Consider the following 57,671-nt stretch of genomic DNA (forward strand, 5'->3'; position numbering starts at 1 on the left):
AGTAGTGCCTGAGTATTGTAGAGCTACTTATGATAGAAGACTTTTAGTTGGAGAAACAATGGAAAGTGTAATAAAACCATTGCAAGAATTAGCACAAAAACTTATGGAAAATGATCCGCAAATGAAGATAAAAGTATCTTATTCAGTTGGAAAAGAGAAGTGTTATACAGGGAATACAATAGAGGGAGAAAGATTTTTCCCAGGATGGTTATATGAGAAGGATGATGAATTTACAAAAATAGCTTATGAAGGATTAAAATCAGTAGGATTAAACCCTGAAATAACGCAATATTCATTCTGTACGAATGGGTCTCACTATGCAGGAGAAGCAAAAATACCAACAATTGGATTTGGTCCATCAAGAGAAAACTTAGCTCACACAATAGATGAACATATAGAGATAGAGCAACTACTAAAAGGAACAGAAGGTTATTATGGAATTTTAAAGTCTCTTTACAAAAAATAGAGAAAAGGAGAGATCATGAAAATATTAATAAAAAATGGATTAATCGTAAATGGGAACAATACAGTGCCATTTTTAGGTGATTTATTAATTGAAAATAACCTAATAAAATCAATAGGAAAAATAGATGAAGTAGCTGATAAAATTATTGATGCAAAAGGAAAAATAGTTTGTCCAGGATTTATAGATACTCATAGCCATTCAGATTTGATGATTTTAGTAAATCCATATAATGAAATAAAAATAAGACAAGGAATAACAACAGAGGTCTTGGGTCAAGATGGGATTTCAATGGCTCCATTGCCTAAAAAATATGTAAGTTCTTGGAGAAAAAATATTGCAGGTTTAGATGGAGAATCAGACGAAATTAATTGGGAATATGAAACTACTGATAACTATTTAAAAATGATGGAAGAAAATGGTGTTGGATTAAATGAGGCATATTTAGTTCCTCATGGGAATATAAGAATGGAAGCTATGGGGTTAGAAGGGCGCCCAGCCACAGATGAAGAGATTAAAAAAATGTGTGAAATAACAAGAAGAGAGATGGAAGTTGGAGCATTTGGACTATCGACAGGACTTATATATATACCATGTGCTTATTCAGAAACAAAAGAAATTATTGAAATGTGTAAGGTAGTTGCTGAATTTGATGGAGTGTTTGTAATTCATCAAAGAAGCGAAGCAGATACAATAGTTAATTCAATGAGAGAAGTTATAGAGATAGGAAAAAAATCTGGAGTAAAGATACACTTTTCCCATTTTAAAGTTTGTGGAAAAAGTAACTGGAAATACTTAGATGAGATGTTAAATCTATTAGAAGAGGCTAGAAAAGAGGGGATAGAGGTTTCGTTTGACCAATATCCTTATGCAGCAGGAAGTACTATGTTAGGAGTAATATTACCTCCTTGGGCTCATGCTGGAGGAACAGATGAATTAATGAAAAGACTTGAAAATAGTGACTGTAGAAATAAAATGATTTATGACATGGAGAATGGGATTCCTGGATGGGATAATTTTGTAGAATTTGCTGGATTAGATCAGATATTTGTGACATCAGTAAAAACTGAAAAAAATAGTGATTTAATAGGAAAAAATCTTTTGGAAATTGGAAAAATTAGAGGAAAAGATCCTTATAATGCGACTTTTGATCTTTTATTAGAAGAAGAAAATGCCGTAGGAATGGTTGATTTCTATGGATTAGAAGAGCACGTTATTAAAATTTTAAAAAGACCAGAGCAAAATGTTTGTACAGATGGACTTTTAACTGGAAAGCCTCATCCAAGAGCTTATGGTTCGTTTCCAAGAGTTTTAGGAAGATATGTTAGAGAACAAAAAATTTTAACAATAGAGGAAGCTATTTTTAAAATGACTAAAAAAGCGGCAACTTCTTTTGGAATAAAAAATAGAGGTGTTATAGAAGAAGAATATTTTGCAGATATTTTAGTTATAGACTTAGAAGAGATAATTGATAAAGGTACATATGTAGATCCAATACAATATCCTAAAGGAATAAATTATGTTTTAATAAATGGAAATATTGTATTAGAGAATGGAAATTATCATAAAGTCCTTGCAGGAGAGGTTATTAGAAAAAAATAGAGGAGGTTTTATGTTAATTGGAAATGGAAGAGTAATTACTCATGATAAAGAATGTCCATATTTTGAAAATGGTGGAGTTTTAATAAAAGATGGGAAAATACTAGAAATTGGAAAAAGTGATATTTTAAAAAATAAATATCCTAATGAAGAGTTTATTGATGCTGAAAATAATCTTATTATGCCAGGATTTATTAATACACATCATCATATTTATAGTGCTTTTGCTAGAGGAATGAAATCCTCTGGCAAAGCTCCTAAAGATTTCCAAGAGATTTTAGAAAACCTTTGGTGGAAAGTCGATAAAAAATTAAATCATGAAGATATTAAGTATAGTGCACTAACAACATATATAGATTCTATAAAAAATGGTGTAACAACTGTATTTGATCATCATGCTGGTCCTAACTCTGTAAGTGGAAGTTTAGACATTATAGGAGAAGCTGCAAAAAAAGTGGGAATTAGAAGCTGTTTATGTTATGAGGTTTCAGATAGAGATGGTTTAGATATTGCTGAAGAGGGAATCAATGAAAATATAAGATTTATAAAAAAATGTCAAAATGAGCATGAAAACATGTTAAAAGGAATGTTTGGACTTCATGCTTCATTTACATTAAGTGATGAAACTTTAAAAAAATGTCAAAAAGCTATATGCGGATTAGACGTTGGGTATCATGTTCATATTGCTGAGGGTATAGGCGATTTGAATAACTCACTAGAAAAATATGGGAAAAGAGTTGTTGAAAGACTTTTGGAATTTGAAATTTTGGGAGAAAAAACAATAGGAGTTCATTGTATCTATATTAATGAGAAAGAGATGGAGATTTTAAAAAGCACAAAAACCAATGTGGTTCACAATCCAGAATCAAATATGGGTAACGCTGTAGGCTGCTCTCCAATACTAGAGATGTATTCGAAAGGAATACGTTTAGGATTAGGAACTGATGGATACACAAGTGATATGTTAGAGTCTTTAAAAGTTGGAAATATAATTCATAAACATGAAAAAAGAGATCCTTCGGTTGCTTGGATAGAATTACCAACTATGCTTTTTGAAAATAATAGAAAAATAGCAGAACAATACTTTGAAGGTTCAATGGGAATTTTAAAAAAGGGAGCATTAGCAGATGTCATCATTGTAAACTATAATCCTTTAACAGAGATAAATGAAGAAAATTATAACAGCCATCTTCTATTTGGAATAATGGGTAGAGATGTCATAACAACGATTATAAACGGAAAGATAGTTATGAAGAATAGAAAAATATTAACACTAGATGAAAAAGAGGTTTTTAAAAATTCAAGAATAGTTTCAAAAAAAATGTGGTTAAGAGACTAAAAATTTAAAAGCGGAGGAAAAATGGGTGTTAAAACTATGGAATTAGAAAAAGGTATTGTAGAAGAAGTTCATCAAAAGTTAGAGATAAAAAATATGTTTTTATTAGGAATTCAGCATGTTGCAGCAATGTGTGCAGGTGCAATAGCCGTTCCAATGATTTTAGGAGAAAGTTTAGGATTGGGACAAGAGGAGATTAATACGTTAGTAAGTGCAACACTTATGATGGCAGGACTAGGAACATTTATTCAAACTTTAGATATTCATGGAAAAATAGGAGCAAAATTGCCGATAGTTGAGGGTGTAAGTTTTGCTGGTGTTTCAGCTTTAGTTGCTGTAGGGCTAAGTTATAAAGGGAGCGATCCAATTTTTGGTTTACAAGTTATGTTTGGAGCAACAATAGTATCTGGAATTTTTGCATTTTTAGTGGCACCAATGTTTGGAAAACTTTTAAAATATTTTCCGCCACTAGTATCTGGAGTTGTTGTTACTTCTATGGGATTATCATTAATTCCAGTAGCTTTGAGATGGGTAGCAGGAAGTCCAAAAAGTTCAAGCTTTTTAAGCATTAAAAATATAATTTTAGCATTGGTAACAATAGGAATAATACTAGCTATTCAAAAATTATCTAAAGGATTTTTGGGAAATATTGCTATTCTATTAGGTATTTTTTTAGGAACTTTAGTAGCAATTCCTATGGGATTAACTGATTTTTCAACTCTAAATGAAGCTACAGCTTTTACAATAAATACACCACTACAATTTGGATTTCCAAAATTTGAGTTAACAGCAATCTTATCGTTATTTTTAGTTCAATTGGTAATAATGACAGATGCTACAGGAAATCAAATAAATTTATCTGATATTTGTTCTGTAGAACCTAATCAAGAAAAGATTGTAGCAGGACTAAGAGGACATGGTTTAACAAGTATTATCGCTGGATTTTTTAATAGCTTTCCTCACTCTTTATTTGGTCAAAATGTAGGTATTGCTGCAATAACGGGGGTAAAAAGTAGATTTGTAGGAACTGCAGCAGGAATAATACTATTAGTTGTTAGTTTTTTTCCTAAATTAGTAGCAATTTTAACATCAATTCCGTCTCCTGTATTAGGTGGAGCAGGAATAATAATGTTTGGAATAGTTGCAGCTAATGGAATAAAAAGATTAGGAACAATAAGTTATGATGGAAATAAAAATCTTGTAATAGTGGCTACAAGTTTAGGAATGGCATTAGCTCCAATAGCAGCACCACAACTATTTACTAATTTTCCTCAATGGGGAAAAATTTTATTTCAAAGTCCAGTAACTTTAGGAGCATTAACGGTTTTAATTTTAAATATTGTATTTAATGAGTTCAATAAAAAATAAATTTTTGGAGGAATATAAAATGGCTAATATAAAAGTAAATTTTGCAGGATTAGAGTATGATAACCCAGTAATAGTGGCGGCGGGACCACCATCAAAAGACGCTCAGGCTATAAAAGAAGCGATGGAAGGAGGAGCAGCAGGTGTAGTTGCAAAAACAATTTCTAGTGAAGCAGCAGAAATTCCAAAACCTTGCATGTATGATTTTAAAGGAAATCATTTTTTAAATACAGAATTATGGTCAGAGTTATCTCCAGAGCATTGGGTAGAACAAGAGTATGAAAAGTGTAAAATTAAAGGTGAGCCATTAATAATAGGTCTTGGCTATGTAAAAGAGGATATAAAAAAATTAATACCAATGGTTGACAAATTTGCAGATGCTTATGAAATATCAAGTCATTATGTAGGAAGGGATTTAACACCAATGTTAAATACTTTAAAAATGGCAAAGATGCTAACAAAAAAACCAGTATTTATGAAAGTATCACCAGGAGTTGAGAATTTAGGAGACGTAGCTAGAGCATTAGAAACTGCAGGTGCTGATGGATTAGTTGCTATAAACTCTGTGGGACCTTGTTTGTCAATTGATTTAGAAACTGGAAAGCCACATATGGGAAGCAAAAGTGGATATGGATGGATGTCTGGAGCAGCTATAAAACCAATAGCTATGAGAGTAGTATATGAACTTGCACAAGCGGTAAAAATTCCAATTTTTGCAGTAGGGGGAGTTACAAAAGGAGAGGATGTAATAGAGTATGTAATGGCTGGAGCAACTGCTGTTCAGGTTTGTACTCAAGGCATAGTAGAGGGACCTAAGGCTTTTGGTAGAATTGCTAAGGAAACGAATAATTGGTTAGATGCCCATGGGTATAGTTCATTGGATGAAATAAGAGGAATAACAATAAAGCATATGGAAAGTATTAAAGAAAATAATTATATGACTATTCCTCCTAAAGTAGAGTTAGATAAATGTGTAGGATGTGGAATTTGTAAAATAGTTTGTGGTTATAAAGCTATTGAGATAGAAAATAAAAAGGCAGTTATAGATATAGATAGATGTTTTGGATGTGGAGTTTGTACATCAAAATGTCCTACAAAAGCATTATCAATACCAAGATAAAATAGGGGGACTCTATGCTTAAAATAACTATAAATGGAAAACTTATAGAGACAAAAGAAAAGAAAAATCTATTGGATTTTTTAAGAGATGATATGGATTTTATTGCAGTAAAAAATGGATGTGGTGAAGGAGCATGTGGTGCTTGTATGGTTCTTGTTGATGGCAAACCGTTTAGAGCTTGCTTACTAACAACAGAAAAAGTAGCAGAAAAGAATGTCCTTACAGTAGAGGGCTTAACAGAGTATGAAAGAGACGTATTTGCATATGCTTTTTCAAAAGAAGGAGCAGTTCAATGTGGATTTTGTATTCCAGGAATGGTGGTCAGTGCAAAAGGATTATTTTTAAAAACTTTAGAGCCAACTAAAGATGAAATAAAATTAGCATTAAGAGGAAATATCTGTAGATGTACAGGATATGTAAAAATAGTAAAAGCTATAAAAGAAGCAGCACGAATTTTTAGAAATGGAGAGATTGTTCCTAAAGTAGAGTGTAAGGGATTAATTGGAGAAAATACTTTTAGAGTTGATGCTAAAGAAAAAACACTGGGTAAAGGAAAATATGCGGAAGATATAAAAATTCCTGAAATGATATTTGGAGGAGCTGTAAGAACAGCTCATCCAAGAGCTTTAGTAAAAAAAATAGATACAAGTGAAGTTGAAAGATTAGAGGGTATTGTGGGAATTGTAACAGCAAAAGATGTTCCAGGACATAGAAATATAGGACATTTATCTTTTATATCTGATTGGGATGCCTTGATAGCTGAAGGTGAAGTAACAAGATATATGGGGGATGCTTTAGTATTAATAGGCGCAAAATCTAAAGAAATTTTGAAAAAAGCTAAAGAGCTAGTAAAAGTTGAGTATGAAGTTTTAGAGCCAATAATTAATCCAGAAGAAGCATTAAAAGAGAATGCACCAAAAATTCATGAAAAAGGTAACCTATTATTTAAGCAAGTTTTAAAAAGAGGAGACGTAGAAAAAGTCTTAAAAGATGCTAAATATATTGTAACAAATATTTACCATACTCCTTATACAGAGCATGCCTATTTAGAGCCAGAAAGTGCTACAGCTATACCAAAAGAAAATGGTATAAAAATAATGACAAGTTCTCAAAGTGTTTATGATGAACAAAGAGAGATTGCTAGACTTTTAGGAATGGATCTATCACAAGTTGAAGTAGAGAGTACTTATGTAGGTGGTGGTTTTGGTGGAAAAGAGGATATGTCTGTTCAGCATCATGCAGCTCTCCTAGCTTGGAAGTTAAAAGTTCCAGTTCAATTTACATTGACTAGACAAGAGAGCTTGGTGGTTAGTACTAAACGACATCCAATGAAAATAGAGATGACAACTGCGTGTGATGAAAATGGAAAACTTTTAGGAATGAAAGCTAAAATCTTAGCAGATACAGGAGCCTATGCTTCTTTAGGAGGACCTGTGCTTCAAAGAGCGTGTACTCATGCAGCAGGACCTTATAATTATCATAATATAGATATAGAAGGAATAGCAGTATACACTAATAATCCTATTGGCGGTGCATTTAGAGGATTTGGAGTTACACAATCAGCATTTGCTACTGAAAGCAATTTAAATAAATTAGCAGAAATGGTTGGAATATCACCTTTCGAAATACGTTATAGAAATGCTATAGAGCCAGGTATGATTTTACCAAATGGACAAATAGCAGATTCTGGAACGGCATTAAAAGAAACTTTACTAGCAGTTAAAGATGTTTATGAAAATAATAAATTAGCAGGGATAGCTTGTGCATTTAAAAATGCAGGAATAGGAGTGGGATTGCCTGATGTTGGTAGATGTTTAATTTCAATAGAAAAAGGAAAAGTTCATATAAGAACAAGTGCAGCTTGTATAGGCCAAGGAGTAGGGACAGTTGCTCTACAAATGGTTTGTGAGACTACAGGATTATTACCAAAGAATATAGTCGTAGAAATGCCAAGTACAAGTAGAACACCAAACTCTGGAACTACAACAGCATCAAGACAAACAGTATTTACAGGAGAAGCAACGAAAAGAGCCGCATTGAAATTAAAAGAAGCATTGAAAGATAGATCTTTAGAACAATTGGAAGGCCAAGAATTTTTAGGTGAATATTCTGGAATAACAGATTCGATGAATTCTGAAAAAGAATATCCAGAAAGTCATGTAGCTTACGGATATGCGACTCAAGTGGTTATTTTAGGTGAGGATGGAAAAGTTAAAAAGGTTGTTGCAGCACATGATGTAGGAAGAGCAGTAAACCCTAAAAATGTAGAAGGACAGATTGAAGGTGGCGTAGTAATGGGATTAGGTTACGCCCTAACTGAAGATTTGAAGGTAGAAAAGGGAGTAATAAAATCAAAATTTGGGACAATAGGGTTACTAAGATCAACAGATGTACCAGAGATTGAATCCATAATTATAGAGAAAAATAAAGAGAATTTAGCTTACGGTGCTAAGGGTGTTGGAGAAATTGTTGTTGTTCCAACAGCACCTGCAGTTCAAGGAGCATATTACAAATATGATGGTAAGTTTAGAACATCATTACCACTAAAAGAAACAACTTATAAAAAATAAGAAAAGGAGAGAAAATTTTATTTCTCTCCTTTTCCTATTTTCTTTTTAGAAAAATTCCTTTAAAAGTTTTATTTTTTAAGTTTCCATTTTCAAGTATTAAGTTTCCTCTAATAAAGGTAGAGTGAACTTTTACTAGGGAGTTATAACTTTCAAATGCGCTATAACTAGCTTTTGAAATGGGAGAGGTAAACTTAAAGTTTTCTAAAGAAAGCACAACTAGATCAGCATCACTTCCAATTTCAATAGTTCCTTTTTGAGGATATAGACCGAAAATTTTGGCAGGATTTAATGAGCAAGTATTTAAAAAGTTTTTAGCAGAGATATTTCCTTTTAAGAATTCGGAAAACATGATTGGAACTCTTTCTTGTACTCCTGGAATTCCATTTGGACAGATTAAGAAATTTTCTTTTCCTAAAGCTTTATCTTTAAGTGAAAAAGTACAATGATCCGTAGCAACGACATCAATATAACCTAAGTTTATATAGTTTTGAATAGCAATATTATCCTCTTTATTTCTAAGAGGAGGACTTAAAATATAGTTTTCACCGTTATTTTTAAGATAATAATCTTCAGTAAGAATAAGATATTGAGGACATGTTTCAACAAAAAAATTCATTCCGTTATCTTTAAAATCTTTCAAAATATCTAAAGATTTTTTACAGGATATATGAACAAAATATAATTTTTCAAAAGAGGTTATTTTTGCTAAAGTTAAAAGTCTATAAACTGCTTCACTTTCACTATAATCAGGTCTCGATTTACTATGATAAATTGGACTTGTTAATCCTTGTTTTTTATATTTTTCTTTTAGAAATTCAATTATTCCATGATTTTCAGCATGAACGCAGATAATAATATTTAATTTTTTGGCTATTTCAAATATTTTTAAAATTTCATAATCATCCATCAAGTATGTATATGTCATATAAAGTTTAAAGCTCGTAATTCCTTTATTTTTTAAATTTAACATCTGCTCCTCTATATCATTAGGAACATGTTGAAGAACCCCATGAAAAGAGTAATCAACTGGACAAATTTTAGCAAACTCCATATAATTTTTTATTTGAAAATCTAATGGACATTTATTAGGGCCAAAACCAGGATGATCAACAATAGTTGTAGTTCCGCCATAAATAGCAGCAAGACCTCCAGAATAAAAATCATCAACAGAATTTACACCAACATCAATATTAAAATGAGTATGTACATCAATTCCACCGGGAATAATAAATTTATTAGAATAATCATAAATTAATCCATTAAAATTTTCTAAAGAAATATTACCAATATCTTTAATTTTTTCATTTTCAACAAGGATATCAGATTTACTTAATCCGTTTTCAGTTAGAATAAAACCATTTTTTAATAAAATTTGCATACTTAAAACCTCCAATAAAAAAATTGCTTACTATAATTAATAAGCAATTTTTATTCCAAACTATGTAACTGGTTTTGTTGATTTGGCGAGAAAAAGAAATGGTATCAATAAAAGAGATATAACTCCACTTCCAATTAAAACATCATTAATCCCCATAATCGAAGATTGAACAACAACTTGCTGATTTATTAATGCTAGTGATTGAGCAGAAGTACTTATAGCACTATTAATATTAGGGTTTGCTGTTGTTATACCAGAAGCCATCATGGTATGGTGAAAAGCCATTGTATGATTCCATGCAGGAATAACTAATGAGGTCCCTAAACTACTTCCAATATTTCTCATAAAATTATAAATTCCAGATGCGCTAGCTAAATTTTCATTACTAATGTTTGAAAGCGTTAGTGTATTTAAAGCTATGAAGAAAATTCCTACACCAAAACCATTGAAAAATCTAGTTAGTCCAACATAAGCTGGAGTTATTTGAGGAGAATAATTAGATGTTAAAAATGTTGAAATACCTAATAGAAAAAATCCAAGAGCAGCAACCTTTCTAGAATCTAGATGGTCTATTTTTTTACCTAATATTGGAGCTACCATTAAAATAGCTATACCTAAAGTACAAGTGGACTTTCCGCTAATAAAAGCTGTATATCCCATATAGTTTTGTAACCAAAGAGGTATGGCAACAACACCACTGAAGTAAGCTAGGACAGAAAACATCAAAGAGAAAGATCCAACACAGAAGTTTCTATTTAAAAATAATCTTACGTTAACCACAGGAGATTCATGATGCCATTCCCAAATGACTAAGAGGACTAAAAAAACAAAAGCTGATATACTAAGACCAATAATAGTATTATTAGAAAACCAATCTAAATCGTTTCCTTTATCTAACATAAGTTGTAAAGATCCAACACCAATGGCCAAAAATATAAATCCAATGATATCAACAGGTTCTTTAACAGTTTTTTCTTTAGCAATATCTTTTTTAAAGATATAATAAACAATTAAACTAGATATAATACCAAAAGGAAGATTTATATAAAAACACCATCTCCAAGAAGCAGTATCAGTAACCCATCCTCCAAGAACAGGACCAACAACAGGAGCTATAACGATGGTCATAGACCAAATTCCTAAAGCTATTCCCTTTTTTTCTTTAGGATATAGTTGTAACATAAGTGTTTGAGACAATGGAATCATACTAGCTCCAACAACACCTTGTAAAATTCTCATAGTTAAAAGAAAACTATAGGAAGGACTAATACCACAAAGCATACTAGCTAAAGTAAAAAGTAGTGTTGCACCTAAATATTGTTTAATAATTCCTAAACGTTTAGTTAACCACCCGATAAGAGGTAAAAATATAGCTTCAGCTACAGCGTAAGAAGTTATAACCCATGTACCTTGATCAGGAGCTACAGCAAAATCTCCTGCAATATGACTTAGAGAAACATTAACAATAGTCATATCGAGGACATTCATAAAAGAACCAATAGCTAGAGCAATTGTAGCAAAAATAATTGATGAGTTCATAATACAGAACCTCCTTAAAAGCTATTATCTTTAACTATTTTTTCAATTAATACACTTAATTTATTTTCATCAATTTTGTAAAGTTCTGATTTTTGTTCTTTAAATTGATTTGGAATATCAATATTTTTATTTGTATTAACTGTGACAGTTAAGCTTGTTCCAATTGGTAAAATTCCATTCTTTTCTAAACTTTCGTGATCAAAATCAATTCTAACGGGAACTCTCTGAACAATTTTAATCCAGTTTCCAGTGGCATTTTGTGTTGGAATTAAAGCAAAAGCACTACCAGATCCAGCAGATATTCCAGAAACAACTCCTTTGTAAGTTTTACCATTTAAATCACTAACAATTTCAACATAATTTCCAGGTTTTATATCTCCAAGTTGAGTTTCTTTAAAATTTGCATTAACCCAAGTTTTGTTTAAGTCAACAACAGTAAAAAGTGTTTGTCCAGCTTTTACTTGTTGTCCTAATTCAACTTGCTTTTGAGCAATAACTCCAGAAATTGGAGAGAAAATTTTAGTTTTTTCTAAGTTGTAATAAGCATTTTTAAGATTTTCAATAGCAGCAGCAACAAGAGGATGAGAATATATATCGTTGCTAAAAGCTTGAATTTTACTATTTTCTAAATTAGTTAAACTTTGTTCGTAACTATTTTTACTATCTATATATTTGAAATTAGTTGTATCAAAGTTCTCTTTGCTTGTTATACCAGTGCTACTAGATATAGTTTGTCTTTTTAAAGTTTTATCAGCAAGAGTTAAGTTAGCTTTAGCAATTGCAACACTATCTTCATTAAGCTTTACACTATTTTGTAATGTATAGTATTTTCTAACAGCATCTGCTAATTTTGTTTCAGCGTTTTTTAGAGCAATTTCATAATCAATAGTATCTAATTTTATAACAGGGGTACCAACATCTATAGATTGAGTATCCTCTACGTTAATTTCATTGATAACACCACTAACTTGCGTTGTTATAGAAACTTGATTTCCATGAATATAAGCATTTTCAGTTTCTTCATATCCTTTTAAGAAAAAGAAATAATAAAGTAGATATAAAACTCCAATAATGAGTATAATTAAAAGAAAAATACCCATCTTTTTTTTAGCATCTTTTCTATTTTTATTTTTAGTTTCATCCGTCACGATATTTTGGTTTGTAGTTTGATTATCCAATTTATTTCACCTCATTTTTATAGTAACCACCAAGGGATCCGATTAAGTTAATTTGATTTGTGTATAGTGTAAAATTATTTTCAATATAGCTTAATTCAGTATCAAGCAAATTATTCTTTTGATTCAACAGTTCAAGTTTTGATATACTACCAATTTGATATAAGGTATTATTATCGTTATAAGTAGATTTTACATTGCTATAATTTTTTTCTTCTAATTCATTATTTCTTTTTGATGTTTTTAAAGCATTGAGATTATTATTGATATCTTGGTAGGCTTTAATTAAGTTGTTGTTATAATTTTCTATAAAAATATTTAAATCAACTCCACCGATATTATAATTTTGAGTAAGTAAATTCCTATTAAATAGAGGTAGATATAAACTTGGTCCAAACTCCCATAATGTACTATGAGCTTTTAATAAATCTTGAATATTCAAATTTTGATACTCATATTTTCCAGTAATAGAAAATCTAGGATAGAAATCAGCTTTTAAAGACTTTAAATTTTCTTTCTGTGAGTTAATTAAAGCCAAATAATATTTTACATCAGGTCTATTAATAACTATATCCGAATCAATATATTCAGGAATATTTAAAAAATAATCAAACTGAGGAGTATTATAATCTATATTTGATAAAATTTTATCTATGTTTTTAGATTTTATATTTCCAACAAGAGAGTAAAAACTATTTTTTAAAGTAGTTTTTTGAACAGTAATTTCGGCAATTTTTTGATTTAAAGAGTTAACATTATTGTCAGCGTTTAAAATGCTTTCTTTATTTCCAAGTCCAGTTTGATAAAGAATATTTTGATAGTTTAAGACCTCTTTTGCAATATTAAATTTTTTCTTTAGTATATTCTCTTCTTTTGTAAGTAAAATATATTTTCCATAAAGATTTGCAACTGTTGTTGAAAGAGTTAGAGTACTCCATTCACTCTGAAGTTCTGTAGCTAATTTTGAATATTGAGCTTGATTTTGTAGAGCATCAAATTTTCCCCAAATATCAAAGATATATTGTCCTTGAATAGCCAAAGAGCCCATATCAATAGTATCGCTATTTTTGATATCTTTTATAGGAAGGTCTGTTTTTACATGAGATGTTAAAACATGATTTCTATTCCAACTTCCTCCTAAATCTATGCTAGAAAGATTAGAGTTTTTTGTAGAATTTAAGGTATACATTGCTTTTTCAATGTTTAGTTTAGCTATTTTAATTTCACTATTTGTTTTTAAAACCTCATCAATTAGAGAAATCAATTGCTGATTATTTGTGCTAAGCCACCATTGTTGTGACTTAAAAAAAATGTTGCTATTTTGTGGTTTGTTTTCTGTAATTAATGTTTTAATAGGAGTTTCCGTAACCTTAGGAGTACCAAAACAACCTGTTAATAAAAAAGGCAAAATAACAAAAAAAATATAAGATTTCATAATCCCTCACTCCTGATAAAAATCTACTAAATTAAAAAATAAAAATTAATTTAGTAGGATTTTATAGATTTATATTGTATTTATATTAATACTACTTTATAATTGTTCTTAAAATATCTAAAACTTCCTACAAAAATTTATTAGAAAATGAAAAACAGGTAATTTTTTACCTGTTTTTTTGATTACATTTTGACTTCTTTTAAAATTTCATTAAAAATATGTTTTGCAATTTCAGATTTTGGTTGTTCTTTATAAATAATATTTTCGCCAGATTTTTTTATAATTTGTATGCTGTTAGTTGATTTTTGCATGTTTTCAGCATTATTAGCAACAATAAAATCTAAATTTTTCTTGATTAATTTTTTCTTTGCGTTCTCGATAATGTCTTCAGTTTCTGCAGCAAATCCAACTAAAATTTGGTTTTTCTTTTTTTCTCCCATATTGAATAAAATATCAGGATTTCGTTCTAACACTATTGTTAATTCACCGTCAGATTTTTTAATTTTTTCAGTGGAGTAGTTTTTAGGTCTATAATCTGCAACAGCAGCGCAAGCTATACCGATATCTTGAGAATCAAATCTTTCCATGACAGCATCAAACATATCAATAGCACTTCTTATTCTAATAAACTCTTTTAGACCATGTGGAATTTCAAGATTTGTAGGACCAGAAACTAAAGTTACATCAGCTCCTAAATCTACAGCGACTTTAGCTAAAGAATATCCCATTTGTCCACTAGACCTATTTGAAAAATATCTTATAGGATCTAAAGGTTCTTCAGTTCTACCTGCTGTAATAATAACTTTCTTTCCTTTTAATAGTTTAGGAATAGGAGTTGTTAAATCTTTCTCTATAATTTCAACTATTTCATTTTCATTTTTTAATCTTCCTTTAGCATTAACATTACAAGCTAAAAATCCTTCGTCAGATTCTATAAACTTATAACCTAATTTTTCCAATTTTTGTATATTTTCTTTTAAAATTGGATTCTCATACATATTCACATTCATTGCTAAAGCAAAGTATGTAGGTTTTTTACATGCTGAAATAACAGTAGATAGCATATCGTCAGCAATTCCGTTAGCTACTTTTCCTACAATATTATAAGTTGCTGGAGCAATTAAAAAAGCATCAGCCCATTCTGCTAATGATATATGTTCAACTTCAATTTGATGATTTCTTTCCCACATATCTGTTACAACTCTATTTCTAGAAAGAGTTTCTAAAGTTTGAGGAGTAATTATTTTAGTGGCACTTTCAGTCATTATAACTTTAACGTTATATCCTTTTTTTCTTAATATTGAGATTATATTAGCAGACTTATAAGCGGCAATCCCACCAGTAACTCCAATTAAAATATTTTTCATATTTATCCTCCTAAGTAAAGAAAATTAGAATCTTTTTTATATATTATACTATTTTAAGCTGAAAAAAAATAGAATTTGTTATATAATTAAAATTATAATTAAATTAAAGGAGGTTTTTATGAAGGTTGTTGCATTTAATGGAAGCCCAAGAGAAAAAGGTAATACATATTTTGCATTGAAGATGGTAGGAGAAGAGCTAGAAAAAGAAGGTATAGAACTAGAGATAGTTCATGTGGGAAATAAGGCTATTAGAGGTTGCATAGGTTGTAATGGGTGTGCTAAAAATAGAGATGAAAAGTGTGTTATGAGTGAAGAGAATTTTGTAAATGAATGGATACAAAAAATTAAAGAAGCAGATGGTGTTTTATTGGGATCGCCAGTTCATTTTGCTTCTTTAGGAGCAACTATGAAAGCTTTTTTAGATAGAGCATTTTATGTAGCATCAGTTAATGGAGGACTTTTTAGACATAAAGTTGGTGCATCAGTTGTTGCAGTAAGAAGATCAGGAGGAGTTCCAACATTTGATCAGTTAAATAATTATTTAAATTATTCAGAAATGTTGATGCCTTCAACAAATTATTGGAGTGTAATACATGGATTAAGACCTGGAGAGGTTGAGCAAGATGAAGAAGGAAAACAAATAATGAGAATTTTGGGAAAAAATATGGCTTGGCTTTTAAAGATGGTTGATTATACAAAAGATACAATTATTCCACCAGAAAAAGAAAATAAAAAATACACTCACTTTATAAGATAAAATAAAAAACTCAGAGGATATTCTCTGAGTTTTTCTATATACTTGAGGCTTTTAAATTTTTATTAATACCTAGAACTTTAAAGATTATAAGAGTTAAAATAAATGTTAATACATCTGCAAATGGAAGTGTTAACCAGATTCCATCAACTCCAAGAAGTTTTGGTAAAATAACAATTCCGATTCCCATAAATACCACACCTCTACAAACTGATATTATATTAGCTAAAAAAGCTTTATCCATAGCTTGTAAGTAAGAGATATTCATAAAGTTAGCTCCTACAAAAATAATGGCACTAGAGTATAAAAATAAACCTTTAGCTGTATACTCAAATAGATGAGATTCGTGTGTAAAAACTTTAACAACATCTAAAGCAAAGAATTTTATTAAAATTAAAGCTATTGTAGTAGCAATAAAACAGAATTTATGAGCATATCTAAAAATTTCTAGAACTCTTCTATAATTTCGACGTCCATAGTTAAAGCTAACTAATGGTTGGATTCCTTGGGCTAAACCTGTAAATAACATTCTATAGATAACAAATGAATAAGAGATTATTCCGTAAGCAGCAACTCCTATTTGTCCTTCTGTTCTAGAAAGAGTTATATTTAAAAGAATTGTTATTACCATAACTGCAAACTCTAAAATGAAAGATGAGAAGCCTAAAGAACAAATTTTTCCCATTAAATTCCATTGGATATCTTTTATATCAAAGGATAATCTAAAAGTTGATTTAGGAAAGTGCATACATAGGTATACTGCTGATAAAACTTGTCCAATAGCTGTAGCATAAGCTCCACCCTCAATCCCCATTTTTAACTTAAATATGAAGATATAATCTAGAACAATATTTGTAATAGCTCCAATAAAAAGTGAATTCATGGCTTTTCTAGGAGCATTATCATTTCTAACAATAGCATTTAATGATATTGATAGCATCAAAAAGAAAGTAGCTACAATACATGGATACATATAATCTTTAACCATGGGAAGTAAAAGTTCTGTTGCTCCTAGAGATTTCATTATTTTATTGGGAAACATGAAAACAACAGAAGCTATTAAAATATAAAAAATAAGATTTAAAATAATTGTATATGTAAAACTTTTATTTTTAAAATCTTGGTCATCACTTTTTAAAGATATTAAAGTAGCTCCTCCAGCTCCAAACATAAGACTTAGAGCAGCTGTTAAGTTAATTATAGGATATCCAATATTAACAGCGGCAATTCCAATACTTCCGATACCTCTTGATATAAAAACTCCGTCAGCAACTACATAAAGGGAGTTAACAAGCATTCCAATTGAAGCTGGGATAGCAAATTTATAAAATAGTTTATTAATTGGTTGATTCTCTAGTTGATTGATTTTCGTTGACATTTTTTCTCAAGTCCTCTTCATTTTCTAAAAGTTTAAGATTTTTCATCTCTTTTTTTGTCATAATAAAAGTAACAATAACAGATAATATATCTGCAGATGGCACAGCCATCCATACACCACGAACTCCCCAGATTCTAGAAAAAATTAAAACAATAGGGATTAAAAATAAAACTTGTCTTGATAAGCTTAAAAACATAGTAGTTTTTGGTTTTCCAATAGCCTGAAAATAAACTGCTGCTATAATTTGGAAACCTATAAAAGGAAACATTAAAGTAAAAACTTTAAGACCTTTTGATGCAGCATCTAGAAGTTCAGGATTGCTAGTAAAGATAACTATAAAATATTTAGATAAAAATTGAATAGCTAAAAATCCAATAGTAGAAATAGTAACAGCACCTTTCACAGCTAGTATAAAAGCTTGTCTAACTCTGTGAAAAAATCTTGCTCCATAGTTAAATCCAAGAATAGGTTGAACTCCTTGATTTATACCAAAGATAGGCATAAGAATGAAAGTGTTTACTGCATTAACAATGGTCATTGCTCCAACAGCAGTATCTCCACCATACTTCATAAGACTACTATTTAATATAAAGTTTACAGCACTAGAACCTAATTGTAAAACAAATGGTCCAGCTCCAATAATAAAAATTTCTTTAACTTTCTCCCATTCAAGAAGTAAGTTTTTTAAATGGAGTTTAATTCCGCTAAATTTTGATGTGAAGTAACCAACAGTCCAAATTGCAGAAACAATTTGAGAAATAATAGTTGCAAGTGCAGCACCTTTAACTCCTAAATTTAATCCAAAGATAAAGATAGGATCTAAAATGATATTTGTGATTGCTCCAAGTAAAAGAGTAATCATAGAAATTTTAGGATTTCCATCAGATCTAACGGCTGCATTAGTAGCGTACCCAACCATTAAAAAAGGAAAACCAAGAGCGACAATTGTTAAGTAATCTCTGGCAAATGGTTCCGTGACAGGGCTTGTTCCTAATTTTCCAATATATAGATCCATTGTAAAAATTATTATAAAACTTAAAACGATACCGAATATAATTGATAATGAAGTAGCATTACCTAAAAATTTTTCAGCTAAATCTTTTCGTTTTCTTCCTAATGAAATAGAGATATTAGTAGCGCCACCTAATCCAATTAGAAGACAGAAACCAAGAGAGATTATCATTATTGGAAAAACAACTCCAACACCTGCAATAGCAACCGGACCAATTTCAGGTATATTTCCAATATAAATTCTGTCTACTATATTGTATAAAGCATTTACAAACATTCCAATCATAGCAGGAAGTGAAAATTTTAAAAGCAGTTGACCGATGGGCTGCTCTCCCATTTCTTTGTGTTTTTCTTTCATTCATTCCCCCAGTTTATTTAAATATAGTATAAGTATGATTATATCTTAAAAAATTAAGAAAATCAATTTTCTTTAACATATAAATAAGTAATTGGAATCCAAAGAAAATAGGTGTATTATATATTCAAAATTAGATAAATAAAATAAAGAGGGTGTATATGTCTAAAATTAATATTTATATAGATAAAAATTCAAAAGAAAGCTTATACCTACAGATTTATCAGTGTCTAAAAAAGCAGATTTTATCAGGAGATATTAAAGCAGGAGCAAAGTTACCGTCGATTCGTCAAGTTGCAATAAAACTAGATATAAATCAAAATACGGTTATTCAAAGTTATAATATTTTAGAGAAAAAAGGATTGATAAAAAAAATCTCTGGAAAAGGGTGTTTTGTAGAACAAATTTGTGAATTTGAAATAGAACAAAAAGAGATACCTTTAATAGAAAGCTTTAAATATGGACAAAATCAAATAATAGAAAGAATAAACTTTTCGAATGGAACTCCAAGCTCTAAATATTTTCCTATTGAAGATTATAAAATGTTTTTTGATGAAGTTATTCGAGAGTATGGGGGAGAGATTTTTCAATACCAAAATGTTCAAGGAGTAGATAGTCTTCGCTACTTACTCTCAGAGGAGTTTGAAAAAGAAGATATTTTTGTAAAAAAGGAAAATATCCAAATAACATCAGGAACTCAACAAGCTTTAGATATTGTTATAAAACTTTTTTCAAAAGAAACAAAACCAACAGTTGTATTATCAGATCCAACTTACCCAAACGCTTTAAATATATTTAAAGGATGGTGTAATATAAAATCTTTAGATATTAAAGAAGATGGTTGGGATTTGAAAGAGTTTGAAGAGATATTAAAAGAAGAAAAAATAGATTTTGTATATGAGTGTATAAATTTTCAGAATCCTACAGGTGTTACTTGGTCTTTGGAAAAGAGAGAACAACTTTTACAACTAGCTGAAAAATATGGATTTTATATAGTTGAAGATGATAGTTTTTCAGATTTTTATTATACAGAAACAAAACCTAAAACTTTAAAAAGTTTGGATAAATTAGGACAAGAGAAGGTTATTTATGTTAAAACATATTCAAAGATACTTATGCCTGGAATTGGATTGGCAATAATGACAGTACCAGAAAATCTTATGCAGAGAGTTCTTTTAATAAAATATGGGTTAGATACGACAACCTCTGGAATAAATCAAAAAATTTTAGAAAAATTTATAGTTAAAAATAAATTACATGAACATTTATCTTTATTAAGAAAAGAATTTGGCAAAAAACAAAAGCTATGCTTAAAGTTGTTAAAGAAAATTCAAGGACTAAGTGTTATGCATAAACCAAATGGAGGGTTTTTTATTTGGGTTAAACTTTCAGATAATATAGATGGTGAAAAATTTTATTTAAAATGTAAAGAAGAAGGGGTAGCTCTTTTGCCAGGAGCTTTATTTTATAAGGATAAGAGAGATGTTTGTAAAATTAGACTAAGTTTTATATCTCCAACCCTACTTGAAATAGAAAAAGGATTGGAGATACTAGAAAAAACATTATCTCTTTGTAAGATGGAAAATTCTAAAAAATGTAGTTACTAAAATTATTCCAAGAGCCATAGAACCAGCAATTATTGAAGTTTCCATACCTTTTAGCATAGAATCTTGGTATTTATTTTGAATTAGATATAGCATAGTGTAATAAACTCCACCACCAGGAGCCATAGGAATTAGAGCTGCTATAAGTAGTGTAGGAACTGTAGTTTGTAATTTTTTTGCCATAATCTCAGAATAAAAAGCAGTTATAGCTGTTGCCAAAAGATAGCATGTAGAGTAAGAATAGCCTTCTTTTGTAAAAAGTAAATAAAAAAGCCAGCTTATAGCACCGCCGATTCCAGAATAAATAATAAGTTTACCTCTAACATTGAAAAGAATAGCGAAACTGATTGTAATAAAAAAAGCAAAAATAACTTCTATAAAAAACATTAAAATCCTCCAAAATTAAAAAAAAGTTTTGTAACTAATCCAGCTCCAATAGCTATCGCTCCACCAATCATAAGAACTTCCATAGCTCTTGAAGTGCCAGAAACTAAATCTCCAGCAATAATATCTCTGATAGAGTTTATAAAAGCAACTCCGGGAACAAGTAACATCAAAGAAGAAATTATACTTATAGATGGTGTTGTAATTATTCCATTAACATAAAATAAGTTAGAAACAAAGGCACAAATTGCTCCAGAAATTAAATTTATAAAGAAGCTATTTAGTTGTAATCCTGAAATAATATAAGAAAATAAAGCGACACCACATCCTGCAACAAAAGCAGCAGCAAAATCGTTTGGTCCCCCTTTAAAAGAAACAACAAAGCTTGCGGCTCCTAGTGCAGAGGCAATGAAATTCATACCAAAACCATAAGGGGATATTTTATTAATATCTTCTAAAGATTTTTTTAATTCTGAAAAAGAGTATTTTTCGATTTCATTTATTAATTTATGAACTTGATGAATTTTATCTAAATTTGTAGATCGAGAACTAATTCTTTCTACTAAAGAAACAACTTCATCATCAATATTTTTTCCAGAAACAATAATACATGTTAATGTAGCAAAGCAGTCAATTTTCAAATTAAAATGTTGACCGATTCGAGCAATAATATCCTCGACTCTATAAACTTCACCTCCGCTAGTAAGAACTATTTTTCCGGCGAAAGTCGCTAGTTGAAGAACACGATGTTCGGTAATTAGTTGTTTTTTTGGCATAAAATCTCCTATAATTATAAAAATTTAAAACACATCTAATAGTAGCATTAAAGTTTCTAAAAAGCAACAGAGACATTATTAAAAAAAATAAAAAAAGTTATTGACATGAACTTTAAATTATGGTATTATTAATTTGTTGAAAGCGAAAGCAATCACGCCTGGGTGGCGGAATAGGTAGACGCACAGGACTTAAAATCCTGAGCTATCTGATAGCGTGCCGGTTCGATTCCGGCCCCAGGCACCATACAAGTGGTGAGGTTCCCGAGCGGCCAAAGGGATCAGACTGTAAATCTGACGGCTCTGCCTTCGAAGGTTCGAATCCTTCTCTCACCACCATTTTATAAGCCGCTTTAGCTCATCTGGTAGAGCAACTGACTTGTAATCAGTAGGTGATTGGTTCGACTCCGATAAGCGGCACCATAAAAAGTTATTAACTCCTTATAGAAGGAGTTTTTTTATTTTTTGTAACATTTCTTTTTTTAATAAAAAAAATATAGTATAATTTAATAGAAGTATATATAGAAAAAACATTTGGGGGAAATATGAAAAATATATTAATACTATTGCTTTTGATTTATACAAATATAATGGCAATAAAAAATGTAGTAACTTTAAAATATAAATCCAATGAACCGTTACTAGGAAAGGGACATTACCTCGTTCTTTCTGATATTCCAATTCCAACCTATCCAAATACAGTTGGATATTTTTCAACTGTAGATATTTTAGGAAAAAATTTGAAGATAGATAAAAATTTAGAGAAAGTTATAATTAAAAAAGGCAAAGAAATAATAAAAGAAAAAAGTGTTATTTGGGATAAATATACTTTTCAAATGGAGAAAATAGATTTAGATGGCTTGATTATAGAGTTAAAATGGAAAAGTTTAAATAGACAAAAAATGGAATTAATGATTTATGAATGGGATTTAAAAGAAAAAGAATATGAATTAGAAATAGAATATAAATATCCTGACAAAATTGAGACACAAGTTCTGAAGATAGAAATGCCTAATTTCAATTCGGATATATATTTAGATTTTGATTATAAAAATCCAATTTTGAAAAAACAAGAGTATGGAAAAAAATATTTGATAGTTAAAAAAATACAATTAAATGATTATAATTTAGAAATAACAAAAAGTGAAAATAAATTAGATGGATTAAGATTGATTTTAAAGCCAGAAGGGGTAATAGAAGGAGATAATCAAGATACTAATTATTATAGAAATACTGTTAAAGTTGTCCCTTTGATAGAGAAATATCCAGGAGTTTTTCTTGAGGAGTTAGATTATGGTAATATATTTAAAAATTCAAATGAAATTTTTATAGGAGTAGAGCTACCAAAAGATTTAAATTATAATAAGACTTACAAAATTTCAGGAGATATTTTGAGTATAGCTTATAAAAATAAAAAAAATACGTTGATAGATAAAATAGTTATTTTAAGTGGTAAAAAGGAGATTTTTAAAATCATAGGAATAACTAAAAATTATAATAGTCAGGATAAAATACAGATAGGTGATTCAGAAAAAAATAATAAATATTATGAAATTGAATCTTCAAATATTATAAATAAAAACTATAAAAACTTAAAAATAAAACTTAATAATATTGAAGAGGTTATAGATAATTTAGGAAATTCTAGAGTAATATTGTTTGAAAATATGAAAATTAAAGTTGAGAATGGAAAAGTTTTTGTTTCCATTGACGAGTTGGAAAAATTTGAACAAGGTCAAGAAATTACATATGATATATTAAATAAAAATAATGAAATAATAGATAAAATAAATTTAAAATTTTATATGGAGAATTAAAGCTGAACATGTTAGAATAGGAAATAATAATAAAGAAGAGGTGAAAAAATGAAGAAGCTACTATTGTTTTTAATTACAACTATGTTATTTGTAGGATGTTTTGGAAAAAAAGAGGATATAAGTTCTCAAATTATAGGGAATACATATATTCTTCAAGGTGTTCTTCCAGAAAGTGAAATTGATATTAATTTTGAGAAAGATAAGGTTTCTGGAACTTCAAGTGTTAACAGATATTTTGCAAACTATACATTAGAAGGAAATAAAATTTCGATTCAAGAGCCTGGATCTACTAGAATGATGGGACCTGAAAATTTAATGATACAAGAGCAAGAGTATTTAAAAAATCTTAAAGATTCAAAAGAGATTGAGGTAACAAAAGATGGGATTATACTACTTACAAATTCAGGAGTAAAATTAAATTTTGTTAAAAAATAATAGATTTCTTTTGAAAATATTACTTTTGTTCGTTTTAATTATATTCACAGGATGTTCATCAGCTAGGATTAGTGAAAGAGAAAGAAATGAAAGAACTGCTAAAATAACCGCTTTTTATAAAAGTTGGAAAGGGACTAGATATAGGCTAGGAGGTACAACTAAAAGCGGAGTGGATTGTTCAGCTCTAATGCAGCACCTTTATAAAGAAAAGTTTTCAAAGAAATTGCCAAGAACAACTAAAAATATGGCCCAAGAGGGAGATAAAATAAAAAAACCTAATTATTGGGAAGTTGGTGATTTAGTCTTTTTTAAGATTGGATGGAGAAAAACTCATCATGTTGGAGTTTATTTAGGTAATAATAAATTTATGCATGCATCAACATCAAAGGGTGTTGTAATTTCTGAGATAGATAGTTATTGGAATAATCATTTTTGGCAAGTTAGAAAAGTTTTATAATTAGAGAAGAAGTAGATATTCTGCTTCTTTTTTTTATAATATAAAAAAGAAGTCAAAATGAAAAAAAATATTCAAATAATAAATGTTATATTCAAATAATTGACAAAATAAATTTAAAGTATTATATTATAAAAGTATTTTAAATGCCAAAAGGCTTAATAGAGGAAGATGGGTGAGAATCCCACGCAGCCCCAAGCTACTGTATTGTGGACGAAACTGATAGAACCACTGGATTATAAAATCTGGGAAGGGTTAGGAGTAGGATGAAACTAAGTCAGGAGACTTATTTAAAATTTAGTTTTTTATTTTTCGTGGGGGAAAGATGAGAAAGAAGAGTGTATTTTATAATACAATTTTTTGTAATTAAATAAAAACTTCTAATTTCTAATAAAAACTAAAGTTTAATGGGCTTTTGATTTTTATTAGATTTTTTAATTATCTAATATTTTTCTATATTGAGTAATTGTTATTTAAGAAGAAAATCAAATGGGAGGAAAGATGAGTAGAAAAATATTAGGAATAAGTTATTTGTTATTTTCCATCATATCTTTTGGTGAGAATACTAATAAAGTTATCAAATTAAGCGATAGTGTTATAACAACAGAAAATTTTGAAACCACTGTTAGGGATACATCTGCAAATATAAGTATTGTTACTTCACAAGAGATTAAAGATAGTGGAGCAAAAGATTTAGTAGATGTATTGAAAAATGTACCAGGAATAAGAGTGACAAGATATGCAGGAACAATAAAGTTTGATATAAGAGGATTAAATTCTATGTATAGTGATCGGAACTCTTTAATAACCTTAGATGGAGTACCAGTATCACCTAGTCAGATATCTAATTTACCTTTAGCTATGATTGATAGGGTAGAGGTTATTCCTGGAGGAGGAAACATACTTTACGGAGATAAAGCAATCGGTGGTGTAATAAATGTATTGACTAAAAATGTTGAAAATAAAGATTTTTATGGAAATATTTTTGGTGATTATGGAAGTTATAATACTAGAAAATATGGATTTCTTTATGGTGCAAAAATAACAGATAAATTTTTAGCTGAAGTAGCTTTTGTTGAAGATAGCAATAATGGATGGAGAGAACATGAAGATTTTAGAAATCATTCATTTAATTTAAAAGCTAAATATCTTTTGAAAAATGGAGAGATAGAGTATAAGTATACTTATAATAGAGATAAAAATAAATTAGGAGTAGCTGTTCCGAGATATATATCTGATAACGATAGAAAAAATCCTGGGAAAATTTCAGGTTCAAAATATGAGTCTAATGATAACTATTTAAAAATTTCTAAAAATATATCTTCAGATACAGAATTCCTAATATATGGAAACTATTATTATAGAAAAAATAGTAATTTTAATAGATATGCAGGAAACAAATATTATGGAAGCTTTAAAAGAGATGGAGATGATGAGCGAAAGTATGTAAAAGCTCAAATAAAACATAATTATAGTCCAGATGGGTATTTTATAGTGGGTATGGACTATTTAGATGAAGCTTTTAAACCTTATTCAGTTGGAAAGGAGTATAAGAAGGTAACAGGATTAGGGGAGAATGGTAAGGATAAGATAATGGGATATAAAAATGTACAGTCAGGGAATTCCACTAAAGAAAACTTTGGAACATTTTTTATGAATAAGTATGAGGTTGGTAAATTACAATTGAGTCAAGGAATAAGATATGACTATTCAAAATATAATTTTTATTGGAGAGACGCGAGTTTAAATAATTGGAATAAAATTGGAACGAAAGATGATAGTAAATATAATAATTACTCTTATGAATTAAGTGCTAACTATTTATATTCTGACACAGGTTCTACTTATATCTCATATAATAGAGCTTTTAGAACTCCGACAGCTTCTGAAATGAGATATACAAAAAATTCAGAGAAATTAAAGCCTCAAGTTCAAGATACAATTGAGATAGGACTTAAAGATTTTCTTAATGACACATATTTATCTATTTCTACATTTTATAAAAAAACACATGATGAGATATATTCAGCTATACCACCAGAGTTTTCAGGTATGGTAAACTATAACATTGGAAAAACTGAAAGAGTTGGATTTGAAGGAGTTGCTGAACACTATATAGATAAATTAACTTTAAAGTCATCTATAACTTATATAAAAAGTAAAATAGTAGACGGTGAATATGCAGGTTCTGAGATACCAAGTGTACCCAATTGGAAAATAACAGGTGGATTAACATATGATTTTACTGAAAAATTTTCTACAACTTTTGAAGGTGTCTACTATAGTCAATCGTATGATTTAGATGATTTAGAAAATTTAAGAGGTAAAAATTCCGGTGAATATATAACCTTTGATTTATCTGCTTATTATAAAATAACTTCTGATTTTATGATAACAGGTAGAATTGAAAATATATTTGATGAAAAGTATGACGAATATGCAGGATATTGGGATGATAATTATGAGAATAATGAATGGAAATTTAGACGACAATACTATCCTGCAATAGGTAGAACACTAACAATAGGTATTTCGTATACGTTTTAAAAGGAAGAGGAAATGAAAATATTAAGAGAAATATTGGAAGATGCAAAAAATAAAATAGTGAAGTTGAATGGAGAAAGATTATGCAATCAAACCTCTAATTCATGTGGTTGTTGCAATTGGGATTATTCATTAATATCCTTAGATGAAAAGAGAGAGATAGTAGAGTTTTTAAGAAAAAATAATGAAGTAAAAGAAAAAGTATTGAAAAATAAACTAGAGGAAAGTGTTTGCTATTTTCACGATAAAGAACTAGGAAAATGTTTGATATATAAATTAAGGCCGATATGTTGTAGATATATATCATATAAAATCTATGAAAAAGATGATTGTTTTAAAACTTGCTCTCCTTTAGAACCTTGTAGAAAGAGTTGTTCAACAGTTATAAGATTAGAAAAAAAAGATGTTAGAATAGAAAAATACCCTTTAAAAAGTTATCAGCTAAATGATGAAAGATATTATTTTATAGACGATAAGGTTATAGAAGAATATAAGGAATATAAAAATAAACAAAATGTGAAGTTAAACAGTGTGATAGAAGAGATAAAAAAGTGATTGCCATAGCAATCACTTTTTTGATAATCTGTAGTTAAAAATAGCTGCTCCAATAATTATTAATCCACCAATCAGACTTAAAGTATCTGGAATTTCTTTCCAAAACATAAACCCAATTATAGCTGAAAATATAATACTTAAGTACTGGTATATAGAAACCTCACTAGCTAAAGCATATTTATAAGCGTATGCTAAACCAATTTGTCCAACAGTTGCAAAAATACCAGTTAAAATAAGATAAAATAATTGGACACCACTAGGAATAACAAATCCTTGTATTAACATAGGTGGAATCATTCCTACCATGGAAAAAGCTGAAAACCATAAAACTAAAGTTGATGGTTCTTCCATAGTTCTAAGATATCTAACTAAAGTATAGGCACCACCAGCAAAAATAGCTGACAAGAATCCTGCTAGAGCTGGAAGCATTTCAAAACTAAATTTAGGTTTGATAACAAGAAGAGCTCCAAATAATACAACGATTAAAATAGGGATTTGATGCCTTTCAAGTTTTTCTTTTAAGAATAAAGTTGCAAAAATAGTTACAAAGAATGGTGAAAGTTTATTTAATAAAGCTGAATCAGCTAAATAGAGTTTGTTTATGCAATAAAAATATAAAACTGCACCAGTTAACCCGATAACACATCTGTAAACCATAAATAATCTACTTCTATTACTACTTCCCCAAATATTTATATTTTGTCCTCTCATTGTAAAAAGTAACATAACTACACCAATAAGATTTCTAAAAAAAAGTTTTTCAAAAGTCGAGATATCGCTACCAATAAATTTAACTGTAGCTCCCATTAGTGCCATCCCTAAAGCAGAGATACACATCCAAATTGTACCTTTTAATCTATCATTCATATATAACCTCCTAAAGTAAAAATATTATAACATGAAAAAATGTTAATTTCTACTTAATAAGTATAAAAAAAAGAGCCTATTGGCTCTTTTTGAATTATTCAACAGTTACTGATTTTGCTAGATTTCTAGGTTTATCTACATCGATACCTTTATCTACTGATGTAAAGTATGATAAAAGCTGTAGCGGAATAATAGCTAATAAAACAGAGAAAACATCTTCAATATCTTCTACGCCGATAAACTCATCAGAAACGTCAATAGCTTCTTCACAAGATTTTCTTGCAACAGTTATAATATGTGCTCCTCTAGCTTTAAGTTCTTTTATATTTGATATTGTTTTTTCTAAAAGATTTGATTGCATTCCGATAACTACAACGGGTGTTCCCGGTTCTATTAAAGCTATTGAACCGTGCTTTAACTCTCCAGCAGGAAAGGCTTCAGTATGAATATATGTAATCTCTTTCATTTTTAATGATCCTTCTAGAGCTGTAGCAAAATCAACACCTCTTCCAATATAAAAACCATTATGCTTATCTTTCATAAAGTTTGCAACATTTTTAATAATTTCGGTATTATCTAAAGTAGTTTTAATTTTTTCTGGAATACTATATAAAGAAGATACTAACTTTTCTACTTTTTCTTTAGTTAATCTTCCTTTTTTCTCAGCTAAATATATAGCTAATAATTGAAAAATAGTCACCTGTGTTGTATAAGCTTTAGTAGAAGCAACTGCAATTTCAGGACCAGCCATAGTATAAATTGTGTTATGAGCTTCTCTTGAAATAGTTGAACCAACAACGTTAGTAATAGCTAATGTTTTTGCACCTCTAGATTTTGCTTCTTTTAAAGCTGCAAGTGTATCTAAGGTTTCACCAGATTGGCTTACAAAAATAGCTAAGGTATTTTCGTTAACAAAAGGATTCATATATCTATATTCAGATGCAATTTCAACTAAAGAGTTAATTCTAGAAATTTCTCTTAAAGCATATTGTCCTTGTAATCCAGCATGATACGCAGTTCCACAAGCGACAATATGAATCATATCAAATTTATTGATTTCATCATCAGATAAAACATCAGAGAAGTCAATGATTCCATTGTGAACTCTTCTATTCAAAGTTTCTTCGATAGATTTTGGCTGTTCGAAAATTTCTTTAATCATAAAATGAGGGAAGCCAGCTTTAGTAGCCTGCTCGTAGTCCCATTCAATAACTTTAATTTCTCTTCTTACAGAATTTAAAGTTTTGTCAAAGATTTCAATAGAGCTAGCAGTTAATCTAGCGATATCTCCATCTTCTAAAAAATACACATTCTTAGTATATTTTAGAAGTGCAGGGACATCAGATGCGATAATGTTTTCATTTTCACCAACTCCGATTACAAGTGGACTATCCTTTCTTGCACAGATAATTTCATCTGGAAAATCTTTATGAAGAATTCCAAGAGCATAACTCCCTCTAAGCTGTTTTATAGCTTCTGTAACAGCATTAAAAAGGTTTCCTTTATAAAGAGAATGAATAAGATGCGCAACCACTTCGGTATCTGTGTCAGAATTGAATCTATAACCCTTTTCAATAAGTTCATTTTTTAATATTGAATAATTTTCAATAATTCCGTTATGAACTACTGCAATAGACATATCTTCACTAAAGTGAGGATGAGAATTTCTATCAGATGGCTCACCATGAGTAGCCCATCTTGTATGACCGATTCCAATATGAGAGTCTAAATCCATTCCCTCTAGGTGAGTTTCTAAATTTTTTAGTTTACCTTTTTTCTTTTCAACTATAATTTTAGAATCCTTTATAATTGCGATACCAGCTGAGTCGTATCCTCTGTACTCAAGTTTTTCCAACCCTTGTAAAACAACGCTTTTAGCATCTCCTTTTCCTATGTAACCAACAATTCCACACATAAAAAATCCTCCTTAAAATATTTAATTTTCAATGTTCTTTATATTTAAGAAGAATCACTACTTACTTTCCTTTGTCCTAAAAGTCACCTTTTAGATTTGTAGAAGGTCTAAGGTTGTAGTCACCTCTGGAATACCCGCCGAATGTTCGATGATTCCAGTCCTCGTCAACTTAAAAAGTTCTGGCGCTTAGTTTCTTTTTAATTCTCCTAAATATAGAGTCATTCAATGGTATCATAAGTTGAAAAAAGTTGCAATAAAAACTTTTTTATAAAAAAATAAAAAACTTGTTGACTTTTACTGAAAAAAATGGTACTATTATTTTGTTGAAAGCGAAAGCGAGAAATCAACGCCTGGGTGGCGGAATAGGTAGACGCACAGGACTTAAAATCCTGAGCTATCTGATAGCGTGCCGGTTCGATTCCGGCCCCAGGCACCATTTTATGGTGGCCGTAGTTCAGTTGGTAGAGCGCCAGTTTGTGGATCTGGTTGTCGCGGGTTCGAATCCCGTCGGTCACCCCATAAAATTTATAAAAATGCGGGAGTAGCTCAGTTGGTAGAGCGTCAGCCTTCCAAGCTGAATGTCGCGAGTTCGACCCTCGTCTCCCGCTCCATAAAAAATGCGTCATTAGCTCAGATGGTAGAGCACACGACTTTTAATCGTGTTGTCACTGGTTCGAGCCCAGTATGACGCACCACTTTGGGGTGTCGCCAAGCGGTAAGGCAACGGACTTTGACTCCGTCATGCGTTGGTTCGAATCCAGCCACCCCAGCCATTTGCCTAGATAGCTCAGTTGGCTAGAGCACCCGGTTCATACCCGGGCGGTCGAAGGTTCGAATCCTTTTCTAGGCACCATTTTGAAATTTTAAGCACAGATTACTCTGTGCTTTTTTTATTATTATTTATTCAAAAATTTTATTATTTCACTATTTACAAATGTAGGATTTTCTAAATTAGATATATGCCCAGCATTTGGAATAATAGTTAGTTTTGAGTTTTTAACTAGCTTATGCATTTCAAGACTTTCATATGCTGGTCTAGGGATATCTTCATCTCCAACTAAAAATAAGGTTGGATTTTTAATATTTTTCATTTCATTTAGAAGATTTTCTCTTTGAAAAATTTCTCTTCCTAATTTAACAATAGTATCAATATTTTTCTCTTTTTTATTCATAAGTTCATTTTTAAAATTTCTATAAAAAATTCCTTTTGAATTCCCTTCGTTTTTACTAAAAAACATTGGGGTAATTATATTTGCAAGTTCTTCTGGAATATACTTTAGATGTTCAATAGTATTTAATAAATTTATATATTTTTCTTGTGTTGAAATAGGCTCATCTCCAGAATATCCATCCATTAAAACTAATTTTTTAATTCGATTACTATAATTTAATGCTAAATAAGTACCTAACATAGCACCTACAGATAAACCAATATAATCGAATTGTTTTATATTTAGTTGGTCTGCTATATTAATTATATCTTCAGTAAGTTCTTTAAGAGAACAAGTATCCTCTTTATTTAAAAAGTCAGATTCACCATGCCCCCATAAATCTATAGAGATACACTTGAAGCTTTTTGAAAGTTCTTTTAGTTGAGGCTCCCACATATTACTATCCCAAAGATATGAATGGATAAAAATGATAGGATCCCCTTCTCCTAAAATATTTACTTTTATTTTTTTATTTTTTCTTAATGTAATATACATTTATTCACCACCTTTATATTGCTAGTTATAATTTTAATATAAAAAACTACAAAATGGTAACTTTTTACATAAATATTGAAAAAATATACTTTGAATACTAAATTTTATACATTAAAATAAATATTTTATGTAAAAAAATATGGGTATTCATGTAAATTTTATCTTAATATAAAATTTATTAGATATAATAAAATAAAAACAGATGAAAATTAGGAGGATTTAATGAAAAAAATAATACTAATAATTGTATCTACTTTTATGTTATTAACAGGATGTAGTAGTGTAAATACGATAGTAAAAAAGAGAAATTTAGAAGTGCAAACTCAAATGTCAGAAACGATTTGGCTAAATCCAGAGTATGTAGGGGATAAAACAATTTTTGTTCAAGTTAAGAATACAACTCCAAAAACATTAAATATTGAAAATAGTATAAAAAGTTTATTAATTTCAAAAGGATATAAGATAACAAATAACCCTAAAAAATCAAACTATTGGTTACAGGCTAATATCTTAAAATTAAATAAAGAGGATTTAAGAAATAGTAATCCAGCAGAAGCAGGTTTAGTAGGTGCAGGAGTAGGAGGAGCACTAGGAGCGTATAATACTGGTTCTGTAAATAGTGCAATAGGATTAGGTTTAGTAGGTGGAGTTGTAGCTACAGCTGCAGATGCTTTAGTTGAAGACGTGTATTATGTAATGATAACAGATATAGTAATTAGTGAAAGAACAAGCAAAAAAGTAGTTATAGATAATGTAAATCTGATAAAGCAAGGAACTAGAGGAGTTGCGGCAACAACATCTGTAGATTCAGGAAATATGAATAAATATCAAACACGTGTAGTTAGTACAGCAAATAAGGTTAATTTAAAATTTGAAGAAGCAACTCCATTATTAGAAGGAGAACTTATAAACTCAATTTCTAATATCTTTTAAAAAATACCCCAATCGAAATTTTCTTTTAGAAAAGAAATAGGTTGGGGTATATTTTTCTTGTATATCTTTTATAAGAAAAGGTATAATGAAAAAAATATAATTAAAATAAAGGAGAGAAAATGCATAGAAAAAGTCTTATTTTCATTTTTTTAATAACAGCTTTATTTTCTTTTAAGTTATTGGAATTATCAAAAGTAAAAAAGGATTTTATATACGTAGTTCCTAAGATAAAGAATTTTGAAGTGTTAGAGAGAAATATAGGAGAATATACGTTATCTCCTATTGGTGGAAATATTTTAAAAGAGAAAATAGAACAACGTAATTTTTTAAATGGTAGTTTATTTTATAATGTTCCAAATGGCGAATATCTTTTAAAGGGAAAATACAAAGATGATTCAGATGAATACATTTTAAAGAAGCAAAAAAATTGGGAAAAAATATATTTAAATTTAGAGGGAGTAAAATTTTCTAAAATTCAAGAAGTTTTTTTGAATTTTTTAACAGCATGTTTAATAGGTTTTAATATTTTTATATATTTAAATAGTAGACATAGAATTCCTAAAGGGAATAGTTTAAAAGTTATATTTTTTCTTTTAATAGGAAAGATGTTATTTAGTTTACGAATAGGTTTTCAAAATAATTATCTAATTATGGCTGAATACACAATAACACGAGTACTTTTATTTTTGTTAATATTTTATTTTTTAGAAAATATTTTATCTAAAAAATTTAAAAAGTTTAGGATTTTTATTTGGAGTTGTTTAGGGATAATTTATTTTTATAATATAGTGACTCTATTGATATTATACTCACCACAGTTTTACGTATATTTATTAGAGGAATCACCAGTATTTTTAAATATTGTTAGAACAGCTAGAAGAGTAATAGATTTAACTAGAATCATTTTTATAATTACACTTTTTCAATTTTTTATTCAAAGAAGAAAGGTCCGAAAAAAAATATCTTTTAGTTGGATTGCAATAGGAATAACATATTTTGTTTTAGAGTTTTTTAGAGAACTATTTCCTAAAGAGAGAAATTTATATTACTTTATAGAATTGATGGAAATATGTTATATTTATTGGTGTCTTGTTTTTTATATTTTTAAGATATATACAGAAAATGTAATGAGAGCTATAAGATATTCTATAGGTGTAACCTTAAGTTATATATCTCTTTTCTATTTTAAAACTTTAACAGAGCCAGCTGTGATTTTAGGAACTATAATTATTTTAGATTTTTATACAAATATTATTGAAGGTATAATGAAATATAAGAATGAAGCGGTTGATAAAATATATAATAGATTATGTTTAGTTAGAGATGTAAAAACCTTTGAAAAACTTCTACAAAAAGAAATTTTAAAAAATGTAACATTAGTAGATGTAAAAGTAAAAATACTTTTTGATCCAGAAGAGTATAAAGAATTTATTACAGAAGGCGATGATAATGAAATTGTTATTTCAAAAGATATGATAAAACTAGAAGAGTATAGTTCAGCTTATAGAATTGAATTTAACGAGAATAAATATATTGCTTTAATTTTTGTTGAAGAAGGAGACACGCCTCTAACAATAGAAGAACAAAATTTTTTATTAGATCTTTCTAATAAAATAGGAAGTATAGTTAGTAAAATTAGATTAGACTCTTTATATGAGGAGTTGATTTAAATGATATTAGGGATAGATGTAGATAATAATTTGAAAATAATTTTAAATGAAGTTATTCCTTATAAATGTATTGATTTAAGAAAAAATAGTGATGAAATTCAAAATGTTGATGTTATTATAATTGATTCAAAAACAGAAAATATAGATGAAAAATTAATTGAATATAAAAAACAAAATTTAAAAGTAATTGCATTAGTTGGTGAAAATGAAACTAGAGAGATGCGAAAGTTATTTTTAAGTAATTTGGTGGATGATTGTTTAATTAGAAAAGACATTTTTGAGCTAGAAGAGTGTATCCAGCAGTTAGAAAAAAAAGAGAGTAACATAACCTCCTTTTATCTTTTTGATAGTTTTAAAAGAGGAATATATAGTTTTTCAGAAATAAATTACATCACATACTCAAGTATTTCAAGGAGGACAGAATTTCATTTAACAAATTCAGAAATTTTTGATATAAAGAAAAATTTCTCTGAAGTAGAGGAAAAAATTATTCATACAAATATTTTTTATAAACTAGATAGAGGAACTATAATTAATATTCAACTGGTAGAAGTTTTAGATTATAAAGAAGAAGTTATAGTTTTTAAAAATAAAGAGTTTATTTACACCAGTAAATTGAAACTAAAAGAACTTGAAGATAAATGTAATTTAACAAACAACAAAATTGTATTAGGTCTATAAAAAAACCTCTAAGTAAAATTAGAGGTTTTTTTATTAATTTTTATGCCAATGTTTAATTATATTATTAATTCTTTTAGTAGTTTCAAGAGTATTGTCTGCACCAACTAACTCTGAAACAAGACAGATAGACTTTGCTCCCATTGCGAGAACTTTATCTATATTATTTTCTTTGATTCCTCCAATTGCAACATAAGGTAATTTAATATTTTTGTTAACAAAATCCAAATATTCTAAAGTAACTGGAGCACATACATCCTCTTTAGTTTCTGTATAAAAAATTGGTCCTACTCCAATATAATCAGCCCCATCTATAATGGCTTGTTGTGCTTCTTGAGGATTGTGAGTAGAAATTCCAATAATTTTATTTTCACCTAAAATTTTTCTAACGTCTTTTATAGGAAGATCATCTTGTCCAATATGAATTCCATCAGCTTCCGATAAAAGAGCAATATCAAGATAGTCATTAACTATAAAAGTTGCATTATATTTTAGTGTCAATTCTCTTAAAGCTTTAGCCTCTTCTAAAAGAAGTTTTAAATCTCTCTTTTTTTCTCTGTATTGTATAATTTTAGCTCCACCTTTTAAAAGGTCTTCACAATATTCTAAAAATTCTTTATTTTTTCCAGATTTAGAATCTGTTATTGCATAAACTCCAATGGGTAAATCAAATTTTTTCATCGGAAAATCCTCCTATTATATCTAAAACTTTATTTGCCATAAGACACGCAATAAACATAACTTTAGTTGAATATGTTTGATAAATTTTTATATCACTATAAAAATCGCCAATCACAGTTAGTTTATTAAATGTTAAATTTTTTATATTTTTTAAATCTCTTCCACCGATACCATTTGCAGATATAATATATTTAGTCGAGTAGTTTTCAATTAAAAGAGTTTTAAACTCTTTTTTATCAAAAGCTTCAATAATGATATCACAGTCTGAAAAAAAATCTAAGATATTATTTTTATCAATTTTTTCTACGAAAAAATCAATATTTAAATTTTCATTAATAGATTTTAGATTTTTCATCAATGTAGGAGCTTTGTATAATCCTATTTGATTTTTAAAATAAAATTGTCTATTTAAATTAGTTTCTTCAATTTTATCGAAATCGACTAAAATAAAATTTTTAATACCTGCTCTAACGAGGTTCATAGCTACATTTGAACCTATACCACCGCAACCAGCAACGCCTATTTTAATCATAAATTACCTTCCCAATCTTTAAAAATTGGTTGATATCCTTTAGTTTTTAGCATAGAAATAATCTCTTGTACACTTCTATGATCGTCTGTTTCAAATTGAGGTTCTGAATTATTTGAAAGAGAGTATCCTCCAACTTCTGTGACAGAACCTGCAGAATATTTAGTGACTCCTAAAGGGAGTAGATTATCCCTAAAATTCTGTGCTTCTCTAGTTGAGATATTTATTCCAATCATAGGAAAAGCCAAACGATAAGCTAGTATAAATTGCACAAATTCCTTATCATTTACAATATTTTCAGGCTTGATATTTCTATAAGCTTCTTTAATTCTAGGAAGAGATATAGAAAATTGTGACCCTAAGAAAGTATTTGTTAAATATTTTAGATGCATACCTGATAAAAATGCTTCTTCAATAGGATTTCCAAGTCCAAATAAAGTACCGATATTAATAGATCTTAAATTAGCTAAGGCTGCTCTTTTAGGAGTTTCTAGTCTGTATGTATAATCTGTTTTATTTCCTTTTAGATGATATTTAGAGTATGTTTCTTTATGATAGCACTCTTGATAAACGGTAACACCATCAAGTCCAACTTTATATAGAATTTCATACTCCTCTTGTGAAAGGGGTTGAACTTCAATTATAACAGTAGAAAAATATTTTTTTAAAATTTTAATTGAATTTTTTAAATATTCTATAGAATTTATAGAGCTTTCTCCGGTCAATAAAATAATACTATGAATACCAAGAGTTTCAGAGATAAAAATAGCTTCTTTCTCAATTTCTTCAAGAGTTAAATGACGTCTTTTAATTGGATTTGAATGTTTAAAACCACAGTAACTACATTCATTATCACATATATTTGAAATATATAAAGGAGCATATATGTGAATTTCTTTACCAAAATATTGCTTAGTTAGAGAATTAGCTTTTAAGGCCATTTTTTCCAATAAATTTGAAGCTTTTGGAGAAAGTAAAGCTAAAAATTCTAAGTCTTCAAGAATTTTTTCACCACTATTTTCAATAATATTTTCTATATCAGATGTACTTAGTTTTTCAAAAAAATTATTATAATCAAAAGATTTATAATGCTGTAAAATTTTTTTCATAAATTTTCACTAATCCCTTAAAAATCCAGTAAGAGGAGAAGAGGCAATAGCAGTATTATTGATTTTACCACATTTAGCTAAGTAAGCTTCACGGCCAGCTTGAACAGCTTTATTAAAAGCAATGGACATTTTCACTGGATCACCACTAGTTGCAATAGCGGTATCAACTAAAACAGCACTACATCCTATTTCCATAGCTTCACATGCGTGAGAAGGCTTTCCAATTCCAGCATCAACAATAATAGGAAGAGTACAATTTTCAACAAGAATTTCAATCATCGGCTTTGTTAGGAGTCCTTTATTTGATCCAATGGGAGCACCAAGTGGCATAATAGCTGCTGCTCCAGCAAGCTCTAATTTTTTAGCGACAATTAAATCTGGATTGATATATGGCATAACAATAAATCCTTCTTTTGCAAGTACTTTAGTAGCTTTTATAGTTTCTTCGTTATCAGGCATTAGATACTTCATATCGCTTATTATTTCAATTTTTATAAAATCTCCACACCCAGAGGCTCTAGCAATTCTTGCAATTTTAATAGCTTCTTCAGCATTTCTTGCTCCACTTGTATTAGGAAGAAGTTTAATGTTTTTAGGGACATATTCTAAAATATTTTCACTTTTTCCGCTAAGATCCACTCTTCTTAATGCAACGGTAATCATTTCACTACCACATTTATTTAGCATCTCATTAATTAATGAATAATTTGAAAACTTTCCACTACCTGTAATAAGACGATTATTAAATTCTATTCCACCTATAAATAATTTATCCATAACTATCCTCCACACACAAAATTTAAGACTTCAATTGAACATCCCTCTTCAATAGCAATATCAAAATTTTCTTTTTTTATGATATTATCATTAAATAAAATAATAAGACCATCAGTATTTAAATTAAGCGAGTGAATGAACTCTTTAATTGTACTAGTAGAATCTAAAGATATAGATTCGCCATTAAATTTAAAATTCAAAATAAATTACCTCCTTTTTATTTTTAAGGTGGCTATTTTATAAAAAAAAGCTATACCCACCAGAGTATAGCCTTTTAATCAGTTATATAATAACTTGATAAAATAGCTTCCCTACGTTGGTTTTAACCAAATCAGGTTCGAAGGGTTAACTTTTTTCAAAGTCTCTCAGCCACAAAGGCACCCCTAGCAACAACATTTTACATCAAATAAAAAAAAAATCAAATAAAATTTTCTTTTTTCTTTAAAAATGATATAATATTTCAAGCAAAATTACGAAAGGAAAGACCATGAAGCAAGAAATATTGAAGTATTTAAAATTAATGTTAGGATTATTGTTGTGTGCATTGGGAGTTGTAACTATTTTAAACTCAAATTTAGGATTATCACCGTGGGATGTTTTAAATCAAGGGTTGAATAGAACTATTGGAATAACACTAGGAGAGGCGAATCTTTTAGTAGGAGCTTTCGTTGTTTTATTTAGTATTTTTTTAAAGCAACCGATTGGAAGCGGAACTGTAATAAATTTTTTATTAGTAGGAGTATTTATAGATATGTATATCTATTTAGATATAATACCTAAAGGGGACATATTATTAAAAAAAATATTAATTTTAATAATAGGAATACTTATATTTAGCTATGGTTGTTATGTTTATATATCTACAGGTCTTGGATGCGGTCCAAGAGACGGACTAATGGTAATTTTAACTAAAAAATCAAGTCATCCCTTATGGAAAATAAAAACTTGTATAGAAATTGTTGTTTTAGGTCTTGGATATATTTTAGGAGGAACAATAGGAGTAGGAACAGTAGTTTCCTCATTATGCGTAGGGCCTTTGATTCAGTATTTTTTTAAGCTTAACAGTCAAGACATAAAAAAATTAGAGCATAGAAGTTTAATATCAGAGTTTAAATTTTTAAAAGGAAAAGTATTAAAATAATAAAAGAAGGAAAAGTTAAACTTTTCCTTCTTTTTTCATCCAGAGTAGTATATCGTTATATACTTGATTTTTATTAAGTTCATTTAAAATTTCATGTCTGCAATCTTTATATAACTTTAAAGAAAGTTTATTAAAACCTAAATTTAAATAGAAGTTATAAAGAGACTTAACTCCGAGACCATAAAGTCCAATGGGGTCATCTTCACCAGAAATAATTAAAATAGGAGTTGCTTTATTGACAAAATTAAAGCTATCCTTGTTATAAAGCTTAGATAAAAAATCTAAAAAATTATAATAAAACTTTGGAGTATAACTAAACCCACAATGAGGATCATCTAAAAATTCCTTTACAACTTTTGGATCTCTACTTAACCAAGATGAGCTATTTTTATCTTTATCTTTAATTTTTGAATTAGTTCCTAGAAAAATAATATTATTAAAAATTTTTTTAGGATTGTCTGTTAAAAGAGATATAGATTTAAAAAGAACTTTACCAACAAAAGTCATGAATTTTCTTTCGTAACAACTGCCCATAAAAATATAATTAAATTTTTCTTTAGAATATACTTTCATGTGTTTCTGAGCTATAAAGGATCCCATACTATGCCCTAAAATATAGAAAGGTAGATTAGGGAACTGTTCTTTTAAATTTTTACTTATATTAACTTGGTCAAAAACTAAAATATCAAAAGAACTACTAAAAAGTCCTAAGGTTCCATTTTTAAAAGCCTCTTCTCCATGTCCTCTATGATCAGATAAGACAACTATATATCTATTTTTATTTAAAAAATCTGTAAAGTTCAAATATCTTTTAGAGTATTCACTCATACCATGTATAATTTGAACAATTCCTATAGCTGGATCATCATTATTGTAGATTATTTTAATTTTAATCTCCTCCTTTTCAACTCCTACTTAAAAAGAGAGTATAAATAAGTTGAGTATACTGTTAAAAATAGAAGACCATGAATTCTATTTAATCTATAGTTTCTTAAAACAAATGCTAAAAGAAGAATTGAAGCAACCATATTTAAAATTAAATCAATAAATGCAGTGGTAGGAACATCTATAGGAGTGATAACAGCAGATACACCTAGAATGAAAAATGTATTAAAGATGTTAGAACCTACAACATTTCCTATTGCAATATCAGTATTTTTCTTAAAGGCAGCAACAACAGAAGTTGCTAACTCTGGTAAAGATGTTCCTAGAGAAACAACTGTTACAGAAATAACTCTTTCAGAAATTCCAAAGTTTCTAGCCAAATCAACAGCAGAGTCAACAATAAATTTTCCTCCAAAAACTAGAAGAATAAAGCCAAGTATCGTAACACCAGTAGCTATAGGTAATGTATAATTTTTTACTTCTAATTCGCTCTCTTCTCTATTCATAACTGTTAAATAGGCATTGTACATAAGAAATAATATAAAAAATCCTAATAATATAAATCCATCAATTTTGCTTAAGACTCCATTTTTAGCTAAAACATATGTTAAAATTGAAGCAAAAAGTGCTATAGGTATTTCAAATTTAACAGTGTTTCTTGCAACTGTTAAAGGATAGATAATAGCTGTAATACCTAAAATAACAAGAATATTAATAACATTACTTCCTATAACATTTCCTAATGTGATAGCAGTTTTACCATTTAATGCAGAAATGACATTTACAACAAGTTCAGGAGCAGAAGTTCCAAAAGCTACGATGGTAAGTCCAATAACAATATTAGGAATATTGAATCTTTTAGCTATAACAGAAGCTCCATCAACAAGGGAATTTGCTCCTAAAACTAAAAAAACAACTCCAATAAGTAAAATAATTAAAGATATCATAAATCCTCCTAAATTAAACTAAACTTCTAATCCATTTATATGACATAACACGTGGGTATGTTATAACACATTTAACAAGTTCTTCTAAACAGATTATAAAGTATAATGTTGTTATAGATAATCCCGGGATAAAGTGAATAGCAGCAAAGGCCATAGGAATTCCTATAATCCAAATTCCAATCATTTCAGTTGCGATTGCATAAACAACATCTCCACCACCTCTTAAAGTACCTATTACTTGTATAATAGCATAAAATCTTGCAGGAATAAAGAATGCCATTATTTTTAAAACAGTAATTACATTTTTAGCTGTTTCGGGAGTTATTTTAAAGACTCCAACAAAAAGAGGAGAGATAAAGTAGAAAATAATTCCGATGGCTACTCCTAATAAAACTCCAAATTGAGATATCTTTATTGAAAGAGAGTACGCTTCATCTTTTAAGCCAGCTCCAATTTTATTACCAATTATTATAGCAGAGGCAGCTCCAATACCTATACCAAATATATTAAACATATTATTAACAGTAATTGCAATTTGCATAGTTGCAGTTGCGTTAACTCCAAGTTTAGCATAAGCAATAGAATAAGTTGAAATTCCTAGAATCCACATAATATCGTTAAAGATAACTGGAGAAGCAATTTTAAAGAATTCTTTTAATTTTTTTATAGAAAGTTCTTTTAAACCATGGAATTTTGTTGCAATTACATTATTATAATTGTAAATCATGAATAAAAGAAACCCTAGTTCCATAGTTCTAGAGATAGTTGTTCCTAAAGCAGCACCAGCGACTCCCATCTTAGGAGCACCAAATTTACCAAATATAAATAAATAATTTAAAAGACCATTAAAAGCAATTCCAACAATACTTCCATACATAGGGAGTTTAGTTTGAGCAGTACTTCTTAAAGCCATTGAATAAGCTAGAGTTATAGATGATAGAATATAGCTCACAGCAACTATCCTCAAATAACTAACTCCTAGAGATGTAACAGTTGGATCATTTAAAAAAATATGAATTATATCTGCTGGAAAAATTAAAGCAATTGCAGCAAAAAATATTGAAACTCCAAGTGAGATTAAAAGAGATAAATCTAAAAATTCATGAATTTTTTTGACATCTTTTTTACCCCAAAGTTGAGACATGAAAATAGATGCCCCCATTCCTACACCAGCTACTGAATAGAAGAATATCATATAAAATTGATTAGATAAACCAACTGCAGCGATTTCACTTTCTCCAAGCTTTCCAACCATGATATTATCAAGAAGATTTAATGATGCGGTAATCAAACTTTGTAAAATAATAGGAATAGCTAGAGCCATTAACATTTTAATAAAACTTTTTTCGAATTTAAATTTTTGAAACATGCGACACTCCTTTTGTAAATTAAAGAGCAGATGGGTTATAAGCTGCCCATCTGCTCTTTTATATTGTATTTTATTTTTTCTTTTTAACTTTACTTTTAACCTTTTTTTTAGGTTTTTTATTATTTTTTTCATCTCTATATTCTGTATAAGATTTTATATGCTTATATTTTTCTATTAGTAAAGGATTTTTAGCAACAGAGAATCCAAATTGACCAATAGGTTTTTTTGACATTGGAAAATATTCACCATGACAATAATTAATTAAATTAGCCCATTCAAAATGAATTTTACCTTTTTCATCAATAATATTTTTATTGATATGCGAACCAACAACTTCAGCTAAAAATAAATCATGTGTTCCTAATGGAATGATTTGTTTAACTTTACATTCGATATTGATAGGAAACTCCTCTAAATATGGAGAATTAACATGTTCTCCAGGTTTAGCTGTAAGCCCTAGATGTTTAATTTTATCAACATCTCTTCCAGAAATAACACCACAATAATCAGTTTCTCTTACTTGGAAAGTATTTGGTAAGTTAACTGTAAACTCCATTGTTTCTTTAATATATTCATATGATAATCTCTCAGGTCTAATAGAGATAGAAAGCATAGGAGGATTAGTACAGATAGTACCTGTCCATGCAACGGTAAATGCGTTATTAACACCATCTTTATTTCTAGATGTTATAACTACAGCAGGAACAGGATTTAAAACTACACTTCCTTTAAATAGTTCTTTTGTCATTATTATAGCTCCTTACTTTTCTTTTATTTTATCTTTTTATTATACAATATTAATTATTTAATGTCTATAAAATCAAAGAGATGTTTAGAAAAAATCTTGTAAAATTAAAAGAAAAAATATATTATTATAGAATAAAATAAATAAAAGAGGTGAAGAAAAAATGGCAAGAAGATTAAGATGTGATGTAGGATTTGCAGATAGTTTATTATTTTTACTAGGATGGACAGTTTTAGTTGTAATAACTTTTGGATTAGCCTCTCCATTCTTTTTATTCTCTCTTATAAAGTTTATGATAAATAGAACTATTATTGTAGAGGAATAATAATGAAGATAGAAATTACTCAAGAAGTTTTAAACTATTTAGAAAAGAAAAACATCAAAGATATAAGAATGTATTTAGAAAGTACAAAAGGTAGTAAGTGATGTCCTGTTATTTTTAATGTTCAGGTTGAACTTTTAACAGAGATGCAAAATAAAAATCTTGGTAAAAATAGAAAAATAATTTTTAGTGGAGTTAATGTTTATATAGATGAGAGTGTTCCACAAAATAAAAATTATAAAATTTTTAAAGTGTTAAAAATACCTTTTTTTCCAATGGTAATAGATGTAGAAACGTTTTAAAATTATGAAAAGTTATATAAGAAAGGAGTTAATATGAAAAAATATCTAATATTATCAGTTTTATCTGTAGTACTTTTATCAGGATGCTCTAATGTTGGATCAAATACAATTGGTTCGACAACAGTTGGAGCAGGAGCAGGAGCTCTTTTAGGACAAGCGATAGGTGGAGATACTGGAGCAACTCTTTTAGGAGCAGGTATAGGTGCAGCAGCAGGTGCATTAGTTGGTTCAGTGCAAGATCAAACTCAGGCTATAAAAGATACAAATCAGCAACCATATTATAATAATCAACCGCAATATAACCAACCACAATATAATCAGCCTCAGTATAATACAAATCAACAATACAATAAACCTTATTATAGTCAACCTTATAATTCATCATATTAAAAAAGACCTCCAATTGGAGGTCTTTTATTTATTACATAGCACTTTTAAAAATATTTGCAATATCTTTCTCATTACCTTTTCTTGGGTTACTAAATGCATTTCCATCTTTTAATGCGTTGCTTGACATAAGTTCAATATCTTCCTCTTTAACTCCAGCTTCTTTTAAACTTTTAGGAATTCCAACATCTCCTGAAAGTCTAAAAATAGCTTCAATTGATTTTTCAGCAGCTTCAATAACAGAAAGTCCATCTGTTTTCTCTCCCATAAATTCAGCTATATCAGCAAACTTTTCAGGATTAGCAATCATATTGTAACGACAAACATGAGGAAGTAACATAGCGTTAGCAACACCATGTGGCATATCATAAAGTCCACCTAATTGATGAGCCATAGCATGAACATATCCTAAGTTTCCATTATTAAAAGCCATACCCGCTAAAAGTGATCCATAAGCCATATTTTCTCTAGCTTTCAAGTTCTCTCCATTAGCAACAGCTTGTCTTAAATTTTGTGAAATTAATTTTATTGCTTGAATAGCAGCAGCATCTGTAACAGGATTAGCATCTTTAGAAACATAAGCTTCAATAGCATGAGTAAGAGCATCCATACCTGTTGCAGCAGTTAAACCAGCAGGTTTTCCAACCATAAGTAATGGGTCATTGATAGAAACTTGAGGTAGATTTCTCCAGCTTACAATAACAAATTTAACTTTAGTTTTAGTATTAGTAATAACAGCGTGTCTAGTAACCTCAGAAGCAGTTCCAGCAGTTGTATTGATGGCTATAATAGGAGGAAGTGGATTTATAAGAGTCTCAATTCCAGCGTAGTCGCAAATATCACCAGGATGTGTAACAGCTATTCCAATACCCTTACCGCAGTCGTGAGGAGAACCTCCACCTACAGTTATTATCATGTCGCACCCTTCTTTTTTATACATATCTGCACCTTCGTATACATTTGTATCTTTAGGATTAGGCTCAACATTATCAAATACAACACTATCTATACCAGCTTCGTTTAAATACTTTATAGTTTTTTCTACAGCTCCATCTTTTAAAGAGTGTAAAAATTTATCAGTAACGATTAAAGCTTTTTTTCCATTAAGTATTTGAGCTCTATCCCCAACTACACTAAGGCATCCAGGGCCAAAAAAGTTAACACTAGGCATTAAATAATCATAAAATCTCATTAATAATCTCCTCCCAAAATAAAGTAGTTCTTGTTTCAGTTTAAGAGTAACAAAAAAACAAGATGTAAACAAGGTAAAAAAATACCTAAAAATGGTAAAAAAAAATCAAAAATATAAAAAATGACAAGAAAGTACAAATCTAAGATTGATTATTACCTTGAAGTATATAGAAAAAGTTGTTAATATTCGATATACGAACAAAAAAATAAAAAGTATAGGGAGGAAAAGTTATGGTTGTTAAGAGTTTTAATCAAATTACTTTAGAAGCTTCAAAGAAAATGGGTAAAGCAGCTTTGAAAAAAGCATTGGAAATAAAAGTCCCAGTTGTGTTTTCAGTAGTAGATAATGGTGGTAATTTATTGTATTTAGAAAGAATGGATGAAGCTTTTGTAACAAGTGTTGATATAGCGATTAATAAAGCTTTTACAGCATGGGCATTAAAGAGTGGGACAAATGAGCTTAGTGAAGTAGTTTTACCAGGACAAAGTTTATATGGTTTAAATTTGACAAATAACTCTAGAATAATAACTTTTGGTGGAGGATTCCCAATTATAATAAATGATGAAATTGTAGGAGCAGTTGGAGTAAGTGGTGGAACTGTAGAAGAGGATATGGAGATAGCAAAAGCAGCATTAAATTCTTTATAATTTATAGGAGGAACGATGAGATCAAAACGTTTTGAAGTTTTAAGTGAACGTGCAGTAAATAAAGATGGATTTATAGGTGAATGGAAAGAAGAGGGATTAATAGCTATGGATAGTCCTTTAGATCCTAAACCAAGTCTTGTAATTAAAGATGGAAAAATAATTGAATTAGATGGTAAAAAAAGAGAAGAGTTTGATATGATTGATCTTTTTATAGCTGATTATGCAATTGATTTAAGATATGCTGAAGAAGCTATGAATTTATCAACACTTGAAATAGCGAAAAAATTAGTTGATATAAATGTAAAAAAAGAAGAAATTTTGAAAATAACAACAGGAATCACACCAGCGAAGATGGTAGAAGTTATTAGTCATTTAAATGTTGTAGAAATGATGATGGCTGTTCAAAAAATGAGAGCTAGAAAAACTCCTTCCAATCAATGTCATGTGACTAATTTAAGAGATAATCCAGTTCAAATTGCAGCAGACGCAGCAGAGGCTGCAATAAGAGGTTTTGATGAGCAGGAAACAACAGTGGGAATTGTAAGATATGCACCATTTAATGCTATTGCAATTTTTGTGGGTTCTCAAGTGGGAAGAGGTGGAGTACTAACTCAATGTTCAGTGGAAGAAGCAACAGAGTTAGAACTTGGAATGAGAGGATTTACAAGTTATGCAGAAACAGTTTCAGTTTATGGGACAGAGCAAGTATTTACCGACGGAGACGATACGCCTTGGTCTAAAGCATTTTTAGCATCGGCATATGCTTCAAGAGGGTTAAAAATGAGATTTACTTCAGGTACAGGATCAGAAGCCTTAATGGGATATTCAGAAGGTAAATCAATGTTGTATTTAGAGACAAGATGTATTTACATAACAAGAGGAGCAGGTGTTCAAGGATTACAAAATGGTGCAGTAAGTTGTATAGGAATGCCAGGGGCTTTACCAGGAGGTATAAGAGCGGTTTTAGGAGAAAATTTAATAGCAATGCTTTTAGATTTAGAATGTGCTTCAGCTAATGATCAAACTTTCTCTCATTCTGATATAAGAAGAACAGCAAGAACTTTAATGCAGATGTTACCAGGAACAGATTTTATATTCTCTGGATATAGTGCGGTACCAAATTATGATAATATGTTTGCAGGATCCAATTTTGACGCAGAAGATTTTGATGATTACAATATTTTACAAAGAGATTTAAAAGTTGATGGTGGATTGAGACCAGTTTCTGAAGATGAGGTAATAAAAATAAGAAATAAAGCAGCAAAAGCAATTCAAGGATTGTTTAAAGAGTTAGATCTCCCAGAAATAACAGACGAAGAAGTATATGCGGCTACATATGCTCATGGTAGTAAAGATATGCCAGTTAGAGATGTTGTTCAAGATTTGAAAGGAGCTGAAGAACTTTTAAAAAGAGGAATAACAGGTTTAGATTTAGTAAAGGCCTTAAGCAAAAGTGGATTTAAAGATGTTGCTGAAAATGTATTAAATATGTTAAAACAAAGGGTTTCTGGAGATTATCTTCAAACTTCAGCAATTTTAAATAAAGATTTTAAAATTGTAAGTGCAATAAATGATAAAAATGATTATATGGGACCAGGAAGTGGTTATAGAATTAGTGAAGAAAGATGGAATGAAATTTCTAATATTCCAACAGCAATAAAGCCAGAGAGTATTGAATAGGAGGAAAAAATGGAAATAAAAATAAAAGAGGTTGGAATTGCGAAAAAAGGTGATAGAATAGAAGAGGTAGTTATAGGACTAGCTCCAGCTTTTAAAAAATATCAACATAAAACAATAACAGATGTTCCTCATGATATGGTCTTAATGGAATTAATAGCAGGAATAGAAGAGGAAGGTTTAATTGCTAGAGTAGTACGTGTAAATAGAACATCAGATGTTTGCTTTATTGCAAATGATGCAGCTAAATTAAGTGGATCTGGAATAGGGATAGGAATACAATCAAAGGGAACAACAGTTATACATCAAAAGGATTTACTTCCGTTAAATAATCTGGAATTATTTCCACAGGCACCTCTTTTGACCCCAGAAATTTATAGATTAATTGGTAAAAATGCAGCTAAATATGCTAAAGGAGAATCGCCTAATCCAGTACCTGTTATAAGTGATCAAATGGTGAGACCAAAATATCAAGCAAAAGCAGCTTTATTACATATAAAAGAAACAAAGCATGTAAAAGAAAATGAAAAACCTGAAGAGTTAGAATATACTTTTGAATAAGGAGATGAAAGATGAACAAAAAAATTAATATCGAATTAGATTATCCTTTAGGAGAGAAGAGAAAAGAGTGGTTAAAAACTCCAACTGGAAAAACGTTAGATGATATCACTTTAGAAAACGTTTTAGATGAAAATATTAAAGCTCAAGATATTAGAATCTCTTCAGAAACACTTAATCTTCAAGGAGAAGTAGCTGAAACAGCAGGGCAGCCTACTATAAAAAGAAATTTTCAAAGAGCTAGTGAATTAGTAAAAATCTCAGATGAAAGAATATTAGAAATTTATAATGCTTTAAGACCAAATAGATCATCTAAAGAGGAACTTTTAGCTATAGCTGATGAGCTTGAGAATAAATATGGAGCAGTTGTAAATGCAAATTTTGTTAGAGAGGCTGCAGATATTTATGAAAAAAGAGGAAAGTTAAGAAAAGATTAGGAGCAATTTAATTATGAAAATTATTGCAGGTATTGACATAGGAAATGCGACTACGGAGGTAGCTTTAGCTAGAGTAACAGACTCTGAAATTAAATTTTTAGGTAGTTCTCTTTATAAGACTACAGGCTTAAAAGGAACAGAAGAAAATATAGAGGGCATAAAAAAAGCAATTTTCTCATTGTTAGAAAAATTAGATTTTAAATTAGAAGACTTAGATCTGATTAGAATAAATGAGGCAACTCCAGTAATTGGAGATGTTTCCATGGAAACGATAACAGAAACAATAATAACTGAATCTACTATGATTGGGCATAATCCGGATACTCCTGGAGGTTGTGGAATAGGAATAGGTTTAACGATTAATATAGATAATTTAAAAGAACTAAAGTGTAGTCTATTAGATGAAGAGTATATTGTTATAGCAAATAAAGATAAAAATTTTTTAGAAATAGCAAAAATTTTAAATTCTGAAATAAATAGAGGAGTAAAAATAAAGGGAGCTATTTTACAAAGAGATGATGGTGTTCTTGTAAATAATAGATTGCTAATAAAAATTCCAATAGTTGATGAAGTTCAACTAATTGAAAAAATACCTTTAGGTGTTAAATGCTGTATTGAAGTAGCTGAAAAGGGAAGAGTTATTGAAAAAATTTCAAATCCATATGGAATAGCGACAATTTTTAATTTAACCTCAGAAGAAACAAAAAAAGTGGTTCCTTTATCAAAAGCTCTTATAGGAAATAGATCAGGTGTTGTAATAAAAACTCCTCAAGGAGATGTGAAAGAAAAAATTATTCCAGCTGGAAATATCTACATAAAAGGTTGTAAAACAACTGAAGAGGTAGGCATACAAGAAGGTGCTGAAAAAATTATGGAAAAGATATCTTTTCTAAATGTTCAAGATATTTTTGGAGAAGATGGAACAAATGTTGGTGGAATGCTAAGAAATGTAAAAAATACAATGAGTAAATTTACAGGAGAAAATATAGAGGATATAAAAATAAAAGATTTACTAGCAGTTGACACCTTTGTTCCTCAGAGAATAAAAGGTGGTTTAGCTGGTGAATTTATGCTTGAAAATGCTGTGGGATTGGCAGTAATGGTAGGAACTGAAAAAAATCAAATGGAAAATTTAGCAAGATTAATAAAAAGTGAATTAGGCATAGAAGTAGAAGTTGGTGGAGTAGAAGCAGATATGGCTATAAAAGGAGCTTTAACTACTCCAGGAACAGGAAAGCCATTGGCTATAATTGATATTGGAGCTGGATCAACAGATGCTTGTAGTATAGATAAATTTGGAAGAAAAGCTCATACTCATTTAGCTGGTGCAGGAAATATGGTAACTTTATTAATTCAGAAAGAACTTGGAGTTGAAAATTTTAATTTAGCTGAAGATATTAAAAAATATCCACTAGCAAAAGTAGAATCTTTTTTTCATATAAGGTACGAAGATGGAAGTGTGCAGTTTTTTAATGAGCCTTTATCACCGAGCATATATGCAAAAAATGTATTAGTAAAAAATGGTGAGCTTATTCCAATAGATATTCAAAATACTTTAGAAAGAATTAGAGATATTAGGAGAGAGAGTAAAAGAAGAGTTTTTGTAACAAATTCAGAGAGAGCCTTAAAAAAAATATCTTTAACTAAAAATATTAGAGATTTTGAGTTTGTAATAATTGTAGGTGGATCAGCTCTTGACTTTGAAATACCAGAGATGATAACGGAAGCTCTTTCTAAATACGGTGTAGTTGCTGGTTGCGGAAATATAAGAGGAATAGAAGGGCCTAGAAATGCTGTAGCGACAGGTTTGGTTTTAGGTGATAGAGAGTGTTAAAAACTGGAATAGATATAGTATGTTCAAATATTATAAAGATAGTTGATATAGAAGAGATATTTTTTGGAATAGAAGAAGAGGGAGTTCCTTATATTTTAAAGTTTTTAGAAGAAGAAAAAATAGATAAAGAGTTTTATGTAAATGGAAGGTTTGAAATAGGAATAGGTATTAATTCAGATGGTGAAATATTTTTAAATCAAAAAAAATATACAAAAGAGTATATTTTGAAAGAAAATATTGGAAGTTCTAAAAAACGTTTAAGGGTTTTTGGTCAAAATGCAGCTAGAGTATTAAAGGGATTGCCTTTAAAAAAAGTATAAAAAAACGAAAGGTGTGAGGTATGCTTCATAAATATAAAAAAGAACTATTAAAAATTCAGGAAGAGATAGTAGATATGACTAAAATGGCTGTAGTAATTGTAGATGATGAGGGCAATTATTTAACAGAAAAAAGTAACTACTCAGAGTTTTGTAAAATTTTTAGGAAAAATAAAGAACTTAGTTCGTTTTGTGAAAAATGCGATGTAAAAGCTTTAAGTAAAGCATTTTTATCATTAAAACCGTATATTTATAGATGTCACGCTGGATTAGTAGATATGATAATACCTATTATTTATCAAAGTGAATTAATAGGTGCATTTTTAGTAGGCCAAATTCTTTTAGAAGATGAAGAAACATTTGAATTAGAGGATATTTTGGTTGAAAATGTAGGGAAAGAATTTAATATAAAGAAGATTGTTGAAAATTATGGGTTTTTAAAAAAGGTGAAATATAATGAACTCCAAAGTATTGCAAGTATTTTACATTATACGTCGGTTTATATAAGTGATTGTATTAAAAGTAAGAAATGGTATAATCATATTATTGAAAATAATATAAAAGAAGAAAGAGTAGAGTATAGTCATTCTCAAATTTCTTCAGCAGTGACTTACATAAATGAAAATATTAGAGAAAATATTCATTTAGAAGATGTAGCCGCATTATGTAATTTGAGTATTTCTCAATTTAGCAGAGTTTTTAAAAGAGAAACAGGAAAAACTTTCAAGGAGTATATTCTTATAAAAAAGATTGAAAAAGCTAAACATTTTTTAGAAATTACAAGTAAGTCTTTATCAGAAATATCAAATGAAATAGGAATTGAAGATAGTAGTTATTTTACAAAAGTTTTTAAAAAATATGAACGAATTTGTCCTAAGGAGTATAGAGATCTTTTTCAGAAATAAAAAATGTAGCTCAACAGCTACATTTTTTTGTTTTATTTAATTGTTATTTGATATACAAAAAGATTCGTATTCCTTAGTTAGTATATTTTTAACTTTTTCTCTCATATTAGAAAGTTTTTCATCAGGTATTGAAGGAGAGATTATTTTGATTGCTTTAACATATCTATCTAAAATTTCTTCTATTTTTTGATTCACAACTTCTTTGTTATTTGCTAAATTTTCAGGAGTCATATTAGATAAGAAGCTTGTTAAAGATTTATATGAAGTATCAGTTGTAGATTTTATTAGAGTTTTTGTAGATTCTATTTTATCAGCGGTTATATTTGAACTGATAGTTTTCATATCTTGTTCAAGTTGTTCTAAAGATTTTTCAATCATATTTAAAACAGAGATATAAGCTTGGTTATCTCTATTATTAACAGTAGTTTCTACTTTATTAATAGATTCTTTTAATCCATTTAAAATTTTAGTTTCTGCATCTGTAAATTTTGCATTTCCAGAAATAATTTTATCAACTAAAGATTGAGCAGAATCTAAATCAGTTTTAAGAATATTTATAAATCCAACTTCAAAATCTTTAAAGTGTTGAGGAGGAATTTTATTTTTAATTTCCTCAAGAATATCTTCAATTTCTTTGACAATAGTTGTCAAAAGATCATTTAATTGATTTTCAATTTCAACAATTTTATTAGAATCTATATCTTTTAATATTTGAGGTACAATAAAGTTAATGTTATCTAGTTGTAACTTAGTAACTGTATTGATATCTTTTAAATTTTCAGCATTATTTTTTTTAGTAATACCTTTTAAAATAAATATATGTTCTTTAATAAATTGAATAACTTTATCATTGATTAATGATAAATCTTCTGTGGGAATAACACCAACTAAATTTGTGAATATTTTACTAACTTTATCAGATGTATCCATACCTAAAGTTTTTAATTTTTTTTGAATATCTAAATAAGAATCTTCTCCTAAATCATTTTTTAGTGGTTCAATTAAAGAGTTAAAAGCAGATATATTGCTTTGGTAGAAATTTAAAACTTCAGCTTCAATAGTTTTTTCTTCGCTTTCAAAAGTACTATAACTTTTTTCACACTCTTCTATGAAGTTTGATAAACTTTTTCTGAAAAAGTATTTTAATTCAAAAGATGTTATAGGATGAAAACTATGTTTACTTTCTAATAAAGTTGTTTCAAGATGTATGTTACATTTTTTATCATTTATCTCAGTAAGGTGTAAATTTGTTTCAATTTTAAATTTATCACCTTCTGTTAATATAAAATCCAATCCTTTATTTGCTTGAGGTTTTTTTAAATATAATTTATGAGTTGTATTTCCAAACGTTACATCTAAAAGAAATGCCTCATCATTAACAGCAGCATTAACTTTTGTATTTAAAATATCTTTTACTTTAAGATCTTCATAAGATTTATTTGAATTTTTTGCTCCAACTAACCATTTTTTAAGATTTTTAGGATTTAATGCAAAAATCTCTGCAAACATAGGAGGAACATTAATAATTTTGTCCTCTACAATAAGAGGTTGTTTATTTGTTTTAACATCGTTCATATTTAATCACTCCCTTATAAAAATTTAATATGTCACATTTAATCTACGAATAAAATTTAATTTTCTTTTTTATTATTGTAGTTTTATTAAAATTATTTTTAAAATTAATTTCTATAAAATAGCAAACATTTGTAGTTTAATTTTTAAACATAAACTTTTAAAAAAGGTTGACTTGTGCATAATCATTATGTATAATTATGATAAATATGTATATTATTTATGGTTCAATAATTTGATTAAAAGGAAAGTTGAGTGAAAATCTCACACGGTCCCGCCACTGTAAGGAGGACGAAATTAGACTAGCCACTGTAGTTTTTATGGGAAGGCCTAAGAGTAGGATGAATCTGAGTCAGGATATCTGCCATGAATATAAAAGAAAATATAAAATCTGCGGTGAACAGATTTGTATTTAGAACTGTCAATTTCAATTCTAATTAGCAATATTCTATTCATTTTCGCATTTTTTATATTTCCGCTAAACTTCACAAATTTAGGAGAAATGATATTATGAAACATAAGAACATAATGGTTGTTGGGACGTCTTCAGGAGCAGGGAAGAGTATAACAGTTACAGGCTTATGTAGAGCATTTTTTAAAGATGGATACACAGTTTCACCTTTTAAATCTCAAAATATGGCACTGAACTCTTATATAACAAAAGATGGACATGAGATGGGGCGAGCACAAGCTCTTCAGGCGATGGCATGTGAGATAGAAGCTCACTATACAATGAATCCTATTTTATTAAAACCCACAGGGGATAGAAGGATTCAAGTGATTGTCAATGGAAAATCTATCGGAAATATGGGAGGACTTGAATACGGAGATTATAAATCAAAGTTAAAAAAAGATATAATTCAAGCTTATAATACGATTAAAGATGAAAATCAAATATGTGTTATAGAGGGAGCAGGAAGCCCTGTAGAATTAAATATAAAGCAAGACGATATAGTAAACATGGGATTAGCTGAAATGGTTGATGCTCCTGTTATTTTAGTTGCAGATATTGATAGAGGTGGAGTTTTTGCATCAATTTATGGAACAATATCTCTTATGGAACCAGAAGAGAGAGCTAGAGTAAAAGGTGTAATTATAAATAAGTTTAGAGGAAATGTTGATATATTAAAACCAGGATTAGAAAAAATAGAGGAACTGACAGGAGTTCCAATTTTAGGAGTTATGCCATACTTTGAACTAGACATAGAGGATGAGGATGGGGTAACAGAAAAATTTAATAAGATTAAATCAAAAACTGCAGATATAACAGTTTCGGTTATAAAATTAAAGCATATATCAAATTTTACAGACATTGATGCTTTACTAGCAAATAAGGATGTAAATGTTAATTATGTAACATCATTTCATGAATTAGGAAATGAAGACCTGATAATTATACCTGGATCTAAAAATACAATAGATGATTTAAAAGATATAAAAGAGAAAGGAATCGCACAAGAGATTATAAAAATGTCTAGAAAAGGAACTCCTATTATTGGCATATGTGGAGGATTTCAAATTTTAGGGGAAAAAGTGTTAGATCCTTATGGAATAGAGGGAGATATAAAAGAACTTCCAGGACTAGGACTTTTAGACATAGAAACTACAATGGAAAAAGAGAAGGTAACAACACAGTATACAGGATTATTAAAAGGAGAAACTGGGTTATTAAAAGGATTAGGAGATATTCAAGTTAAAGGTTATGAGATTCACCAAGGAGTAACAGAGGGGAAAGAAAAATCTATAACTTTAGATAATAGATTAGTAGCCACAGTAAAGGACAATATTTTCGGAACATACTTACATGGAATTTTTGATAATAGAGAGTTTACTGATTTTATTTTAAATAATATAAGAGAGAAGAAAGGACTGGAAAAGAAAAATAGCACAATGACATTTGATGAATATAGACTTCAAGAGTTGGATAAGTTAGAAAAAATATTCAGAGAAAATGTGGACATGAAAGCTATTTATAAGATTTTGGAGGAGAACTAATGAGCATCATTTTAAAAATATGGATAGCTTATTTGTTAGATTTAATTTTAGGGGATCCATATTGGTTTCCACATCCAGTTAGATTTATAGGAAAATATATAACTTTTATTGAAAATAAAATCTATTCATTAAAAAATAAAAAAGTATGGGGAGGAGTATTAGCTTTTACAGTAATACTTTCAACAGTAGTATTGTCATATTACATAGCTAGGACATCTGAATTTTTAGAAATTTTCTTTCTATACACAACTTTGGCAACGAAAAGTTTAGGTGCTGAAGGGATTAAAGTTTATAAAATTTTAAAAAGTGGAGATTTACAAAAGGCACAAAAAGAGCTTTCTTATTTGGTTAGTAGAGATACGGGTGAGATGGACGAAATACAAGTTGTAAGAAGTACAATGGAGACTATAGCTGAAAATAGTGTTGATGGAATTATAGCGCCTATGTTTTATGCATTTTTAGGAAGTTTTATAGTAATTGATGGAGTTTCAATGGCATTGCCTTTAGCAATGGGATATAAAGCAGTAAATACTCTTGATTCAATGGTTGGATATAAAAATGATAAATATATAGATTTTGGTATGGTTTCAGCAAAAGTAGATGATTTCTTTAATTTTATTCCAGCAAGATTATCTGGCCTAATAATAATTCCAATTGCAACATTTTTATTAGGAATGGGAATAAAAAAGCCATTAAAAATATTTTTTAGAGATAGAAAAAATCACTCAAGTCCAAATTCAGGTCATCCAGAGGCAGTTTTTGCAGGAGCTATAGGTGTTCAATTTGGTGGTAAAACAAAATATTTTGGAAAATATTTTGAAAAACCTACAATAGGAGATAAATTAAAAGAGTTTCAATGTGAAGATATAAAGAAATGTTATAAGATAATGTTTATGACATCTTTTGTAGGGATAGTTTTGTTTACAACATTTATTAAACTAGTATAAGACAATGGGAAGTGAAGTAATATGGATTTGCATGGTGGAAATATATATAAACTAAAAAGAGATAACGGGATAGAAGTTTTAGATTATAGTTCTAATATAAATCCCTTAGGAGTTCCAAATAGTTTTAAAAAAGCAGTTATAGAAAATTTTGAAACTTTAGAAAAATATCCAGATATAGACTATGTAGAGTTAAGGACAGCTATTGGAGATTACAATAATTGTCATATAGACAATGTAGTTGTAGGAAATGGTGCTACAGAGGTTCTATTTCTATATATGAAGGCAGTAAAAGCTAAAAAGGTCTTAATAATTGCACCAACCTTTGCAGAGTATGAAAGAGCTGCTAGGGCTGCAGGAAGAGATGTTAAATTTTTTCCGTTGAGCAAAGATTTTTCTTTAAATGAAAATATGTTATTAGAATTTATAACAGATGAAGATGTTGTCGTTATGTGTAATCCAAATAACCCAACAGGAAAGTTTCAAAATCTTGAAAAAATAAAAAAAATAGCTGATTTTTTAGAAAGAAAAAATAAAAAATTATTTATAGATGAAGCTTTTATAGAGTTTGTTGATGATTGGAAAGATAAAACTGCGTTTTTGTTAAAACATAAAAATATATTCATTTTAAGAGCTTTAACTAAGTTTTTTGCACTTCCAGGGGTTAGGTTAGGATATGGATTAACTTATGACGAATCAATATTAGATGAAATAAAAAATATTAGAGAACCTTGGAGTGTTAATGGAGTAGCTGAAATAGCAGGTAAAACTATGCTTTTAGATACTTTGTATATACATGAAACAGAAAATTGGATAAAAAAAGAAAAGTTATGGTTTTATGAAGAGTTATGTAAAATAGATAATATAGAAGTAACTCCAACAGAAACTAACTTTATATTAGTAAAGTTATTAAACGATAATGCTAAAAGTTTCAGAAAAAAAATGATAGAGAATGGCGTTTTAGTAAGAGATGCTTCAAACTTTATGTTTTTAGATGAAAGTTATATAAGATTAGCAATAAAAGATAGAAAGAAAAATGAGCAAGTTTTAGAGGCTTTAAGGAGAGTGCTGAAATAATGAAAGGCTTTGTTTTAGCAGGAACAAGAAGTGGAATAGGAAAAACTACAGTATCTATGGGGCTAATGGCTACTTTTGAAGATGTGGCTCCATTTAAAGTAGGACCTGATTATATAGATCCTAGTTTTCATAAATTTATAAC

At 29.0% G+C, this 57,671-nt stretch carries 54 protein-coding genes, 9 tRNA genes and 3 riboswitches (2 of these 66 cut by a window edge); of the genes, 40 read left to right on the forward strand and 23 right to left on the reverse strand.

From position 1 onward, the window contains the following. The 6 genes in view from H5J23_RS13270 to xdh are tightly spaced (at most 21 nt apart) and all read left to right on the forward strand, a layout consistent with a single transcriptional unit that may run on beyond the window. Positions 1-466: the end of a YgeY family selenium metabolism-linked hydrolase gene (locus H5J23_RS13270; protein WP_185892739.1), read on the forward strand. It extends 722 nt beyond the left edge of the window; the window shows 466 of its 1,188 coding nt (coding positions 723-1,188); its start codon lies beyond the left edge, outside the window; the stop codon is at positions 464-466. Between the two features lie 15 nt (positions 467-481). Continuing rightward, a complete protein-coding gene (locus H5J23_RS13275; RefSeq protein ID WP_185892741.1) occupies positions 482-2,065 on the forward strand; it encodes an amidohydrolase family protein in 1,584 nt (527 codons plus the stop codon). Between the two features lie 10 nt (positions 2,066-2,075). Continuing rightward, positions 2,076-3,401: a putative aminohydrolase SsnA gene (gene ssnA / locus H5J23_RS13280; protein ID WP_185892743.1), complete on the forward strand. Its 1,326-nt coding sequence runs from the start codon at positions 2,076-2,078 to the stop codon at positions 3,399-3,401. Positions 3,402-3,422: 21 nt separating this feature from the next. Continuing rightward, on the forward strand, positions 3,423-4,766 hold the full coding sequence (locus H5J23_RS13285) for a nucleobase:cation symporter-2 family protein (protein WP_255494431.1): 1,344 nt from the start codon (positions 3,423-3,425) through the stop codon (positions 4,764-4,766). Positions 4,767-4,785: 19 nt separating this feature from the next. Next, positions 4,786-5,883 carry a 4Fe-4S binding protein gene (locus H5J23_RS13290; RefSeq protein WP_185892745.1) on the forward strand — a complete coding sequence of 366 codons (1,098 nt, stop codon included), beginning with the start codon at positions 4,786-4,788 and terminating at the stop codon, positions 5,881-5,883. A 14-nt stretch (positions 5,884-5,897) separates the two neighbouring features. Further along, positions 5,898-8,453 (forward strand): selenium-dependent xanthine dehydrogenase, encoded by a 2,556-nt coding sequence (gene xdh, locus H5J23_RS13295; protein WP_185892747.1) that lies wholly within the window; start codon positions 5,898-5,900, stop codon positions 8,451-8,453. Between the two features lie 34 nt (positions 8,454-8,487). On the opposite strand, the gene hydA is transcribed toward xdh, so the two are convergent. The 5 genes from hydA to coaBC all read right to left on the reverse strand — a co-directional run bounded on the left by hydA (position 8,488) and on the right by coaBC (position 15,347). Next, entirely contained in the window at positions 8,488-9,831 is a 1,344-nt protein-coding gene (hydA, locus tag H5J23_RS13300; RefSeq protein ID WP_185892748.1) for a dihydropyrimidinase, read from the reverse strand. A gap of 60 nt (positions 9,832-9,891) precedes the next feature. Beyond that, complete coding sequence (locus tag H5J23_RS13305; RefSeq protein ID WP_185892750.1) at positions 9,892-11,370, reverse strand: DHA2 family efflux MFS transporter permease subunit; 1,479 nt, start codon at positions 11,368-11,370, stop codon at positions 9,892-9,894. Between the two features lie 14 nt (positions 11,371-11,384). After that, a complete protein-coding gene (locus H5J23_RS13310; protein WP_185892752.1) occupies positions 11,385-12,548 on the reverse strand; it encodes an HlyD family secretion protein in 1,164 nt (387 codons plus the stop codon). Between the two features lies 1 nt (position 12,549). Continuing rightward, entirely contained in the window at positions 12,550-13,980 is a 1,431-nt protein-coding gene (locus tag H5J23_RS13315) for a TolC family protein (protein ID WP_023051911.1), read from the reverse strand. Between the two features lie 182 nt (positions 13,981-14,162). Beyond that, on the reverse strand, positions 14,163-15,347 hold the full coding sequence (gene coaBC, locus H5J23_RS13320; protein ID WP_185892754.1) for a bifunctional phosphopantothenoylcysteine decarboxylase/phosphopantothenate--cysteine ligase CoaBC: 1,185 nt from the start codon (positions 15,345-15,347) through the stop codon (positions 14,163-14,165). A 118-nt stretch (positions 15,348-15,465) separates the two neighbouring features. Between coaBC and H5J23_RS13325 the strand changes: the two genes are divergently transcribed. Beyond that, positions 15,466-16,104, forward strand: coding sequence for a flavodoxin family protein (locus H5J23_RS13325; RefSeq protein ID WP_023051909.1), 639 nt, complete (start codon positions 15,466-15,468; stop codon positions 16,102-16,104). 34 nt (positions 16,105-16,138) lie between these two features. Here the strand turns inward: H5J23_RS13325 and H5J23_RS13330 are convergent, their stop codons facing one another. Continuing rightward, positions 16,139-17,479: an MATE family efflux transporter gene (locus H5J23_RS13330; RefSeq protein ID WP_185892756.1), complete on the reverse strand. Its 1,341-nt coding sequence runs from the start codon at positions 17,477-17,479 to the stop codon at positions 16,139-16,141. Further along, the gene (locus tag H5J23_RS13335) at positions 17,439-18,848 is read right to left on the reverse strand and encodes an MATE family efflux transporter (RefSeq protein ID WP_185892757.1); all 1,410 of its coding nucleotides are present in this window, start codon (positions 18,846-18,848) and stop codon (positions 17,439-17,441) included. The genes H5J23_RS13330 and H5J23_RS13335 overlap by 41 nt, the downstream gene beginning before the upstream one ends. A gap of 158 nt (positions 18,849-19,006) precedes the next feature. Between H5J23_RS13335 and H5J23_RS13340 the strand changes: the two genes are divergently transcribed. Beyond that, on the forward strand, positions 19,007-20,452 hold the full coding sequence (locus H5J23_RS13340; RefSeq protein WP_221892837.1) for a PLP-dependent aminotransferase family protein: 1,446 nt from the start codon (positions 19,007-19,009) through the stop codon (positions 20,450-20,452). Here the strand turns inward: H5J23_RS13340 and H5J23_RS13345 are convergent. Both H5J23_RS13345 and H5J23_RS13350 read right to left on the reverse strand, forming a co-directional pair. After that, the gene (locus H5J23_RS13345) at positions 20,408-20,836 is read right to left on the reverse strand and encodes a threonine/serine exporter family protein (RefSeq protein ID WP_185892759.1); all 429 of its coding nucleotides are present in this window, start codon (positions 20,834-20,836) and stop codon (positions 20,408-20,410) included. The genes H5J23_RS13340 and H5J23_RS13345 overlap by 45 nt on opposite strands. Further along, complete coding sequence (locus H5J23_RS13350) at positions 20,836-21,609, reverse strand: threonine/serine exporter family protein (protein ID WP_023051904.1); 774 nt, start codon at positions 21,607-21,609, stop codon at positions 20,836-20,838. Before H5J23_RS13350 ends, H5J23_RS13345 begins: the two co-directional genes overlap by 1 nt. 156 nt (positions 21,610-21,765) lie before the next feature. On the opposite strand from H5J23_RS13350, the gene H5J23_RS13355 reads away from it, so the two are divergent. From H5J23_RS13355 to H5J23_RS13390, 8 genes are all read left to right on the forward strand, one after another. After that, positions 21,766-21,853, forward strand: a tRNA-Leu gene (locus H5J23_RS13355). A gap of 7 nt (positions 21,854-21,860) precedes the next feature. Then, positions 21,861-21,945: transfer RNA gene (locus H5J23_RS13360), tRNA-Tyr, on the forward strand. An 8-nt stretch (positions 21,946-21,953) separates the two neighbouring features. Continuing rightward, positions 21,954-22,029 (forward strand) — tRNA-Thr (locus H5J23_RS13365). A gap of 122 nt (positions 22,030-22,151) precedes the next feature. Then, positions 22,152-23,423, forward strand: a complete 1,272-nt coding sequence (locus tag H5J23_RS13370; protein WP_185892761.1) for a hypothetical protein — start codon at positions 22,152-22,154, stop codon at positions 23,421-23,423. Positions 23,424-23,471: 48 nt separating this feature from the next. Further along, complete coding sequence (locus H5J23_RS13375; protein WP_023052364.1) at positions 23,472-23,858, forward strand: META domain-containing protein; 387 nt, start codon at positions 23,472-23,474, stop codon at positions 23,856-23,858. After that, complete coding sequence (locus H5J23_RS13380) at positions 23,845-24,315, forward strand: C40 family peptidase (protein ID WP_221892838.1); 471 nt, start codon at positions 23,845-23,847, stop codon at positions 24,313-24,315. Before H5J23_RS13375 ends, H5J23_RS13380 begins: the two co-directional genes overlap by 14 nt. 124 nt (positions 24,316-24,439) lie before the next feature. After that, positions 24,440-24,621, forward strand: a riboswitch (cobalamin riboswitch). 192 nt (positions 24,622-24,813) lie between these two features. After that, positions 24,814-26,859: a TonB-dependent receptor gene (locus tag H5J23_RS13385; protein WP_185892763.1), complete on the forward strand. Its 2,046-nt coding sequence runs from the start codon at positions 24,814-24,816 to the stop codon at positions 26,857-26,859. A gap of 12 nt (positions 26,860-26,871) precedes the next feature. Continuing rightward, positions 26,872-27,411 (forward strand): hypothetical protein, encoded by a 540-nt coding sequence (locus H5J23_RS13390; protein ID WP_023052361.1) that lies wholly within the window; start codon positions 26,872-26,874, stop codon positions 27,409-27,411. Between the two features lie 12 nt (positions 27,412-27,423). On the opposite strand, the gene H5J23_RS13395 is transcribed toward H5J23_RS13390, so the two are convergent. Then, positions 27,424-28,278: a DMT family transporter gene (locus H5J23_RS13395; RefSeq protein WP_023052360.1), complete on the reverse strand. Its 855-nt coding sequence runs from the start codon at positions 28,276-28,278 to the stop codon at positions 27,424-27,426. Positions 28,279-28,372: 94 nt separating this feature from the next. Next, complete coding sequence (glmS, locus tag H5J23_RS13400) at positions 28,373-30,193, reverse strand: glutamine--fructose-6-phosphate transaminase (isomerizing) (RefSeq protein WP_185892764.1); 1,821 nt, start codon at positions 30,191-30,193, stop codon at positions 28,373-28,375. Positions 30,194-30,541: 348 nt separating this feature from the next. Between glmS and H5J23_RS13405 the strand changes: the two genes are divergently transcribed. The 6 genes from H5J23_RS13405 (at position 30,542) to H5J23_RS13430 (ending at position 31,046) form a co-directional block, all read left to right on the forward strand. Beyond that, positions 30,542-30,629 (forward strand) — tRNA-Leu (locus H5J23_RS13405). A 7-nt stretch (positions 30,630-30,636) separates the two neighbouring features. Further along, positions 30,637-30,712, forward strand: a tRNA-His gene (locus tag H5J23_RS13410). A gap of 16 nt (positions 30,713-30,728) precedes the next feature. Next, positions 30,729-30,804 (forward strand) — tRNA-Gly (locus tag H5J23_RS13415). A gap of 8 nt (positions 30,805-30,812) precedes the next feature. After that, positions 30,813-30,888 (forward strand) — tRNA-Lys (locus tag H5J23_RS13420). A gap of 3 nt (positions 30,889-30,891) precedes the next feature. Further along, positions 30,892-30,966: transfer RNA gene (locus H5J23_RS13425), tRNA-Gln, on the forward strand. 3 nt (positions 30,967-30,969) lie between these two features. Then, a tRNA-Met gene (locus H5J23_RS13430) sits at positions 30,970-31,046 on the forward strand. 43 nt (positions 31,047-31,089) lie between these two features. Here the strand turns inward: H5J23_RS13430 and H5J23_RS13435 are convergent. Beyond that, positions 31,090-31,899 (reverse strand): alpha/beta fold hydrolase, encoded by an 810-nt coding sequence (locus H5J23_RS13435; RefSeq protein ID WP_185892766.1) that lies wholly within the window; start codon positions 31,897-31,899, stop codon positions 31,090-31,092. Between the two features lie 222 nt (positions 31,900-32,121). Here H5J23_RS13435 and traT point away from each other — a divergent pair, with 222 nt between their 5' ends. The 3 genes from traT to H5J23_RS13450 all read left to right on the forward strand — a co-directional run bounded on the left by traT (position 32,122) and on the right by H5J23_RS13450 (position 35,183). Further along, complete coding sequence (gene traT, locus H5J23_RS13440; protein ID WP_185892768.1) at positions 32,122-32,832, forward strand: complement resistance protein TraT; 711 nt, start codon at positions 32,122-32,124, stop codon at positions 32,830-32,832. Positions 32,833-32,951: 119 nt separating this feature from the next. Beyond that, the gene (locus H5J23_RS13445; RefSeq protein ID WP_023049737.1) at positions 32,952-34,502 is read left to right on the forward strand and encodes a hypothetical protein; all 1,551 of its coding nucleotides are present in this window, start codon (positions 32,952-32,954) and stop codon (positions 34,500-34,502) included. Then, positions 34,503-35,183, forward strand: a complete 681-nt coding sequence (locus H5J23_RS13450) for a LytTR family transcriptional regulator DNA-binding domain-containing protein (RefSeq protein ID WP_023049736.1) — start codon at positions 34,503-34,505, stop codon at positions 35,181-35,183. Positions 35,184-35,216: 33 nt separating this feature from the next. Here the strand turns inward: H5J23_RS13450 and thiE are convergent, their stop codons facing one another. From thiE to thiS, 5 genes are read right to left on the reverse strand one after another with little or no spacing between them, the layout of a single operon-like run. Next, a complete protein-coding gene (gene thiE, locus H5J23_RS13455; protein ID WP_185892770.1) occupies positions 35,217-35,861 on the reverse strand; it encodes a thiamine phosphate synthase in 645 nt (214 codons plus the stop codon). Further along, positions 35,848-36,393 (reverse strand): sulfur carrier protein ThiS adenylyltransferase ThiF, encoded by a 546-nt coding sequence (thiF, locus tag H5J23_RS13460; protein WP_023049734.1) that lies wholly within the window; start codon positions 36,391-36,393, stop codon positions 35,848-35,850. Before thiF ends, thiE begins: the two co-directional genes overlap by 14 nt. Beyond that, on the reverse strand, positions 36,390-37,499 hold the full coding sequence (gene thiH / locus H5J23_RS13465) for a 2-iminoacetate synthase ThiH (RefSeq protein WP_185892772.1): 1,110 nt from the start codon (positions 37,497-37,499) through the stop codon (positions 36,390-36,392). Before thiH ends, thiF begins: the two co-directional genes overlap by 4 nt. Before the next feature lie 9 nt (positions 37,500-37,508). Then, positions 37,509-38,276 (reverse strand): thiazole synthase, encoded by a 768-nt coding sequence (locus tag H5J23_RS13470; RefSeq protein ID WP_023049732.1) that lies wholly within the window; start codon positions 38,274-38,276, stop codon positions 37,509-37,511. Positions 38,277-38,278: 2 nt separating this feature from the next. Continuing rightward, positions 38,279-38,476, reverse strand: a complete 198-nt coding sequence (thiS, locus tag H5J23_RS13475; RefSeq protein WP_023049731.1) for a sulfur carrier protein ThiS — start codon at positions 38,474-38,476, stop codon at positions 38,279-38,281. A 91-nt stretch (positions 38,477-38,567) separates the two neighbouring features. Beyond that, positions 38,568-38,671: riboswitch (TPP riboswitch) on the reverse strand. Positions 38,672-38,763: 92 nt separating this feature from the next. Between thiS and H5J23_RS13480 the strand changes: the two genes are divergently transcribed. Then, positions 38,764-39,417 (forward strand): YitT family protein, encoded by a 654-nt coding sequence (locus H5J23_RS13480; protein WP_185892774.1) that lies wholly within the window; start codon positions 38,764-38,766, stop codon positions 39,415-39,417. A 15-nt stretch (positions 39,418-39,432) separates the two neighbouring features. Here H5J23_RS13480 and H5J23_RS13485 read toward each other — a convergent pair whose 3' ends face one another. The 4 genes from H5J23_RS13485 to H5J23_RS13500 all read right to left on the reverse strand — a co-directional run bounded on the left by H5J23_RS13485 (position 39,433) and on the right by H5J23_RS13500 (position 43,366). Beyond that, positions 39,433-40,311, reverse strand: a complete 879-nt coding sequence (locus H5J23_RS13485) for an alpha/beta fold hydrolase (protein ID WP_370523864.1) — start codon at positions 40,309-40,311, stop codon at positions 39,433-39,435. Between the two features lie 17 nt (positions 40,312-40,328). Continuing rightward, the gene (locus H5J23_RS13490) at positions 40,329-41,249 is read right to left on the reverse strand and encodes a calcium/sodium antiporter (protein WP_023049728.1); all 921 of its coding nucleotides are present in this window, start codon (positions 41,247-41,249) and stop codon (positions 40,329-40,331) included. 13 nt (positions 41,250-41,262) lie between these two features. Then, on the reverse strand, positions 41,263-42,618 hold the full coding sequence (locus H5J23_RS13495) for an MATE family efflux transporter (protein WP_040407486.1): 1,356 nt from the start codon (positions 42,616-42,618) through the stop codon (positions 41,263-41,265). Between the two features lie 70 nt (positions 42,619-42,688). After that, on the reverse strand, positions 42,689-43,366 hold the full coding sequence (locus H5J23_RS13500) for a flavin reductase family protein (RefSeq protein ID WP_185892778.1): 678 nt from the start codon (positions 43,364-43,366) through the stop codon (positions 42,689-42,691). Between the two features lie 160 nt (positions 43,367-43,526). Here H5J23_RS13500 and H5J23_RS13505 point away from each other — a divergent pair, with 160 nt between their 5' ends. The 3 genes from H5J23_RS13505 (at position 43,527) to H5J23_RS13515 (ending at position 44,377) form a co-directional block, all read left to right on the forward strand. Beyond that, positions 43,527-43,688, forward strand: coding sequence for a hypothetical protein (locus tag H5J23_RS13505; RefSeq protein WP_023049725.1), 162 nt, complete (start codon positions 43,527-43,529; stop codon positions 43,686-43,688). 143 nt (positions 43,689-43,831) lie between these two features. Next, positions 43,832-43,987, forward strand: a complete 156-nt coding sequence (locus tag H5J23_RS13510) for a hypothetical protein (protein WP_185892780.1) — start codon at positions 43,832-43,834, stop codon at positions 43,985-43,987. A 33-nt stretch (positions 43,988-44,020) separates the two neighbouring features. Then, complete coding sequence (locus H5J23_RS13515; protein WP_023049724.1) at positions 44,021-44,377, forward strand: YMGG-like glycine zipper-containing protein; 357 nt, start codon at positions 44,021-44,023, stop codon at positions 44,375-44,377. A 31-nt stretch (positions 44,378-44,408) separates the two neighbouring features. Here H5J23_RS13515 and H5J23_RS13520 read toward each other — a convergent pair whose 3' ends face one another. Further along, positions 44,409-45,566 (reverse strand): iron-containing alcohol dehydrogenase, encoded by a 1,158-nt coding sequence (locus H5J23_RS13520; protein ID WP_185892782.1) that lies wholly within the window; start codon positions 45,564-45,566, stop codon positions 44,409-44,411. 230 nt (positions 45,567-45,796) lie between these two features. On the opposite strand from H5J23_RS13520, the gene H5J23_RS13525 reads away from it, so the two are divergent. The 7 genes from H5J23_RS13525 to H5J23_RS13555 are packed head-to-tail and all read left to right on the forward strand — an operon-like array spanning position 45,797 to position 51,941. After that, a complete protein-coding gene (locus tag H5J23_RS13525; RefSeq protein WP_023049722.1) occupies positions 45,797-46,213 on the forward strand; it encodes a heme-binding protein in 417 nt (138 codons plus the stop codon). A 15-nt stretch (positions 46,214-46,228) separates the two neighbouring features. Then, positions 46,229-47,893 (forward strand): propanediol/glycerol family dehydratase large subunit, encoded by a 1,665-nt coding sequence (locus tag H5J23_RS13530; protein WP_023049721.1) that lies wholly within the window; start codon positions 46,229-46,231, stop codon positions 47,891-47,893. A 9-nt stretch (positions 47,894-47,902) separates the two neighbouring features. Continuing rightward, entirely contained in the window at positions 47,903-48,451 is a 549-nt protein-coding gene (locus H5J23_RS13535; RefSeq protein ID WP_023049720.1) for a propanediol/glycerol family dehydratase medium subunit, read from the forward strand. A gap of 11 nt (positions 48,452-48,462) precedes the next feature. Next, positions 48,463-48,885 (forward strand): diol dehydratase small subunit, encoded by a 423-nt coding sequence (locus H5J23_RS13540; protein WP_023049719.1) that lies wholly within the window; start codon positions 48,463-48,465, stop codon positions 48,883-48,885. A gap of 13 nt (positions 48,886-48,898) precedes the next feature. Next, positions 48,899-50,719 (forward strand): diol dehydratase reactivase subunit alpha, encoded by a 1,821-nt coding sequence (locus H5J23_RS13545; protein ID WP_185892784.1) that lies wholly within the window; start codon positions 48,899-48,901, stop codon positions 50,717-50,719. Further along, on the forward strand, positions 50,713-51,039 hold the full coding sequence (locus H5J23_RS13550) for a glycerol dehydratase reactivase beta/small subunit family protein (RefSeq protein ID WP_023049717.1): 327 nt from the start codon (positions 50,713-50,715) through the stop codon (positions 51,037-51,039). The genes H5J23_RS13545 and H5J23_RS13550 overlap by 7 nt, the downstream gene beginning before the upstream one ends. 20 nt (positions 51,040-51,059) lie before the next feature. Further along, entirely contained in the window at positions 51,060-51,941 is an 882-nt protein-coding gene (locus H5J23_RS13555) for a PocR ligand-binding domain-containing protein (protein ID WP_023049716.1), read from the forward strand. 36 nt (positions 51,942-51,977) lie between these two features. Here the strand turns inward: H5J23_RS13555 and H5J23_RS13560 are convergent, their stop codons facing one another. Beyond that, complete coding sequence (locus H5J23_RS13560; RefSeq protein ID WP_185892786.1) at positions 51,978-53,516, reverse strand: hypothetical protein; 1,539 nt, start codon at positions 53,514-53,516, stop codon at positions 51,978-51,980. A 203-nt stretch (positions 53,517-53,719) separates the two neighbouring features. After that, a riboswitch (cobalamin riboswitch) is annotated at positions 53,720-53,897 on the forward strand. A 126-nt stretch (positions 53,898-54,023) separates the two neighbouring features. On the opposite strand from H5J23_RS13560, the gene H5J23_RS13565 reads away from it, so the two are divergent. The 4 genes in view from H5J23_RS13565 to H5J23_RS13580 are tightly spaced (at most 21 nt apart) and all read left to right on the forward strand, a layout consistent with a single transcriptional unit that may run on beyond the window. Further along, on the forward strand, positions 54,024-55,508 hold the full coding sequence (locus tag H5J23_RS13565; RefSeq protein ID WP_023049714.1) for a cobyric acid synthase: 1,485 nt from the start codon (positions 54,024-54,026) through the stop codon (positions 55,506-55,508). Further along, positions 55,508-56,455: an adenosylcobinamide-phosphate synthase CbiB gene (gene cbiB, locus H5J23_RS13570; protein WP_185892788.1), complete on the forward strand. Its 948-nt coding sequence runs from the start codon at positions 55,508-55,510 to the stop codon at positions 56,453-56,455. The genes H5J23_RS13565 and cbiB overlap by 1 nt, the downstream gene beginning before the upstream one ends. Before the next feature lie 21 nt (positions 56,456-56,476). Continuing rightward, complete coding sequence (gene cobD, locus H5J23_RS13575) at positions 56,477-57,529, forward strand: threonine-phosphate decarboxylase CobD (protein ID WP_185892790.1); 1,053 nt, start codon at positions 56,477-56,479, stop codon at positions 57,527-57,529. After that, positions 57,529-57,671, forward strand: the 5' end (the start) of a protein-coding gene (locus tag H5J23_RS13580; RefSeq protein ID WP_185892792.1) for a cobyrinate a,c-diamide synthase. The gene runs 1,186 nt beyond the window's last position; only the first 143 of its 1,329 coding nucleotides appear in the window; its start codon is at positions 57,529-57,531; the stop codon falls past the right edge of the window. Before cobD ends, H5J23_RS13580 begins: the two co-directional genes overlap by 1 nt.

The sequence above is a fragment of the Cetobacterium sp. 2G large genome (assembly GCF_014250655.1).
Taxonomy (GTDB): domain Bacteria; phylum Fusobacteriota; class Fusobacteriia; order Fusobacteriales; family Fusobacteriaceae; genus Cetobacterium_A; species Cetobacterium_A somerae.

What these genes read in the sequence shown, in the direction of transcription:
- H5J23_RS13275 (WP_185892741.1), top strand. Translation starts at nt 482, where the DNA reads ATGAAAATATTAATAAAAAATGGATTAATCGTAAATGGGAACAATACA.
- ssnA (WP_185892743.1), top strand. Translation starts at nt 2,076, where the DNA reads ATGTTAATTGGAAATGGAAGAGTAATTACTCATGATAAAGAATGTCCA.
- H5J23_RS13285 (WP_255494431.1), top strand. Translation starts at nt 3,423, where the DNA reads ATGGGTGTTAAAACTATGGAATTAGAAAAAGGTATTGTAGAAGAAGTT.
- H5J23_RS13290 (WP_185892745.1), top strand. Translation starts at nt 4,786, where the DNA reads ATGGCTAATATAAAAGTAAATTTTGCAGGATTAGAGTATGATAACCCA.
- xdh (WP_185892747.1), top strand. Translation starts at nt 5,898, where the DNA reads ATGCTTAAAATAACTATAAATGGAAAACTTATAGAGACAAAAGAAAAG.
- hydA (WP_185892748.1), bottom strand. Translation starts at nt 9,831, where the DNA reads ATGCAAATTTTATTAAAAAATGGTTTTATTCTAACTGAAAACGGATTA.
- H5J23_RS13305 (WP_185892750.1), bottom strand. Translation starts at nt 11,370, where the DNA reads ATGAACTCATCAATTATTTTTGCTACAATTGCTCTAGCTATTGGTTCT.
- H5J23_RS13315 (WP_023051911.1), bottom strand. Translation starts at nt 13,980, where the DNA reads ATGAAATCTTATATTTTTTTTGTTATTTTGCCTTTTTTATTAACAGGT.
- coaBC (WP_185892754.1), bottom strand. Translation starts at nt 15,347, where the DNA reads ATGAAAAATATTTTAATTGGAGTTACTGGTGGGATTGCCGCTTATAAG.
- H5J23_RS13325 (WP_023051909.1), top strand. Translation starts at nt 15,466, where the DNA reads ATGAAGGTTGTTGCATTTAATGGAAGCCCAAGAGAAAAAGGTAATACA.
- H5J23_RS13330 (WP_185892756.1), bottom strand. Translation starts at nt 17,479, where the DNA reads ATGTCAACGAAAATCAATCAACTAGAGAATCAACCAATTAATAAACTA.
- H5J23_RS13335 (WP_185892757.1), bottom strand. Translation starts at nt 18,848, where the DNA reads ATGAAAGAAAAACACAAAGAAATGGGAGAGCAGCCCATCGGTCAACTG.
- H5J23_RS13340 (WP_221892837.1), top strand. Translation starts at nt 19,007, where the DNA reads ATGTCTAAAATTAATATTTATATAGATAAAAATTCAAAAGAAAGCTTA.
- H5J23_RS13345 (WP_185892759.1), bottom strand. Translation starts at nt 20,836, where the DNA reads ATGTTTTTTATAGAAGTTATTTTTGCTTTTTTTATTACAATCAGTTTC.
- H5J23_RS13350 (WP_023051904.1), bottom strand. Translation starts at nt 21,609, where the DNA reads ATGCCAAAAAAACAACTAATTACCGAACATCGTGTTCTTCAACTAGCG.
- H5J23_RS13370 (WP_185892761.1), top strand. Translation starts at nt 22,152, where the DNA reads ATGAAAAATATATTAATACTATTGCTTTTGATTTATACAAATATAATG.
- H5J23_RS13375 (WP_023052364.1), top strand. Translation starts at nt 23,472, where the DNA reads ATGAAGAAGCTACTATTGTTTTTAATTACAACTATGTTATTTGTAGGA.
- H5J23_RS13385 (WP_185892763.1), top strand. Translation starts at nt 24,814, where the DNA reads ATGAGTAGAAAAATATTAGGAATAAGTTATTTGTTATTTTCCATCATA.
- H5J23_RS13390 (WP_023052361.1), top strand. Translation starts at nt 26,872, where the DNA reads ATGAAAATATTAAGAGAAATATTGGAAGATGCAAAAAATAAAATAGTG.
- H5J23_RS13395 (WP_023052360.1), bottom strand. Translation starts at nt 28,278, where the DNA reads ATGAATGATAGATTAAAAGGTACAATTTGGATGTGTATCTCTGCTTTA.
- glmS (WP_185892764.1), bottom strand. Translation starts at nt 30,193, where the DNA reads ATGTGTGGAATTGTTGGTTACATAGGAAAAGGAGATGCTAAAAGCGTT.
- H5J23_RS13435 (WP_185892766.1), bottom strand. Translation starts at nt 31,899, where the DNA reads ATGTATATTACATTAAGAAAAAATAAAAAAATAAAAGTAAATATTTTA.
- traT (WP_185892768.1), top strand. Translation starts at nt 32,122, where the DNA reads ATGAAAAAAATAATACTAATAATTGTATCTACTTTTATGTTATTAACA.
- H5J23_RS13445 (WP_023049737.1), top strand. Translation starts at nt 32,952, where the DNA reads ATGCATAGAAAAAGTCTTATTTTCATTTTTTTAATAACAGCTTTATTT.
- H5J23_RS13450 (WP_023049736.1), top strand. Translation starts at nt 34,503, where the DNA reads ATGATATTAGGGATAGATGTAGATAATAATTTGAAAATAATTTTAAAT.
- thiE (WP_185892770.1), bottom strand. Translation starts at nt 35,861, where the DNA reads ATGAAAAAATTTGATTTACCCATTGGAGTTTATGCAATAACAGATTCT.
- thiF (WP_023049734.1), bottom strand. Translation starts at nt 36,393, where the DNA reads ATGATTAAAATAGGCGTTGCTGGTTGCGGTGGTATAGGTTCAAATGTA.
- thiH (WP_185892772.1), bottom strand. Translation starts at nt 37,499, where the DNA reads ATGAAAAAAATTTTACAGCATTATAAATCTTTTGATTATAATAATTTT.
- H5J23_RS13470 (WP_023049732.1), bottom strand. Translation starts at nt 38,276, where the DNA reads ATGGATAAATTATTTATAGGTGGAATAGAATTTAATAATCGTCTTATT.
- H5J23_RS13480 (WP_185892774.1), top strand. Translation starts at nt 38,764, where the DNA reads ATGAAGCAAGAAATATTGAAGTATTTAAAATTAATGTTAGGATTATTG.
- H5J23_RS13490 (WP_023049728.1), bottom strand. Translation starts at nt 41,249, where the DNA reads ATGATATCTTTAATTATTTTACTTATTGGAGTTGTTTTTTTAGTTTTA.
- H5J23_RS13495 (WP_040407486.1), bottom strand. Translation starts at nt 42,618, where the DNA reads ATGTTTCAAAAATTTAAATTCGAAAAAAGTTTTATTAAAATGTTAATG.
- H5J23_RS13500 (WP_185892778.1), bottom strand. Translation starts at nt 43,366, where the DNA reads ATGACAAAAGAACTATTTAAAGGAAGTGTAGTTTTAAATCCTGTTCCT.
- H5J23_RS13505 (WP_023049725.1), top strand. Translation starts at nt 43,527, where the DNA reads ATGGCAAGAAGATTAAGATGTGATGTAGGATTTGCAGATAGTTTATTA.
- H5J23_RS13510 (WP_185892780.1), top strand. Translation starts at nt 43,832, where the DNA reads ATGCAAAATAAAAATCTTGGTAAAAATAGAAAAATAATTTTTAGTGGA.
- H5J23_RS13515 (WP_023049724.1), top strand. Translation starts at nt 44,021, where the DNA reads ATGAAAAAATATCTAATATTATCAGTTTTATCTGTAGTACTTTTATCA.
- H5J23_RS13520 (WP_185892782.1), bottom strand. Translation starts at nt 45,566, where the DNA reads ATGAGATTTTATGATTATTTAATGCCTAGTGTTAACTTTTTTGGCCCT.
- H5J23_RS13525 (WP_023049722.1), top strand. Translation starts at nt 45,797, where the DNA reads ATGGTTGTTAAGAGTTTTAATCAAATTACTTTAGAAGCTTCAAAGAAA.
- H5J23_RS13530 (WP_023049721.1), top strand. Translation starts at nt 46,229, where the DNA reads ATGAGATCAAAACGTTTTGAAGTTTTAAGTGAACGTGCAGTAAATAAA.
- H5J23_RS13535 (WP_023049720.1), top strand. Translation starts at nt 47,903, where the DNA reads ATGGAAATAAAAATAAAAGAGGTTGGAATTGCGAAAAAAGGTGATAGA.
- H5J23_RS13540 (WP_023049719.1), top strand. Translation starts at nt 48,463, where the DNA reads ATGAACAAAAAAATTAATATCGAATTAGATTATCCTTTAGGAGAGAAG.
- H5J23_RS13545 (WP_185892784.1), top strand. Translation starts at nt 48,899, where the DNA reads ATGAAAATTATTGCAGGTATTGACATAGGAAATGCGACTACGGAGGTA.
- H5J23_RS13555 (WP_023049716.1), top strand. Translation starts at nt 51,060, where the DNA reads ATGCTTCATAAATATAAAAAAGAACTATTAAAAATTCAGGAAGAGATA.
- H5J23_RS13560 (WP_185892786.1), bottom strand. Translation starts at nt 53,516, where the DNA reads ATGAACGATGTTAAAACAAATAAACAACCTCTTATTGTAGAGGACAAA.
- H5J23_RS13565 (WP_023049714.1), top strand. Translation starts at nt 54,024, where the DNA reads ATGAAACATAAGAACATAATGGTTGTTGGGACGTCTTCAGGAGCAGGG.
- cbiB (WP_185892788.1), top strand. Translation starts at nt 55,508, where the DNA reads ATGAGCATCATTTTAAAAATATGGATAGCTTATTTGTTAGATTTAATT.
- cobD (WP_185892790.1), top strand. Translation starts at nt 56,477, where the DNA reads ATGGATTTGCATGGTGGAAATATATATAAACTAAAAAGAGATAACGGG.